This is a genomic window from Micromonospora sp. NPDC007230 (genome assembly GCF_042869115.1).
Classification (GTDB): domain Bacteria; phylum Actinomycetota; class Actinomycetes; order Mycobacteriales; family Micromonosporaceae; genus Micromonospora.
The window spans coordinates 403701-461371 of sequence record NZ_JBIAFE010000002.1; the positions used below are offsets into that span (position 1 = coordinate 403701).

At 71.9% G+C, this 57671-nt stretch carries 44 protein-coding genes (1 of these 44 only partly in view); 34 read left to right on the forward strand and 10 right to left on the reverse strand.

Features of this window, described 5'->3' with window-relative positions; all coding sequences use genetic code 11:
* Positions 1-58: 58 nt before the first annotated feature.
* Both htpG and ACFYML_RS04735 read right to left on the reverse strand, forming a co-directional pair.
* A complete protein-coding gene (htpG, locus tag ACFYML_RS04730) occupies positions 59-1951 on the reverse strand; it encodes a molecular chaperone HtpG (protein ID WP_387419315.1) in 1893 nt (630 codons plus the stop codon).
* Between the two features lie 92 nt (positions 1952-2043).
* Entirely contained in the window at positions 2044-2913 is an 870-nt protein-coding gene (locus tag ACFYML_RS04735; protein ID WP_387419316.1) for a DUF6236 family protein, read from the reverse strand.
* 91 nt (positions 2914-3004) lie between these two features.
* Here ACFYML_RS04735 and ACFYML_RS04740 point away from each other — a divergent pair, with 91 nt between their 5' ends.
* The 4 genes from ACFYML_RS04740 (at position 3005) to ACFYML_RS04755 (ending at position 5987) form a co-directional block, all read left to right on the forward strand.
* Positions 3005-3730 (forward strand): FadR/GntR family transcriptional regulator, encoded by a 726-nt coding sequence (locus ACFYML_RS04740; RefSeq protein ID WP_387419317.1) that lies wholly within the window; start codon positions 3005-3007, stop codon positions 3728-3730.
* Positions 3727-4554, forward strand: coding sequence for a sterol desaturase family protein (locus ACFYML_RS04745; protein WP_387419318.1), 828 nt, complete (start codon positions 3727-3729; stop codon positions 4552-4554). The genes ACFYML_RS04740 and ACFYML_RS04745 overlap by 4 nt, the downstream gene beginning before the upstream one ends.
* A gap of 11 nt (positions 4555-4565) precedes the next feature.
* Positions 4566-5195, forward strand: a complete 630-nt coding sequence (locus tag ACFYML_RS04750; RefSeq protein WP_387419319.1) for a lysoplasmalogenase family protein — start codon at positions 4566-4568, stop codon at positions 5193-5195.
* Positions 5196-5453: 258 nt separating this feature from the next.
* Entirely contained in the window at positions 5454-5987 is a 534-nt protein-coding gene (locus tag ACFYML_RS04755; protein ID WP_387419320.1) for a DUF1062 domain-containing protein, read from the forward strand.
* Between the two features lie 78 nt (positions 5988-6065).
* Here the strand turns inward: ACFYML_RS04755 and ACFYML_RS04760 are convergent, their stop codons facing one another.
* Together ACFYML_RS04760 and ACFYML_RS04765 are read right to left on the reverse strand one after the other, a co-directional pair.
* Positions 6066-6869 carry a DUF4253 domain-containing protein gene (locus ACFYML_RS04760; RefSeq protein WP_387419321.1) on the reverse strand — a complete coding sequence of 268 codons (804 nt, stop codon included), beginning with the start codon at positions 6867-6869 and terminating at the stop codon, positions 6066-6068.
* 85 nt (positions 6870-6954) lie between these two features.
* Positions 6955-7557 carry a TetR/AcrR family transcriptional regulator gene (locus ACFYML_RS04765; protein WP_387419322.1) on the reverse strand — a complete coding sequence of 201 codons (603 nt, stop codon included), beginning with the start codon at positions 7555-7557 and terminating at the stop codon, positions 6955-6957.
* Between the two features lie 65 nt (positions 7558-7622).
* Between ACFYML_RS04765 and ACFYML_RS04770 the strand changes: the two genes are divergently transcribed.
* Complete coding sequence (locus tag ACFYML_RS04770) at positions 7623-8156, forward strand: hypothetical protein (RefSeq protein WP_387419324.1); 534 nt, start codon at positions 7623-7625, stop codon at positions 8154-8156.
* A gap of 158 nt (positions 8157-8314) precedes the next feature.
* On the opposite strand, the gene ACFYML_RS04775 is transcribed toward ACFYML_RS04770, so the two are convergent.
* Entirely contained in the window at positions 8315-8962 is a 648-nt protein-coding gene (locus ACFYML_RS04775; protein ID WP_357435597.1) for a response regulator transcription factor, read from the reverse strand.
* A complete protein-coding gene (locus ACFYML_RS04780; RefSeq protein ID WP_387419325.1) occupies positions 8950-10929 on the reverse strand; it encodes a sensor histidine kinase in 1980 nt (659 codons plus the stop codon). The genes ACFYML_RS04775 and ACFYML_RS04780 overlap by 13 nt, the downstream gene beginning before the upstream one ends.
* Before the next feature lie 160 nt (positions 10930-11089).
* Here ACFYML_RS04780 and ACFYML_RS04785 point away from each other — a divergent pair, with 160 nt between their 5' ends.
* On the forward strand, positions 11090-11458 hold the full coding sequence (locus ACFYML_RS04785; protein ID WP_387419326.1) for a hypothetical protein: 369 nt from the start codon (positions 11090-11092) through the stop codon (positions 11456-11458).
* Positions 11455-12132 (forward strand): hypothetical protein, encoded by a 678-nt coding sequence (locus ACFYML_RS04790; protein WP_387419327.1) that lies wholly within the window; start codon positions 11455-11457, stop codon positions 12130-12132. The genes ACFYML_RS04785 and ACFYML_RS04790 overlap by 4 nt, the downstream gene beginning before the upstream one ends.
* Positions 12133-12248: 116 nt before the next feature.
* On the opposite strand, the gene ACFYML_RS04795 is transcribed toward ACFYML_RS04790, so the two are convergent.
* Positions 12249-13868, reverse strand: a complete 1620-nt coding sequence (locus ACFYML_RS04795; protein ID WP_387419328.1) for a multicopper oxidase family protein — start codon at positions 13866-13868, stop codon at positions 12249-12251.
* 178 nt (positions 13869-14046) lie between these two features.
* Between ACFYML_RS04795 and ACFYML_RS04800 the strand changes: the two genes are divergently transcribed.
* The 3 genes from ACFYML_RS04800 to smpB all read left to right on the forward strand — a co-directional run bounded on the left by ACFYML_RS04800 (position 14047) and on the right by smpB (position 16469).
* The gene (locus ACFYML_RS04800; RefSeq protein WP_387419329.1) at positions 14047-15210 is read left to right on the forward strand and encodes a sensor histidine kinase; all 1164 of its coding nucleotides are present in this window, start codon (positions 14047-14049) and stop codon (positions 15208-15210) included.
* Positions 15207-15884 (forward strand): response regulator, encoded by a 678-nt coding sequence (locus ACFYML_RS04805; protein WP_387419330.1) that lies wholly within the window; start codon positions 15207-15209, stop codon positions 15882-15884. Before ACFYML_RS04800 ends, ACFYML_RS04805 begins: the two co-directional genes overlap by 4 nt.
* Before the next feature lie 99 nt (positions 15885-15983).
* Positions 15984-16469: an SsrA-binding protein SmpB gene (smpB, locus tag ACFYML_RS04810; RefSeq protein ID WP_357435605.1), complete on the forward strand. Its 486-nt coding sequence runs from the start codon at positions 15984-15986 to the stop codon at positions 16467-16469.
* Between the two features lie 225 nt (positions 16470-16694).
* Here smpB and ACFYML_RS04815 read toward each other — a convergent pair whose 3' ends face one another.
* On the reverse strand, positions 16695-26360 hold the full coding sequence (locus tag ACFYML_RS04815) for a hypothetical protein (protein WP_387419331.1): 9666 nt from the start codon (positions 26358-26360) through the stop codon (positions 16695-16697).
* A gap of 223 nt (positions 26361-26583) precedes the next feature.
* Here ACFYML_RS04815 and ACFYML_RS04820 point away from each other — a divergent pair, with 223 nt between their 5' ends.
* The 15 genes from ACFYML_RS04820 to ACFYML_RS04890 all read left to right on the forward strand — a co-directional run bounded on the left by ACFYML_RS04820 (position 26584) and on the right by ACFYML_RS04890 (position 46498).
* Complete coding sequence (locus tag ACFYML_RS04820) at positions 26584-28545, forward strand: M14 family zinc carboxypeptidase (protein ID WP_387419332.1); 1962 nt, start codon at positions 26584-26586, stop codon at positions 28543-28545.
* Positions 28546-28852: 307 nt separating this feature from the next.
* Positions 28853-30085, forward strand: coding sequence for a ricin-type beta-trefoil lectin domain protein (locus tag ACFYML_RS04825; RefSeq protein WP_387419333.1), 1233 nt, complete (start codon positions 28853-28855; stop codon positions 30083-30085).
* A 49-nt stretch (positions 30086-30134) separates the two neighbouring features.
* Positions 30135-31367, forward strand: a complete 1233-nt coding sequence (locus tag ACFYML_RS04830) for an SLC13 family permease (RefSeq protein ID WP_387419334.1) — start codon at positions 30135-30137, stop codon at positions 31365-31367.
* Between the two features lie 260 nt (positions 31368-31627).
* On the forward strand, positions 31628-32932 hold the full coding sequence (locus ACFYML_RS04835) for a M14 family zinc carboxypeptidase (protein WP_387419335.1): 1305 nt from the start codon (positions 31628-31630) through the stop codon (positions 32930-32932).
* 807 nt (positions 32933-33739) lie between these two features.
* Positions 33740-34672 (forward strand): glycosyltransferase family 2 protein, encoded by a 933-nt coding sequence (locus ACFYML_RS04840; protein ID WP_387419336.1) that lies wholly within the window; start codon positions 33740-33742, stop codon positions 34670-34672.
* Positions 34669-35988, forward strand: coding sequence for a hypothetical protein (locus ACFYML_RS04845; RefSeq protein WP_387419337.1), 1320 nt, complete (start codon positions 34669-34671; stop codon positions 35986-35988). The genes ACFYML_RS04840 and ACFYML_RS04845 overlap by 4 nt, the downstream gene beginning before the upstream one ends.
* Positions 35985-37100 (forward strand): lipid II:glycine glycyltransferase FemX, encoded by a 1116-nt coding sequence (locus ACFYML_RS04850; RefSeq protein WP_387419338.1) that lies wholly within the window; start codon positions 35985-35987, stop codon positions 37098-37100. Before ACFYML_RS04845 ends, ACFYML_RS04850 begins: the two co-directional genes overlap by 4 nt.
* Complete coding sequence (locus ACFYML_RS04855) at positions 37097-38419, forward strand: hypothetical protein (RefSeq protein WP_387419339.1); 1323 nt, start codon at positions 37097-37099, stop codon at positions 38417-38419. Before ACFYML_RS04850 ends, ACFYML_RS04855 begins: the two co-directional genes overlap by 4 nt.
* Positions 38416-39459 carry a phosphotransferase family protein gene (locus ACFYML_RS04860; RefSeq protein ID WP_387419340.1) on the forward strand — a complete coding sequence of 348 codons (1044 nt, stop codon included), beginning with the start codon at positions 38416-38418 and terminating at the stop codon, positions 39457-39459. The genes ACFYML_RS04855 and ACFYML_RS04860 overlap by 4 nt, the downstream gene beginning before the upstream one ends.
* A 25-nt stretch (positions 39460-39484) precedes the next feature.
* Complete coding sequence (locus ACFYML_RS04865) at positions 39485-41761, forward strand: glycosyltransferase (protein ID WP_387419341.1); 2277 nt, start codon at positions 39485-39487, stop codon at positions 41759-41761.
* A complete protein-coding gene (locus ACFYML_RS04870; protein WP_387419343.1) occupies positions 41758-42573 on the forward strand; it encodes a polysaccharide deacetylase family protein in 816 nt (271 codons plus the stop codon). The genes ACFYML_RS04865 and ACFYML_RS04870 overlap by 4 nt, the downstream gene beginning before the upstream one ends.
* A gap of 41 nt (positions 42574-42614) precedes the next feature.
* On the forward strand, positions 42615-44009 hold the full coding sequence (locus ACFYML_RS04875) for a lipopolysaccharide biosynthesis protein (protein WP_387419344.1): 1395 nt from the start codon (positions 42615-42617) through the stop codon (positions 44007-44009).
* Entirely contained in the window at positions 44006-45847 is a 1842-nt protein-coding gene (locus tag ACFYML_RS04880; RefSeq protein ID WP_387419345.1) for a hypothetical protein, read from the forward strand. Before ACFYML_RS04875 ends, ACFYML_RS04880 begins: the two co-directional genes overlap by 4 nt.
* Positions 45848-45951: 104 nt before the next feature.
* Positions 45952-46293: a hypothetical protein gene (locus ACFYML_RS04885; RefSeq protein WP_387419346.1), complete on the forward strand. Its 342-nt coding sequence runs from the start codon at positions 45952-45954 to the stop codon at positions 46291-46293.
* Positions 46286-46498, forward strand: coding sequence for a hypothetical protein (locus ACFYML_RS04890; RefSeq protein WP_387419347.1), 213 nt, complete (start codon positions 46286-46288; stop codon positions 46496-46498). Before ACFYML_RS04885 ends, ACFYML_RS04890 begins: the two co-directional genes overlap by 8 nt.
* A gap of 42 nt (positions 46499-46540) precedes the next feature.
* On the opposite strand, the gene ACFYML_RS04895 is transcribed toward ACFYML_RS04890, so the two are convergent.
* Positions 46541-47560: an NAD(P)/FAD-dependent oxidoreductase gene (locus tag ACFYML_RS04895; protein ID WP_387419348.1), complete on the reverse strand. Its 1020-nt coding sequence runs from the start codon at positions 47558-47560 to the stop codon at positions 46541-46543.
* Positions 47561-47639: 79 nt separating this feature from the next.
* On the opposite strand from ACFYML_RS04895, the gene ACFYML_RS04900 reads away from it, so the two are divergent.
* Positions 47640-48251 carry a helix-turn-helix domain-containing protein gene (locus tag ACFYML_RS04900; protein WP_387419349.1) on the forward strand — a complete coding sequence of 204 codons (612 nt, stop codon included), beginning with the start codon at positions 47640-47642 and terminating at the stop codon, positions 48249-48251.
* A complete protein-coding gene (locus ACFYML_RS04905) occupies positions 48248-48937 on the forward strand; it encodes a methyltransferase (protein ID WP_387419350.1) in 690 nt (229 codons plus the stop codon). Before ACFYML_RS04900 ends, ACFYML_RS04905 begins: the two co-directional genes overlap by 4 nt.
* On the opposite strand, the gene ACFYML_RS04910 is transcribed toward ACFYML_RS04905, so the two are convergent.
* Positions 48927-49745, reverse strand: coding sequence for a polysaccharide deacetylase family protein (locus ACFYML_RS04910; RefSeq protein WP_387419351.1), 819 nt, complete (start codon positions 49743-49745; stop codon positions 48927-48929). The two genes, ACFYML_RS04905 and ACFYML_RS04910, sit on opposite strands and share 11 nt — an antisense overlap.
* Before the next feature lie 1149 nt (positions 49746-50894).
* Here ACFYML_RS04910 and ACFYML_RS04915 point away from each other — a divergent pair.
* The 7 genes from ACFYML_RS04915 to ACFYML_RS04945 form a co-directional block, all read left to right on the forward strand.
* Positions 50895-51893 (forward strand): glycosyltransferase family 2 protein, encoded by a 999-nt coding sequence (locus ACFYML_RS04915; RefSeq protein WP_387419352.1) that lies wholly within the window; start codon positions 50895-50897, stop codon positions 51891-51893.
* Positions 51890-53125 carry a glycosyltransferase 87 family protein gene (locus ACFYML_RS04920; protein ID WP_387419353.1) on the forward strand — a complete coding sequence of 412 codons (1236 nt, stop codon included), beginning with the start codon at positions 51890-51892 and terminating at the stop codon, positions 53123-53125. Before ACFYML_RS04915 ends, ACFYML_RS04920 begins: the two co-directional genes overlap by 4 nt.
* Entirely contained in the window at positions 53125-54129 is a 1005-nt protein-coding gene (locus ACFYML_RS04925) for a glycosyltransferase family 2 protein (RefSeq protein ID WP_387419354.1), read from the forward strand. Before ACFYML_RS04920 ends, ACFYML_RS04925 begins: the two co-directional genes overlap by 1 nt.
* Positions 54126-55202 (forward strand): glycosyltransferase, encoded by a 1077-nt coding sequence (locus tag ACFYML_RS04930; RefSeq protein ID WP_387419355.1) that lies wholly within the window; start codon positions 54126-54128, stop codon positions 55200-55202. The genes ACFYML_RS04925 and ACFYML_RS04930 overlap by 4 nt, the downstream gene beginning before the upstream one ends.
* Positions 55199-56236 (forward strand): lysylphosphatidylglycerol synthase domain-containing protein, encoded by a 1038-nt coding sequence (locus tag ACFYML_RS04935; RefSeq protein WP_387419356.1) that lies wholly within the window; start codon positions 55199-55201, stop codon positions 56234-56236. Before ACFYML_RS04930 ends, ACFYML_RS04935 begins: the two co-directional genes overlap by 4 nt.
* Positions 56237-56312: 76 nt before the next feature.
* Entirely contained in the window at positions 56313-57635 is a 1323-nt protein-coding gene (locus ACFYML_RS04940; protein WP_387419357.1) for an aspartate aminotransferase family protein, read from the forward strand.
* On the forward strand, positions 57629-57671 hold the 5' end (the start) of the coding sequence (locus tag ACFYML_RS04945; RefSeq protein WP_387419358.1) for an NAD-dependent epimerase/dehydratase family protein. 1001 nt of this gene lie beyond the right edge of the window; 43 of the gene's 1044 nt are visible here — the first part of the coding sequence; the start codon lies at positions 57629-57631; its stop codon lies off the right edge, out of view. The genes ACFYML_RS04940 and ACFYML_RS04945 overlap by 7 nt, the downstream gene beginning before the upstream one ends.

The following is a 57671-nucleotide window of genomic DNA, read 5'->3' on the forward strand; positions in this document are numbered from 1 at the left end:
GCTGCCGCGGCCGACGGAGGCGGCGGCGTGGCTGCCGCGGCCGACGGAGGCGGCGGTCCTAAAGGGTACGGGCCAGCCGGTCGGCGAGGATCCGGGTGAACCGGGCCGGGTCGGCCAGCTCTCCGCCCTCGGCGAGCAGCGCCATCCCGTAGAGCAGCTCGGCGGTCTCCGTCAGGGCGCTCTGGTCGCCGCCCTGCTCGTGGGCCTTGCGCAGCCCGGTGACCAGCGGATGGCTCGGGTTGAGCTCCAGGATCCGCTTGACCCGGGGCACCTCCTGCCCCATCGCCCGATACATCTTCTCCAGCGTCGGCGTCATGTCGTGGGCGTCGCCGACGACGCAGGCGGGCGAGGTGGTCAGCCGCGAGGAGAGCCGGACCTCCTTGACGCTGTCGGCCAGCGCGCCGCTCATCCAGGTGAGCAGGTCGGCGTACTCCTGCCGCTCGGCCTCGGCCTTCTCCCTCTCCTCGCCGGTCTCCAGGTCGACCTGGCCCTTGGCGACCGAGCGCAGGGTCTTCCCGTCGTACTGGCCGACCCGCTCGACCCACACCTCGTCGACCGGGTCGGTGAGGATCAGCACCTCGAAGCCCTTGGCACGGAACGCCTCCAGGTGCGGCGAGTTCTCGATGGTGACCCGGGACTCGCCGGTGGCGTAGTAGATCTCGGTCTGGCCGTCCTTCATCCGTTCGACGTAGTCGCGCAGCGTGGTCAGCTCGGCCGGATCGTTGGTGCTGGCGGCCCGGACCAGGTCGAGCAGCGCCTCGGTGTTGTCCGGGTCCTCGAGCAGCCCCTCCTTGACCACCGCGCCGAACTCGGTCCAGAAGGTGCGGTAGGACTCGGCGGAGAGTTCCCTGAGGGTGGCGAGGACCTTCTTGACCAGGCGGCGGCGGACGGCCCGGATCTGCCGGTCCTGCTGGAGAATCTCCCGGGAGATGTTGAGCGACAGGTCGTGCGCGTCCACCACGCCCTTGACGAAGCGCAGGTAGTTGGGCATCAGCGCGTCGCAGTCGTCCATGATGAAGACACGCTTGACGTAGAGCTGCACACCGCGGCGGCCCTGCGGGGAGAACAGGTCGAGCGGGGCGTGTGAGGGCAGGAAGAGCAGCGCCTCGTACTCGAAGGTGCCCTCGCCGCGCATGTGGATGGTTTCGAGGGGGTCGGCCCAGTCGTGGGCGACGTGCCGGTAGAACTCCTTGTACTCGGCCTCGTCCACCTCGTCCCGGGAGCGGGCCCAGAGCGCCTTCATCGAGTTGAGGGTCTGCTCCTCGCGGGTGGTGGCGCCGTCCTCACCCGACCGCTCGACGGTCATCCGGATCGGCCAGGCGATGAAGTCCGAGTATCGCTTGACGATCTCCCGGATGGTCCACTCGGCGGTGTAGTCGTGCAGGTTGTCCTCGGCGTCGGCGGGCTTGAGGTGCAGCGTGACCGAGGTGCCCTGCGGCGCGTCGTCGACCGACTCGACCGAGAAGGTGCCCTCGCCGGTCGACTCCCAGCGGGTGCCCCCGCTCTGCCCGGCCCGCCGGGTCACCAGGGTGACCTTGTCGGCCACCATGAAGGTGGCGTAGAAGCCGACCCCGAACTGGCCGATCAGCTCCTGCGAGGCGGCGGCGTCCTGGGACTCGCGCAGCTTGCGCAGCAGTTCGGCGGTGCCGGACTTGGCGATGGTGCCGATCAGCCCGATCACCTCGTCGCGGGACATGCCGACGCCGTTGTCCCGCACGGTCAGCGTGCGAGCTTCCCGGTCGACCTCGAGCTCGATGTGCAGGTCGGCGGTGTCGACCGCCAGGTCCTTGTCGACCAGCGACTCCAGCCGCAGCTTGTCCAGCGCGTCAGAGGCGTTCGAGATAAGTTCGCGCAGGAAGACGTCCTTGTTCGAATAGATCGAGTGCACCATCAGCTGGAGCAGCTGACGGGCCTCGGCCTGGAACTCCAACGTCTCGACCCGGTCGCTCACACCGACTCCCTTCCATGTCGCGGGCCTTCCGGCGGACAGGATACGAGGTGTGACGGCCGGGGCACCGTCGGGTCGCGTCGACGCACCGACCGTCACCCGCGGCGGCCCGTCCCCGCGGCCGGGTCCGGCACCGAGCTCAGCTCGGCGAGGGCGGGTGCCAGCGAGTCGAGGTAGGCGCGGTAGGCGAGCAACTGCGGCTGAAGTTTTCGGCGGGCCTTGATGATTCGACGGACCGGCACGTCTCGCAGGTCTTTCGGCACGGCGACCGCCAGCGCGAGGACGGCGAAGGCCTGGGCGGGTTCGGGGCGGGCGAACGTGGCCGGTGCCGCATCGTCCAGCAGGACGGCGGCCATCGAGTCGGTGGTCCACCCGCCGCTCGTCGCCAGGGTCACCGGCAGGTCGGTGACCATCGCCATCCGGTTCTCCGAGGCCACGGCGTCGGCGAGCACCGCGAGATAGAGCGTCGCGAGGTCACGGTGCAGGCACAGGTAGGGCAGCGGCTGGCGTCGGCCGTCCGCGCGCATGTCCTCGAGCCGGACCAGTAGGCCGCTGTCGGCCAACCGGTCCGCCAGGGACCACAGCAGCTTGCCGGGCATGACCGGCGCCAGGCGGGGATCGCGCGGCGCCAAGCGCCCGGTGTCGGCTCGGTCCTGGACGATCGGATCGATCCCGAGGCGTTGGACGCCATATCGGGGAAGCAGTTCCTCCTCGTGCCGATCGAGGAACCGGAAGAAGAGTTGTTCGGCCCGCTCGAGCGGTCCGCCGTAGTCGCGCTGCCGAAGACGTACGTCGACGATGCAGTCAAGCTCGTCCCGGAGCTGTCGCACCCGGTCAGAGTCGGACCAGCTCCAGATGGTGTCGGGGAGCATCCGGGCGATCCTCGGCCAGTACAGGACGGCGCCCTTCAGCCACGCCTCGTCCCGGAAGTCGACGTACGGGTGGTAGAGGGCGATGTCGCTCACCACTCCATTGTCGAACAACGATGCCGGCATAGCGAAGACCATCTGGTCCAACCAGTTGACGGGTTGAGGTGTCGGGGACCACACTGCCGCCATGGCCTTCGCCCCCGTACCCCGCGCCTCGGTCTCCGACCACGTCTTCGGCCAGCTCCGCGACGCCATCGTCAGCGGCCGTTACCAGCCCGGGGAGACCCTGCCCGGCGAGCGCGAGCTGGCCGCCGCGTTCGAGGTCAACCGACACGCCGTCCGGGAGGCGCTGCGCCGGCTCCAGCAGCTCGGCCTGCTCCGGGTCAGCCAGGGCGGCGCGACCCGGGTGCTCGACTGGCGGGTGCACGCCGGGCTGGACCTGGCGCTCTCGCTGGCCCGGTCGGGCGACGTACTCCCGGTCGAGACGCTGGTCCGCGACATGCTGGAGATGCGGGCCTGCGTCGGGATCGACGCGGCCCGGCTCTGCGCCGAGCGCGGCGATCCCGCCGTCACCGCCGCGGTGGTCCAGGCCGCCGAGGAGTACGCGGCACTCGCCCCCGACCTGCCCCGGATGCACGACGCCGACATCGCCATGTGGCGGCTGATCGTCACCGGCTCCGGCAACACCGCCTACCTGCTGGCCTTCAACAGCCTGGTGGCGGGCGCACTGGCCGTGGACGACGTACCGCTGGACGGCCGGGCCGCCGAGCTGCTCGACGTCGCCGGCCACCGGCGGCTCGCCGCCGCCATCGCGGCCGGCCACGGCGCGGCCGCCGCACGGCACGCCCGGGCCCTGCTGACCGCCCCGGTCACCACTCCCACCACCCCGTCCGGAAGGGAAGCCCGAGCATGATCCCCGCCGTGCTCTACGCCGTCCCGGCGTTCCTGCTGCTGATCATCATCGAAGCGGTCTCCTACCGGTTCCTGCCCGACGACGACGAACGCGGCTACGAGCTGCGCGACACCACCACCAGCCTGTCGATGGGTCTGGGCAGCGTGCTGATCGGCGTGCCGTGGAAGCTGGTCACCGCCGGCGTCTACGCGGCGCTGTGGCTGGTCGCGCCGATCCACCTCTCCCCCGCCAACTGGTGGACCTGGGTGCTGCTGTTCTTCGCCGACGACCTGGCCTACTACTGGTTCCACCGGCTGCACCACGAGGTACGCGTGTTCTGGGCCAGCCACGTGGTCCACCACTCCAGCGTCCACTTCAACTTCTCCACCGCGCTGCGGCAGAGCTGGACGCCGATGACCTCGCTGCCGTTCTGGCTGCCCCTGGCGCTGCTCGGCATCCCGCCGTGGATGATCTTCCTGCAGCAGTCGATCAGCTTGCTCTACCAGTTTTTCCTGCACACCGAGCGGATCAACGTGCTGCCCCGGCCGATCGAGCTGGTCTTCAACACCCCGTCACACCACCGGGTCCACCACGGTGCCAACGCCGAGTACCTGGACCGCAACTACGCCGGCATCCTGATCGTCTGGGACCGGCTCTTCGGCACCTTCGAGCCGGAACGGGCCGCCGTCCGGTACGGGCTCACCAAGAACATCAACACGTACAACCCGCTGCGGGTGGCCACCCACGAGTTCGCCGCGATCTGGGCCGACGCCCGGGCCGCCCGTACCTGCCGGGACCGTCTCGGCTACGTGTTCGGCCGGCCCGGCTGGCAGCCGGCCCGGTGAGGCGCCCCTGGTTGCCCCTGTTCGGGGCCGTCGCCGCGGTCGAGCTGGTCGGCGTCGCGCTCGACTCCACCGCGACCCAGTGGCTGGCCAAGCCGCTGCTGGCCCCGCTGCTGCTGGCGTACCTCTGGTCTGCTCGGCGGCGGATCGACGGCGTCGCAGTTGGCCTGGTCTTTGCCACCGCCGGGGACGTGGCCCTGCTCGTCGCGGGACCGGCCGCGTTCCTGGTGGGCATGGGCTGCTTCCTGGTCACCCAGCTCGCGTTCCTCACCGCCTTCGTCCGGCACCGCCGGCCGCCGGCCCCGGCGGTCCTGGGGTACGTGGCGCTCTGGGCGGTCGCCAACGCCCTGCTCTGGGGCGCGCTGGGGCCGTTGCGGCTGCCGGTGCTCGGCTACAGCCTCGCGCTGTCCCTGATGGCCGCCGCCGCGACTGGGGTGTCCCGGCGGGTGGCGGTCGGCGGGGCGCTGTTCCTCGGCTCGGACCTGCTGATCGGGCTGGACGCGGCCGGCGTCCACCTGGCCGGGCACGGCCTCCTGGTCATGACGACCTACATCGCCGCGCTGCTGCTCATCACCACGGGCTGGGCGGCGGCTCCGACCATCGCCGACCGCCACCCGTCGCCGGTCGGGCCCGCCCTGGCTTGATCCACTCCAGGTCCCGCAGCTGGCGGTGTCCACGCCGGATGGACCCTGGCGGTGAGGCGCTCGAAAACCAGTGGAGCAGCGCCGCTGTGCGCCATTACCGTGCTGCAGAACCAAGTCGTCTAGTCAAGGACGTGCCGTTGTACACCCTGTGAGACCTCCCGAGCGCTGATTTGTCGCGCGTCGCGCATGTGTGCGCCGCGCTCCTTCTTGCTGCGGACTTCTCACTGAAACCGGTGTACTTCTGTGCTCAATAACTGGGTGGTCGTGCCCACCTGCCTGCCGCTCGTTCGCCGCCGTTGCCACGCGTGCGCGTCCGACCGCTTCCAGGCAAGCGGTAAATTTCGCGTCAACGCAAACCACAAGCTCATCGACGCCTGGCTCCTCGCGCTCTGTACCGCTTGCGGGGAAACTGCAAAGCTCACGGTCCTGGAGCGGATGAATGTGCGCTCCGTACGACCTGAGCTGCTGGACCGGCTGCATCACAACGACCCTGGCCTGACAGCCGAACTGCTCCAGGATCCGGCCGTGCAGCACCGCAATCGCATCGCCCTCGACTGGGACAACGCCTGGCGCCTCGACACCGGCGGATCGGATCACCTGGACCGCGAGGTGATCGACGTCTCGGTCCGCTTTGCGGCGCGGATCCCGGTCCGGCCGGTGCGACTGATCGCTGAAGGTTGCCGTCTTTTGCGGGCCGAGGTCGAGAGACTGATCACGGAGGGGAAGCTCGTTTCGGCAGTCCGGCTGAGCGGCAAGCTCTCCGGCGACTTCACCTTCACGCTCAAACGCTGAGCCTCCTCTGGACCCGGGGGCCTGTCCGGCATGATCCGCCGGACAGGCCCCTAGGCGGTGAACGACCTCGCCGGCCGCTCAGTCCCACCAGAACGACCAGTGGTCGGCGGGTGCCTGCCGCCGGGCCACGGTGTGTACATCGCCGAGAATCTGTTCCAGGTCGTCGCAGTAGGACCACTGCTCGATCGCGCAGGTCGCGGCGGTGAGCGGGTCACGCGGCGGACGGGTGACGGCCAGTTCCAGGTTGTCGACGCCGGGCTGGTACAGCTCGGCGCCCCAGGCCTTCTCCCAGTGCCGGAGCACGAAGACGTGGTCCGCGTACTGCAGGTCAGGGTGCGACGGGCCGCCCATCCAGTTGTTCATGATCGACATGAGTCCCGGCACCAGGGCGAGCACCTCGTGGCCGGCCGCCGCCGGCACCAGCAGCACATCGGTGGGCGGATACGAATCGGTCTGGCGCCGGATCCCAGGCGGAAAATCCGTCAGCGGTCCGATCGCCTCGGCAACCCGCGCCGGGTCGAACTCGGCCCGGCGCTCCTCCTGCCAAGCCGCCGCCTGCGGGTCGGCGGAGTCGTCGTCCTCGACGATCCACTCCCGCTTGGACCGGATGATCAGCGCCATCCGCTCCGCCGGGTCGACCTCACGAAGAGCTGCGAGCCAGGTGGGCCCCTGGTGCCGCCGGCACCAGTCGTACGTCCCCTCGGCCGCGCTGCCGGCCGTCCAGCCCAACACCGGCCACAGACCCGTACGGGGATGCTCGGCCCGCAACGCCCGCCAGACCCGGTCGTGTTCGCCCTCCGGAAAGGTTCCGCCGACCAGCGGCACACCGGCCGCCGTCTCGGCGAACTCGATCCCGTCCAGGGAGCGGAGCAGCGTCTTCACACGCAGCAGAGTACGAAGACCGAGCGAGTATCACTTGTCCAACCGGAGTTCACGGTCGCGCCGGTGCATCATCAGGTCGCCGGGGCTATTCGGTGACGTCGACTCCCGTGAGGTCGGCGAGGTACGCGTCGAGCTGCGTGACCATCTCCCCGGCGGTGAGGTGACCGGCGAGGGCGTGCACGGTCAGCCCGTCGACGACCGCGTGCATGCGGCGGGCCAGCGCCTCGGCGTCCTGCCCGGTCTGCGCCAGCGCGTCCCGCTCGGCGAGGTCCTGGACGAGCCGCAGGCACAGCTCGTACATGCCGGTGAAATGGCGGCGCTGGACCCGGGCGAGCTCGGGGTCGCCGAGGCCGAGGGCGAGAAAGGCGAAGGCGATCGAGCCCTCGGTGCGGCGCGTCTCGTCGACCGGCATGGTCTCCAGCAGGATGGCGCGGACCGCCTGGACCGGGCCGCCGGTGTGCCGCAGTCCCTGGATCCGCTCGGTCACCTGATCGATGACCTGCTCGCAGGCGAAGGCGAGCAGCTCGGCGCGGGTGGAGAAGTAGTGACGCAGCGCGCCGGAGGACCACCCCGAGGCGGCAGCTACCGATCGGATGGAGATCCCCTCCACACCGTCGCGGGCGATGACCTGCCAGACGGCGGCGGCCAGCTCGCGGCGGCGCTGGTCGTGGTTGACGATCTTCGGCACTTGCTGATTCTCGCACGACCGTGTAAAAAACGAAATCACACGACCGTGCGATAAACGGGGGTTCCATGCTGGCGTTGATCATCGCCTGCGAGATCGCGTTCTGGGTTCTGCTCCTGCTCGGCCTCGCCGCTCGCTATCTGCTGCGCGCCCGGAAGCTCAGCACCGTTCTGCTGATCTGCGTACCCCTCGTCGACGTGCTGCTGCTGGCCGCCTCCGTCCTCGACCTGCGCGGCGGCGCGGAAGCCGACACCGCACACGGCCTCGCCGCGATCTATCTCGGAGTCTCGGTCGCCTTCGGTGGCCAGATGCTCCGCTGGGCCGACGAGCGGTTCGCGCACCGGTTCGCGGGCGGACCCAGCCCGAAGCGGCCGCGGAAGGCCGGACTCGAGCACGCCGCCCATGAGCGGCGGCAGTGGCTGCGCCATCTCCTGGCGTACGCGATCGCCGCAGCCGTCATGGGGCTCTTCACCCTGCTCGTCGGGGGCGACACGCGGGTAGCGGCGATGTGGGGGCCGATGGGCGGGTGGGCCATCGTGCTGATCATCGATTTCCTGATCTCCTTCAGCTACACGATTGCGCCCCGCAAGGCGAAATCCTGACCTTGATCGGGCTGGCTGGCCGCGACCGGAAGCGACGCGGCAAGGCGGCCGCGACCGGCGGACAATGCGGTCGCGGAAATGACTCCACCGCGCATGCCCTCCTGGATGCCGCGCTGCGCGTCGGCGAGGCCCGACCAGGCGACGCGGTTGACGAACCGTCAGGCCGTGGCCCGGCGGAGGTGGACGAGGACGGCGAGGACGCGACGGTGGTCCTCGTCGGACGCGGCCAGGTCGAGCTTGGCCATGATGGAGCTGACGTGCGCCTCCACCGTCCGCTCGGTGAGCCACAGCCGGCGGGCGATCCCGACGTTCGTGCGCCCCTCAGCCATCAACGCGAGAACCTCCCGCTCCCTGGCGGTCAGGGTGCTGAGCGGGTCGTCGGGCGGGCGGCGGCCGATGAGCCGGGTGACCACCTCCGGATCGAGCGCCGACCCGCCCGCGGCCACCCGTCGCAGGGCGTCGAGGAAGTCGTCGACGTCGAGCACCCGGTCCTTGAGCAGATAGCCGAAGCGCCCGCCGGTGACCAGGTCCACCGAGTGCCGGGTCTCCACGTGCTGGGAGAGCAGCACGATACCGAGCTGCGGGTGGCGGGTGCGGATCTGGCGTGCCGCGCGGGCGCCGTCGTCGGTGTGGTCGGGCGGCATTCGTACGTCGATGACGGCCAGGTCCGGCTCGGCTTCCTCGACGGCGACGAGCAGGCTCGGCGCGTCGACCGCCTTGCCGACCACCTCGTGACCGGCGTCGGCGAGCAACCGGGCCAGCCCCTCCCGGAACAGCGCGGAGTCCTCACCGATCACGATCCGCACGGCAGCACCGCCTCGACGAGCGTCCCGTCGCCGGGTCGGCCGGCCACGGTGAGTGCGCCCCCGGCGGCGGCCACCCGGTCGGTGATGCCCGCCAGCCCACCGCCCGGTCGCACGCACGCCCCGCCCACGCCGTCGTCCCGGATGGTCACCCTCAGCTGGTCGTCGGTTCGGGACACCCGAAGGTGCACGCTGGTGGCGGCGGAGTGCTTGACCACGTTCGCCAGCGCCTCGCTGGCCACGTAGTAGGCGGTGGTGGCCAGTTCCTCGGGCACCGGCTCGGCGCCGATGTCGAGCGTGACCGGCAGCGGCACGCCGCGGGCCAGCATCGCCAGCGCGTTGGCCAACCCCTCGTCCAGGCTGGACGGGCGCAGCCCGTGCGCGATCTGCCGCAGCTCCGCGACCGCGGTGCCCAGCTCGGCGACCGCCTGGTCCAGCAGGCCGGCGACGTCGGTCTCGGGCAGGTGCCGCTGGGCGAGCCGCAGCGCCATGCCGAGCGACACGAGGCGCTGCTGGGCACCGTCGTGCAGGTCGCGTTCCAGCCGCACCCGCTCGGCGTACCCGGCGCGCAGCAGCCGTGCCCGGCTGGCCTCCACGTCGCCCAGCGCCCGGCGTAGCTGCAACCGCAGCCGGACCACCTCGACGAGCAGCGCGCAGGCGTCGGCCAGCTCGCGCATCAGCTCGCGGGTGGTCTCGCCGCGCACGAGCACGCCGATCTGTTGTCCGCCCAGCCGGATCGGCGTCGGCTCGCCGGCCGCCTCGAACCGTGCCCCGGTCGCGCTGACCACCTCGTCCGTGCCGGGCATCCGGTAGCCGATACGCAGCTTCGGATCACGCAGCGCCTGCCGCAGGGTTTCCTCGAGTCGCTCCGGTGCCGCCTCGCCGGCGTGCATCCGGTCCCGGAGGTCCTCGATCGCCGCGAGGGCCGCCTGGCGGGCGGGGTAGAGCCGGCGGTCCACGCGATGCTGCAACCGAACGCGTAACGGGGACAGCACGAGCGCGCAGACCGCGGTGGCGCCGGCCGCCGCCGCCGGCGACGAGCGCCCCGCCACGACGCCGACGACGAAGGCGGCGACCGTGTAGAACGCCAGCAGCGCGGCGGTGACCAGGCCGTAGGTGACGGTGGCGCTCAGCGCCTTGTCCACGTCGTACAGGTCGTGGCGGAGGATGCCTACCGCGGTGGCCGCCGGGATCGCGATCAACGTGGCGGCGAGCCCGGCCACGACGAGGTCCGGCCCGTCGAGCAGCAGGTAGCTCAGCCAGCACAGCAGCAGCGTCGCGGGCAGGAACAACGCGCCGAGCGCGAACCACTTCAGCTGCGCGCGGCGGATCGGGTCGGCGGCCCGCCGGTAGCGCACCACCATCGCCGTGGCGGACGCGACGAGCAGGGCGAGCAGCCCGGGCAGCAGCACGAACGCGATCGGTGTCAGCACCCGCGCCAGCGCCGGCGGCGGGGTGCCGAACGCATGGTCCACACCCGCGAACGGCTCCGGAAACGGGGCGGGGTCGAGACCGGTGAGCACGATGAACGCTGCCGGCACCACCAGGACGCCGACCGCCGTCACCTGCCAGCGCCGCCCGGGCAGCAGCCGCCCGTCCGGGAACAGCAGCATGAGCAGCGCCGCCGGCACGTAGTTGAGCATCCAGGCGCCCTGGCTCACGGTGGCCAGGAGCGACGACACCGGCAGCGCTCCCGGCCGGTGCGCGACGACGTACGCGTAGACGTCGGTCCCGGCGACCCAGATCGCGAGCAGTCCGAAGAACGTGAGCAGCGCACCGATCACGTTGGTCGGGCGCTTCGTCGCGATCAGCACGCCCAGGCCCACCGAGGCGGTGGCGAGGAGGCAGGCGGTCGCGAAGTAGGCGACCTGACCGGGATCGGCGGCAATGGAAAGCAGCCAGCCACCCGTGCCGACGAGCGCGGCGGCGAACGCCGCCAGGCCGTACGAAACCAGCCGCGGCAGGGTCATGGCCCCACGGTAAGCCCTCCGGCAACCAGTGCGGATGCGTGCCAGCACGGAGATCGCTTCCGTACCTCCCCGCACCCCGATTCCCGAGTCCGCCCCGATGCCCGGCGGTGCGGTCCGGGCCAAGACTGCTGGCCAGGACATCCGCTCAAGGAGGGCAATCGTGAGACACACCCGTACCTTCACCGTCGGTCTCGTACTCGCCGGCCTGCTCGGCCTCGGCGACCTGGCCACCGGTTTCTTCGGCGTAGGCGGGGAGGGCCAGCCGCCGCTCGCCGCGGCGGTGGTCATCACCCTGCTCGGCGCGATCACCCTCGCCGGCGCCTGGTTCGCCTGGCGCGGAAGGCGCGGCGGCCTCGTCACGGTGATCGTCACCCGGATCCTGTCCGGGCTCGCCGTGCTGCCGGCGTTCGGCGACGACAGCATCTCCGCCGCCAACGAGGTTCTCCTCGGCGTCGGTCTCGCCGTCACGGTGGCCGCGCTGGCGCTGATCTGGCCGGGCCTGCGCCGGCCGGCGGTGGCCGCGTCATGACCGCCACCCTCGACCGCGAAGCCGCGGTCGCCCCGACCGACGCGCTGCGCCGCGTCGGCACCGCCGCCGCCATGCTGCTCGCCCCGTGGGGGTTCGTGGTCGCCAACGCCGCCTACGCGTGGGCCACCCGCGACGGCGGCAGCGACGAGACCGGCGCGGACGCCCTCGCGCTCGCCGCCGTGCACCCGGCGCCACTGCGGGTGAGCACCATCGCGGCCCTGCTCGGCTGCCTGCTCATCATCCCGGCCGCGCTCGGCGCCATCGGGTTCACCCGGCACCGGGCGAACCGGCTCGGCCTCATCGGCGGGTCACTCATGATCGCCGGGTACGTGGCGTACTTCGGCGCCGTGATGAGAGGTTTCATCGACCTGGCCATGGCCGAGCGCGGCGGCCCCACCGGCGATTACTCCGCCGTGCTGGACGCCGCCGGCGAAGCCGCGATCCCGTGGCTCCTGCTCTTCGTGGCCGGGAACATCCTCGGCACGCTGCTGCTCGGTATCGCCCTGCTGCGCGCCCGGACCGCACCGGCCTGGGCCGCGGCCGCGATCTGCTGCTGGCCGGTGCTGCACGTGACCGGCCTGATCGCCGGCACCGAGTGGTTCGAGGTCGCCGGCGCCACGCTCCAGGCCGTCGGCTTCGCCGCCCTCGCCGTACGGCTGGCCCGCACCGGCTGACCTGCCCGGGCAGGACCTTGATTCACCCCAGGTCGCGCAGGTTGCGGTATCCGCCCCGTGTCGGATACCGCAACCTGCGCGACCTGGAGCCGATCGGCCGCCGAGGACGGCAGCGGCTAGCGTCGAAAACTGATGCCGGCACCCGCCGGCGGCCGGTCGAGCAGCAGCCCACCGCCGGATCCTTGGTGATCATGCTCTGCCGCCGGTGGCCGGCCGGGGCCCTGGCCTTTCCGCACGACAACGAACTGGCCCATCATGCCGCGGTCCTCGTGCCGCAGGACGTGGCAGTGGAACATGTACGGGACGTCGGGGTCGGTGTAGTCGGAGAAACGGAGGATCAGCCGGACCGTGGTGCCGGGCGCCACGTAGACGGTGTCCTTCCGGCCCGACAGTTCGGGTCCCGGGCGGCGGCCGCCGACCTCGAGGACGGCGAACTGGACGTCGTGCACGTGGAAGTTGTGCGGGGTGTTGCCCGGGTTGGTGACGTCCCATATCTCAGTGGTGTCCACCTCGACCGTCTCGTCGATCCGGCTCATGTCCATCTTCCTGCCGTTGATGTTGGAGCCGCCCAGCCGGAACGTGCGGGTCTTCCTGGCGTCGGCGGCGTCGAGGTCGGGCGCGTCCGCGAGGCGCTCCGGCAACGCCGGTGAGGAGGCGAGGCTGTCGGCGGCCCGCAGTTGCAGGATGTCGAAGCTGTCGTCGCCGCCGGCGAACCGCTCGTTCCAGAAGTCGGTGCCCAGGTCCGGTGGGTAGCTGCGCAGCACGGCGTCCTCGCCCGCCCGCAGGCGCACCACGATCTCGGCCCGCTCGCCTGGCGAGAGGCGCACCCGGTCGGTGCGGTACGGGGCTGGCAACAGGCCACCGTCGGTGGCGATGAGGGAGAAGTCGCGGTCGTCGTGCAATCCGAAGTCGTAGACGCGGGCGTTGGAGCCGTTGAGGATGCGCAGGCGCACCAGTTCCGTGCCGACGCGGTGGTAAGCGTTAATCGTGCCGTTGGTGACGATGGTGTCGCCGAGGAAGCCGACGGGGCTGAATGTCGGATCGCCGTCGTGGAGCTGGCCGTCGCCGTCGAAGGACTTGTCCTGCACGATCAACGGAACGTCGTCCACACCGTACGTCGACGGCAGGCCGACGACGGCGCTGTCGGCGTCGTCGAGGATGAACATGCCGGCCAGGCCGCGGTACACGTGGCTGGCGGTCGAGCCGTGCAGGTGTGGGTGGTACCAGGTGGTGGCGGCAGGTTGGTCGATCTGCCAGTGGGGGCGCCAGGTCTCGCCGGGCTCGACCATCTGGTGCGGGCCGCCGTCCATCGCCGCGGGCAGGTGCTGGCCGTGCCAGTGCACCGTGGTGGTCTCGCCGAGTTCGTTGCTGACGTTGATCTGGATCTGCTCGCCTCGCTTGGCTCGTAGCGTCGGCCCGAGGTAGGAGCCGTTGAACCCCCACGTGGCGGTCTTCCGGTCGCCGACGCCGAAGTCGCTGGTGCCCTCGATGACCTGCAGGTCGAACACGCGGCGCCCGTTCTCGACGCGGCCGGTGGCCAGCGGGGGGATGGCGAGCGGGCGGACGAAAACCGTCCGGCCGGCGGTGTCGGTGACGGCGTTGGCCCACAGCAGGGCCAGGACACTGGCAGCGGCGGCGGGGACGACGAACACGATGGCCAGGAATCCACCGAGCCAGCGCGACAAACGGCGCCGCCGCGGCGGTCGGGGCGATGAGGACACCGGTTGGATGGACATGCTGGACATCACCTCCCGCATCAGGATCGCCGGCAGATCCGCGATGCGGCTGCTCGTCCGGCGAGCGTAGGAAGCCTGTGACGCTGCCGGCGTCGGCTGCGGGGATCGTTCGAGATACCGCGGATGCGGTACGCGCAGAGCCGTGACCGGATCGACGTTCGCCCCTAGACTTGGCCCGATGCGTTCGGGCTGGTGCAGGCGCCTACCGGCGGACGTGGCCGGCGCCGGGGTGGTGACGGCCGTCATGGTCGCCGCGACGATGGAGTCGGATGACTTTCCGGCGCGGCCGGTCGACCTGCCGGTGGTCGCGGCGGTGGCGCTGGTCGGGAGCTGGACAGCCGCCGCGCGGCACGCTCCACGGACTGCGCTCACCGGCAGCTGTGCGAGCCTGTACGCCGCGCTGTTCTTCGGCGTGCCCGGGTTCTCCCCGGCGCTGGCGCTGGGGATCCCGTTGTTCGCGGTAGCCTGGGCGGGGCATCTGTGGTGGGGTGTGGCGGTGGTCGGCGCCGTGATGGCCGTCGGCGTGCCGTTCCGGCTCCTCGACGCGGGAGCAGAGCCGGTCGGCCAGGTGGCGCTGGCGACCATGTTCGACGTCGCCCTGCTGGCGGTGCTGCTGCTCCTCGGTGACAGCCTGCGCAGCCGCCGGGCCCTGCGCGCCGAGGCGGCCGTGCGGCTGCGGATGGCGGAGCAGGAGCATCAGCGGCGCCTCACGGCCGAGCGGCTGGGCATCGCCCGCGACCTGCACGACGTGCTGTCGCACACGGTCGCCGTCGTCAGCATCCAGGCCGGGGTCGCCGCGGAGAGCATCGACCGCGACTCCGCACGCGCCAAGCAGGCGGTCGAAATGGTGCGCTCGGCCACCCGGGACGCCATGCTGGATCTGCGCAGCACCATCGCCATCCTTCGGAAGGACGCGGCGAACGAGACGCAGCGGGGCCCGGCGCCGGGGCTCGCCCAGCTACCGGATCTCGTGGACGCGGTCCGCTCGGACCGGCTCACCGCCTCGCTCGACGTCCGGGGCGATGCGGCGCCCCTGCGGCCCGCCGTCGAGCTGGCGATCTACCGGATCGTCCAGGAATCCCTGACGAACGTCCTACGCCACTCACGCGCCACCTCGGTCGCCGTCGTCGTCGAACGCGGCACCGATGAGGTACGGGTCGAGGTGCGGGACGACGGGCATGCCGCCGGCCAACCATCGCCCACCGGCGAGCAGGTTCCGGGATCGGGCCTGCAGGGGATGGTGGAACGGGTGGCCGCGCTGGGCGGCGCCCTGTCGTTCGGCCCGGTCTCGGGCGGCGGATTCGTGGTCGAGGCCCGCCTGCCGACGGGCGGTGCCGGATGACCCTCCGGGTCGTGCTCGCCGACGATCAGGAGATGGTCCGGACGGGGCTGCGGACGCTGTGCGAGAACGACGGCGACATCAGGGTGGTCGGGGAAGCGGAGAACGGGCAGGTGGCAGTTGCCCTCGCCCGGGAACATCGCCCCGACGTCGTCCTCATGGACATCCGGATGCCGGTGCTGGACGGGCTGGCCGCTACGCGCCGCATCCTCACCGACCGGAACGTCGGTCCAGGCGTCCGAGTGCTGGTGTTGACCACGTACGAGCAGGACGAGAACGTCTTCGAGGCACTCCGGTCAGGGGCGAGCGGCTTCCTCACCAAGGACGTCAGCCCGACCGAACTGCGGGCCGCCATCCGAACGGTTGCCGCCGGACAGGCCCTGCTCTCGCCCAGAGCCACCCGGTCGCTGGTGGAGACCTTCGTGGCCTACCCACCTCATCGGCCCGATCCGCGCAGGCTGGACGTGCTGACCGACCGGGAGCGGGAGATCCTCGCCTTGGTTGGCCGGGGCCTGTCCAACCTCCAGATCGCCCGCATCCTGTTCCTCAGCCCCGCCACCGTCAAGACCCACGTCAACCGGTCGATGGCCAAACTCGGGGCGCGGGATCGGGCCCAGCTCGTCGTGGCCGCGTACGAGACAGGCCTCGTCCGTCCCGGTTCCGACGGCCCGGTCTAGCCTGCTCCAGCGCCGGCCAGCAGGAGCGGGCGTCCGCGACGGTGCCGAGCTGACCGGTCGCCTATCCTGCTGTGGGGCCGACAGCACGGGGGGTGGGGCGTGGCCAGGGAGAACGGGCGGAAGCTCATCGCCTCCAACAAGAAGGCGCGGCACGACTACACGATCCTCAAGACGTACGAGGCCGGGATCGTGCTGGCCGGCACCGAGGTGAAGTCGCTGCGCGAGGGGCGGGCGTCGCTGGTCGACGCGTTCGCCCAGGAGCGCGACGGCGAGATCATGCTGTACGGCCTGCACATCGCCGAGTACGGCTACGGCACCTGGACCAACCACCAGCCGCGGCGCACCCGCAAACTGCTGCTGCACCGGATCGAGATCGGCCGGATCCTGGAGAAGCTGCGCGAGGGCGGGGTGACCCTGGTGCCCCTGTCGATGTACTTCTCCAACGGCTGGGCCAAGGTCGAGCTGGGTCTGGCCCGCGGAAAGAAGTCGTACGACAAGCGGCAGGCCATCGCCGAACGGGACGCCAACCGGGAGATCGCCCGCGAGCTGGGCCGCCGCCTCAAGGGTGCCCGCCCCACCCGCTGACCCGGAATCCACCGGTCGAGGTCTGCCCAATCCACCTCGACCGGCGCTCCCCCGTGAGCCCGACTAAGATCCGCACAATTACCCCGAAAGTGGGCCCTCCCGCGGACTCCGAAGGGACACTTTCCGGGAACCCGCGCCGGATCTTGAGCGACGCTCCGGGGCCCGCAGGGGACGGACGCGCCGGGGCCCGGCGCCCCCGCAGGGGAGCCGGGCCCCGGTGATCGGTCAGTCGGTGCAGGACGGTTCGTCGAAGTGCCCCGGGGTGCCCGGGAATGCCGCCCCGGCTCCCTGTTCCTTGTTGTCCCGCGGGTAGACGTAGGACAACTCCAGGAAGGCCGAGGTGCCCGCCGTGGTCACGTCGGAGGCGCTGCGACCCGCGCCGGTGGCCCAGGCCAGCCGGGTGAGGAAGTCCTGCATCGCCGGGCTGTGCTGGCGGACGTCGTTGAACCCGCCGTACGCCGAGTTGCAGTGGGTGAACAGGTTGTAGGCGCCGTTCCAGTCGAACAGCCGGTCGCCGTTGTTCGGACCGTTGGCGGTGACGTCGCCCTGGAGCACGTCCCGGTCCCAGCCGCCGTAGATCCAGTCGGTGCCGTGGTGGTGCTGGTTGTCGGCCACGTCGTCGTTGTCCATGTTCGTCGCCTCGAACCAGCGGCACGGGTCGACTGTCCCCGAGGTGAGGTCGACCGGCCAGGCCCCGGCCGCGCAGTTGTCCGGGTAGGAGCCGCGCGGTCGGAAGTCCAGCAGGTCGGAGCTGAGTACGGCGGTCACCGCCGGACCGGTGGTCGCCCCGGCACCGCCGAACAGGTGGTCCACGTACTGGTCGTGGTCGCCCCGGGCGGCGGCGCTGAACACGCCGCCGACCAGGCACTGCGGGTTGGTCGCGTCGAGCACCGGGTCGCAGCCCTTGCCGCCCCAGAGCACGTCCGAGCCCTCCCCACCGAACACCTGGTCACCGCCGCTGTCGCCGTTGGCGATGTCGTCGCCGAAGCCGCCGTGGATGTTGTCCGCCCCGGCCCCACCGCGGATGACGTCACCGGCGCCGGCGGTCAGCCCGGCGTGCGGCATCGGCGCCGAGGTGGAACTGCCGATCCAGGCGTCGCCGTCGGTGTCGTGCAGCAGGTCCACCCGCCGGTCGTAGTCCCCGGCCCGGAACCCGGTGAACGTCTCCTGCGGCACCGACGACAGGGTGATGGTGAAGCCCAGCGCCGCCACGTCGTCGGCGTTGAGGTACTGGTTCACCACGCCGCCCCGGTCGCCGACGATGGCGTCTCGGCCGTCGTCGCCGTACAGGGTGTCGGCGCCGAGCTCACCGAAGAGGTCGTCGTCGCCGGCGCCACCCCGGATCAGGTCGTCGCCGTCCTGGCCCCAGATCCCGTCGTTGCCGGCGTCACCGTAGAGCTGGTCGTTGCCGAAGGCGCCGGCCGGCTCGCAGGTGGCCTGGGCGGTGGTGCAGAACCGGGTGGACGGGCCCGGCAACGCCGGGTCGTGGGTACGGGCCACCGTGGCGTCGGCCGGCACGGCGCCGGTCGGGTACCGCTCGGTGTAGACCCGCTCGGTCTGCTTCCCGTTGACCGTGGTCACGGTCCGCAGCAGCGAGCCGTTGTCGCCGAGGATGACGTCGTCGGCGCCGTTGCCCTCGACCACGTCCCCGGTGTCCCGGAAGCCCGCGGCCGAGCTGCCGCCGATCAGGTCGTCCTGCCCGGCCGGGGCGCCGGCGCCGACCAGCTCGGCCGGCGGCGACGGTTCGCCCGGCCAGCCCGGGTCGGCCAGCGGGGTGACCGCCTGGCGGCCCGCCCCGCCGAGGGCGCTGTCACCGCGGAGGTTGTCCGCGCCGCCGTTGCCCTCCAGGTAGTCGCCGTCGCCGTCACCGGTGAGCGCGTCGTCGCCGTCCTGGCCCCAGAGGGCGTCCACGCCGTCGCCGCCGCTGAGCCGGTCGTCACCGTACCGGTTGGCGGTGGCCGCCGCCCGGTCCAGCAGCACCACGATCCGCGGCCCGAACGGGTTGCCGTCGGCGCCGAGCCGCACGGTCACCGCGGTCGGCTGCTCACCCGGCAGCGGGCGCAGCACCGCGCCGTTGTCGCCGATGACCGCGTCGGAACCGGGTCCGCCGAAGACGGCGTCCGCGGTGTCCGGCTGGCCCGTGGTGGCCGCCCCGGATCCGTCGTACGCGGTGCTGGAGCCACCGACCAGGTCGTCGTCGCCGGCGTTGCCCTCGACCCAGTCGGAGCCCGGGCCGCCCTCGGCGTAGTCGTTCCCGGCGTCGGCGTGCACCCGGTCCGGACCGCCCTGGCCGAAGATCACGTCGTCGGCGTCCCCACCGGAGATCAGGTCGCCGCCGCTGGTGCCGGCCGCCGGGCTGAACCCGAGGTCGAGCAGGGTGACCTTGCGAGCCGGGCCGGACCGGCCCTGGGTGACCCGGGTCGCGTCGGCGCCGGCCGGCGTGAACCGGGCGTTGTCCCCGGCGATCAGGTCGGCGTCCGCGTCGCCGTACAGCTCGTCGCCGCTGTCCGGCCGGCCGGTGCCGGCGGCCGGCTCCTGCGAGGAGCCACCGACGATCTCGTCCCGGCCGAGGTCACCGTGGATCAGGTCGGCGCCGTTGTTGCCCTCGAGCTGGTCGTCCCCGGCGTCGCCGTTGATCCGGTCGCCGCCGAGCCCGCCGTACGCCACGTCGGCGTCCCCGCCGCCGGAGATCACGTCCCCGGCGCCGGCCCCGGCCACGTCACCGGCCAGGTCCAGCGGGTACGGTCCGACGTCCCCGATCCGCGGGGTGCCGTTGTCGCCGACGATCCGGTCGGCGCCCTCCTCGCCGTAGAGGAGGTCCCGGCCGTCGCTCGCGCCGGCGACGCGCGAACCGCCGTAGAGGACGTCGGCGTCCGGGCCACCGAAGACCTGGTCGCCGCCCTCGTTGCCCTCGGCGGTGTCCTGCCCGGCGTCGCCGTAGAGGCCGTCGTCGCCGGCGTTGCCGAAGAGCAGATCGTCACCGTCGTCGCCGTGCAGCTGGTCGACGCCGGCGCCGCCCCAGGCCCGGTCGTTGCCGCCGCCCAGGTGCAGGGTGTCGTCGCCGAGCTGGCCGCAGGCGCGGTCGTCGCCGCCGCCGAGGTCGGCCCGGTCGTCGCCGCTGCCGGCGGAGACCACCTCCACCCCGGCGCCGCCGAGAATCAGGTCGGCCGCGCCCTGGTCGGCGGGGGCCGGCTGCGCGTCGGCGAGGGAGGCGTCGACGCACGCCTCGGCGGGCAGGTGCCGGTCACCGAAGATCGTCGCCCCGCCGTCGCCGCCGATCAGGTGGTCGCTGCCGAGACCGCCGACGAGCAGCTTGTTCTGCGACTGGGTGCCGGCCGGTAGCGGCTGGTGGGTGACCTGGCGGAACGGGCCGTACCCGTCGGTGGCACCCGGCTCACCCACCTGCGACGGCTCGGCGATCAGGTAGTCCTGGCCGGGGCCGCCGAACAGCTCGTCGGTGCCGTAGCCGCCGACCAGCACGTCGTCGCCGCCGTAGCCGTAGACGCGGCCGGTCTGGCCGTTGGCGGAGTGGGAGACGACCAGGTCGACGCCGGCGCTGCCGTACACGGTGTCCTGGCCGGCGCCGGTGTCCACCTGGTTGGTCAGGCCGATGTCGCCGCTGCCGGCCTGGTCGACGTCGGCGGGAATCGTGGTGTCGTACGTGTGGATGGTGTCGTCGCCCCGGCCACCGTTGATCGTGTCGCCGCCCGGGCCGCCGACCAAGGTGTTCTTCCCGTTGGGCCGGTTGTCGACCACCACGCCGAGCACGTCGTCGCCGCCGTTGCCGTAGACCCGGCTGGCGCCGTGCCCGACGGTGACGTGGTCGTCCTCGCCGCCGCTCCCGGCGGTGGGGTCGGTCAGGGTCGTCCAGTCGACCAGCCCGGTGAGGGTCTTGTCGCCGACGGAGGTGTGCACCGTGGTGGCAGCCCGGTCGGTGCCGCCGAGGCCGCTGTCGCCGGCCACCACGTCGTTGCCGTCGCCGGTGGTGATGGAGTCCTTTCCGGGCCCGCCGGCGACCCGGCTGACCGCGCCGGACGCCTCGGCGGTGACGATCACGTCGTCGCCGCCGCGCCCGTCCACGTACGCCGGTCCGGTGCCGGTGCGGATCTGATCCTTTCCGTCGGAGCCGAGCACCACGGCGGTCTTGTCGAAGGACGAGGTCTTCGTGCCGTCGCCGCTGGTGTCGCCGTCGCCGAGCAGCAGCACCGACAGCGAGACCTTGCTGGCGTCGGCGACCTCGTAGCCGCGCCCGTCGACCACCACGCGGGTCAGGGACGGGTTGAGGAACTCCTGCTTGCGGCCAAGGGCCTCGACCGCGAAGCCGTCGAAGTCGTCGCTGGCGCCCTCGGTGCCGGCGTCGGCGTAGTGCAGCGCGTACACCTTGACCACGTCTCCGGCGTAGGTGCCGGCGGTGTTGTCCCAGGCCTTGTCGCCGCGCTGGTCCTTCTTGCCGAACTTGCCGGCGAAGACCACCAGGGTGTCCCCGACGGTGCCGCCGAGTTCCGGCGGTGGCGGGGTGCAGTCGGGTTGCGCTCGGAAGTCGAGCAGGGTCGCGTCGACCAGGGTGAAGTCGAAGGTCTTGGAGAACAGGAACAGGTCGATGGTGACGTAGACCTTGAGGAAGACGGAGAGCTGCCCGCTGGTGGTGAACAGGCAGATCGGATTCACCAGCAGCGCCTGCAGGAACTCGCTGGTGCGGAACTTGCCGTCGTTGTTCGGGTCGTTCCAGCTGAAGCCGACCGTGAGTCGGATGCCGCCCTGGATGCCGACCTTGACGATCAGCACGCTGACCTCGGCTCCGGCGCCGATCTCGCCGCGCAGGGTGACCACCGGGACCGGCTTGCCGGTGCTGTCGGCGGTCTTGAAGTACAGCCCGTCGAGCAGGCTGACCGCGTCGAGCTTCGTACCGTCGGTCGCCGCCTCGACGGCGTGCCGGATGCCCGCGGTGTCCAGTCCGGCGATGAACCGGGCGGTGACCGAGGCGCTGCCGGAGAGGGTGACCAGCACCGGCGGCGGGGCGTAGACCGGGCCGAAGGACTGCCGCCAGCTGAAGCCGAGCGCCAGCGGACCGGAGTCGAAGCTGACCAGTTCGACGTCCTGGCCGAGCAGCAGCCCGAACAGCGAACCGGGGTTGTCGAAGATCGGGAAGCTGAAGCCGGTCTTCTCCGCGTTGGACTTCTCCCCCGCGTTCTTCGGGGTGAACAGCTTCTCCCCGTCGTCGCCGGCGGCGTCGTCGACCTTCGCCTTCACCTCGCTGGCGGACTTCGCCTGCGTGAACGGGTCGTCCCGCTTGATCAGGCTCTCCGCAGAAGCGGGCGACACCTCGGTGGTGAGCGCCTTCGCCGGGTCGACCAGGAACTGGCCGAGCGGGATGGAACAGCCGGAATCGCAGTCCGGTATCCGGTTCACGAAGGTGATCACCGCCCGCACCGTGTCCACGAAGTCCAGCTTCGGGCCGCCGTTGAGGGTGCTGAACGTCTTGGCGAGCCAGACCAGGGTGATGTCCGGTCCGCCGGTGGCCTTGGACAGGTCCGACAGCACCGGGATGGGCGCGTAGAGGGTGTCGATGACCGGCTGGAGCGGGCCGGTGACCGCCTTGAGCTTCGCCACCACCGGCTTGAGGATCTTGTCGAAGAAGGCGCCCGCGTCCAGCGCGATGTCGGTGAAGGTCACCTTCAGCGGCGTGGTGACCCCGTCGCCGGTGGCGGTGAGGCCGCCCTGCTTGTGCTCCAGGCCCCATTTCAGGCCGAAGCGGGCGCTGATGCCGGGCAGGGCGGAGCCGACCTCGTCGCCGGTGTTCACCACCGCCGCCAGCTTCCAGTCGATGTCGACCTTGGCGGTGAGGTCGGTGGCGAGCAGCGAGCCCAGGTCGCCGAACTCGGCGAGGGTCAGCTTGGCGTCCGGGTCCGCCGTGCAGTCCGCGGTGACCGTCGGGTCGAAGCAGCTCTTCTCCCCCGGCGAGCCCTTGAGGTCGATGCCGAAGTATGCCCGCACCAGCGGGTCGGTGCCCTGCTTGGTGGCGTTGACCTGGATGAACGCGAGTTGCGCGGCCAGGTCGCCGGTGGTGTCGAAGCTGCCGCCGATCTGCACCTCGGGCGTCGCGTCCCCGTCGTGGGTGGGGATGTAGAAGCCCTCGTCCCGGTCGAGGACCAGGTCCAGGTGCAGCTTCCAGCCCAGCTTGGCCTTGATGCCGTCGGCGGCGCCCTTCTTCGCCTTCAGCGACAGGCCGGGGATGCCCAGGTCGAGCGGCACGTTGGCCTCGGCGCAGCCGGTCTGGCAGCCGCCGCCGGCGGACGGGTCGCCCTTGGCCGAGGTGAGCTTGATCCGGACGGCCTGGAAGTCTTCCGGCTGGCAGGGGGTGGCCACCCCGGTGCGGCAGCTGACCTCGGCGGTGACGTTCTCGTCGACCGGCTTGAGCGCCTCCTTGAGCGCGGCGTTCAGGCCGGCGCTGTCCAGCGTGGCGTCGGCCAGCACCGGGCCGATCGCCGCCTTGACCTGCTCGCGGAGTTGCGCCACGAACCGCTGGCCCTGCTGCAGGTCGTCGCCGACCAGGGGCAGCTTGCCGTCGAAGCTGGCCAGCCGGAGCGCCTCCTCCACCTTCGCCAGGTAGCCGTCGATGCCGACGTTGAAGTCGGTGAGCTTCATGGTCAGGTTGGCGAAGCAGGAGTCCAGGTTCGGGGTGTTCGCCGTGGGCGTGAGGTCCAGGCCCATGGTGAAGGTGAGCAGGTTGGTGGCGTCGGCCGGCTCGCAGTTGTTGACGAAGAGCGGGGCGCGGGCGCAGATCGGCACGTTGGCGCCGCCGACCCCATCGCCGCAGTCGACGCCCGCGGTGCTGAACTGCGGGGTCAGCCCGAGCAGGCCGCTGATCGGTCCGTCCTCGGTCAACCCGCCGAGCCCGACGCTGAGGTTGGCCTTGACGGTGGCGAAGTCGGGATCCTTGCCGAGGTCGAGGGCGAGCGGGCCGACCCGGGCGGCGATGGCGCCCTTGGTGATCCCGCCGGAGACGGTGACGCTGGCCGAGGAGGTGTGGTCGAGGATCGGCGCGGCGTCCAGCCGCAGCGGCAGCAGCAGCCCGAGCTTGGCGTTCGCCGAGACGTCGAGGGCGAAGGTGCCGGAGCTGTCCAGGCTGATCAGGTCCTTGCCGCCGCCCCAGCCGAAGGCGAGCGGCCCGCCGGTGTGGAAGTTCCGCTTCCAGTCCAGCCCGATCCGCAGGAACGGGCCGCCCTCGCGCTGATCCACGGTGAAGCTGACCCCGCTGCCCGCGCCGATGGCGTTGTTGAGCACGTCGAGGGCGTCCTGGAGGTTGTCCGGGGGCGCGGCAAGGAGCCGGTCCAGCGCGTCGGCGAGTTCCGGCCGCAGCGCGTACGCGGTGCCGTCCGCCGGCTTCGGGGTGCCCGCCGCGTCGATCCGCAGCGTCTGCGCGTCCACCTGCTTCAGCACCCGGTACGCCTGGCTGCCGATCACCACGGTCCGCCCCTCGAGCCGGGCGTCGAAACCGGCGTCATCCTTGCGGCTGCCGTCCTTGAGCAGGAAGTTCGCCCCCTCGGCGGCGAAGGTGACGCCCTTGCCGACGCCGCTCTCGTCGGCGCCGAGCAGTTGCCGGGCGGAGCGGCCGAGCAGCGGGATCTTCTTGTCCAGCGGTCCGCTGCCGGCGTCCGCCTGGGAGAGCGCGGCGTTGACCAGCCGGAGCGCCTCGACGACGACCGCGAACAGCGCCTTGGGATCGTTCGGGTCGAAGTCCACGGCGAAGAGCCCGGTCAGCCCGGAGGTGTTCACCACCGGCTCCTCCCCGGCCTTCCAGCTCACGTCCACGCCGATGCCCTGCCCGAGGGCACCGGTGTCGCCCGGAACGCTGACCTTGACCCGGCCGGTGGTCTTCACCGACGCGGACGCGGCGAGCAGCGTGGCCGGCTCGGACTGCAGCCGGTGGAAGAACGTGCCCAGGCTGATGTCCTGGGCCTGCTTGAACTTCACCTCCAGCATCCGCTGGCCAGTGGCGGCCGGTCCGACGGAGAGGTCGCCGCCGAGCTTGACCTTGAGGAAGCCCGCGGTGGCGTAGAAGTCGACGCCGGTGGTGATCGGGAAGTCCGCGCTGAACAGCGGCACCGCCGGGTCGGTACGCAGCAGCACCCGGTCCGAGTTGGCCGTCGGGCTGCCCAGGTCGTCGCGCAGGTCGAGGACGAGGGTGAGGGCAGCGCTGTAGCGCGGCTTCACCTTCGCGAAGCTGGCCTGGGCGTTCGCCGCCCGCAGGCCGACCTTCTTGTCGTCGTCGACCGGGTCGGTGAGCGTGCCGGCCAGCTCGACGGCGCCGATGTTCGGGCTGGATCCGCTGATCACCCAGACGCTGTCGTTGTTCGGTTGGCCGCCGATCCAGTTCTGCGCCAGGGTGACGGAGTTGGCGGTGTTGGCCGAGATGGTGCCGGCGGAGGTGCCGGCCACCACCCGCTGCCCGACCAGCTCACCGGGGGTGAAGCGGTTGCCGCTGACGCTGAAGCCGTTCGCGGTGTAGGTGGCGCCGCGGCCGGAGAGCGAGGCCGCACCCGGGTCGAGCGGCACCTCCACCGTGGACTCCCGCTCCAGCTTGACCCGGAACACCAGCTTGTCGCCGGCGAAGGAGAGGTTGTCCACGGGCAGTCCCTCGGCGGCGAGCAGCGCGAGCAGTTCCTGGAGGGAGCTGAACTTCGGCTGCCCGGCCAGGGCCGGGTCGTCCGTGGCGGGATCGAACTGCGGGTCGTCCGGCCGCGGGTGGACGTACTTCTTGAGGAAGTCGGTGAGCTTCTCGTTGACCTTGACCGCGTCGGCGAAGGTGCCGCGCAGGAACGGCAGGTTGAGGTTGCCCGCCGGCCCGCTCTGCTGCACCCCGGTGAGCAGGGTGGCGAGCTGGGCGAGGCCGGAGGCGAGGTCGAGCGGGCTCATGTTGCGGAACTTGGCGATGGTCTCGTCGAGCCCGGTGGTGGTCACCGTCGGGCTGCCGACCGAGATGTCGTTCCAGTCCACGTTCACGGTTGCCGCCACCGCGGGCAGGGCGAAGGGCGCCCCGGCGGTGGCCGCGCCGAGCTTGATCACGCCGTGCAGGGAGCCCGGGCCGGGCTCGGTCTCGGTGTCGGAGATCCGGCCGCCCCCGGAGCCGTCCAGCGCCACCTGCGCGAGGCCGGCCAGGGAGCCGGCCGCGCCGAGTTCACCGGTGCCGGGCCCGGCGGGCGTGTCGAAGGCCAGCCGGCCGTCGCCGTTGGGATCGGTGACGGTGACCTTGAGGTGGGTGCGGGCGGTGAGGGTGCTGCCGGCGGTGAGCGTGACGCCGAGGATGCCGACCGAGGCGGTGGCCTTGTCGAGGTCGGCGCGCAGCCGCGCCGCCGCGTCGATGTCGATCCGCGGGGTGTCGCCGTCGCGCACCAGGTAGGTCTCCCCGGCGGCGGTGTGCCGGGCCCGCAGATGCAGGGTGGCCCAGCCGGTGACGCTGACCGCATTGGCGAGGGTGACCCCGTTGACGGTCAGTGCCTTGTCAGCCACCTCGCGCTTCGTGGTCAGCAGCACGTCGAGCAGGTGGTCGCCGCCGCTGGTGGTCACCGAGCTGGTGAGCCGGGTCCCGCCGCCCAGGTCCACGTCGTCCTCGGTCAGGCCGCTGGCCAGCGCGTCGGACGCCGTCTTGGCGAGCTTGTCCGCGTCGACCAGCGCGCCGGGGCTGACCCCGAGCAGGGGCAGCGGCTGGCCGAGCAGCCCGACCTGGGAGAGTCCACCGTCGGCCCAGGTGGCGGTGCGGGACATCAGGGACTTGAGCGCACTCTCCCACGCCTCGTCGGCGTGGGCCGGCGCAGCCGTCCACACCAGTGCCAGCGCTGCCGTCAGCACCGCCGCGATCGCAGCGGCCAGCAGCCGCCGTAGAGCCACCATGAGCCACCTCGTCCTGGTCGATGGCCGTCACCGACGGCGCTGGTCGGCGACAGCACATCGATCGCGGAAGTTGCTCACAACGGCTGTGTCGGGATGGTGACACAGCGTCAAGCCATTCGGTCGAGACCATCGATACGGCCGGCCCGAAGAGACTGTGCTCGCGGTTCGGATCGTGCCCGCCGCACCGCGCCAACCCCCGCCCACCAGCCCGTCGGGAGGCCCCGTGCCGCTACGGACCAGTGCCCTGCGCACCACCCTGCTCGCCGGCGTCGCGCTGCTGGCCACGGCGGCGCCCGCCGCCGGAGCACCCGTGGGGCCGGGCGTGGCTGCCGGTACGCACGCCGAGCGGGACCACGCCGCGCCGTACCGGGTCACCCATCTCAAGTCGAAGGCCGACGTGGACGCCGTCGCCCGCACCGGCGCCGCGATCGAGCACATCGAGCACGGCGAACTGAGCGTCACGGCCACCCCCGCCGAGGTACGCGCCATCCAGCGCCTCGGCCTGCGTACGGTGGCGGTGTCCGCGTCGGGCGCCTCGGCGATGGCCTTCCCCGCCCCGGACGCCGCGTACCACGACCATGCGGAGACGCTGGCCGCGGTGGACGCGATCGTCGCCGCCCACCCGACGATCGCCAGCCGGCGGGTGATCGGAAAGTCCTATGAGGGCCGGGACATCGTGGCGCTGAAGATCTCCGACAACGTCGGCGCCGACGAGGCCGAGCCGGAGGTGCTCTTCACCGCCAACCAGCACGCCCGCGAGCACCTCACCGTCGAGCAGGCGCTCTACCTCGCCGACCTGCTCACCGGCCAGTACGGCACCGACCCGCGGATCACCCGACTGGTCGACGGGCGGGTGTTCTGGATCGTGCCGATGGTCAATCCGGACGGCGCCGAGTACGACATCGCCACCGGCGTGTACCGGGACTGGCGCAAGAACCGGCAGCCCAACACCGGCAGCAGTGCCGTCGGCACCGACCTGAACCGCAACTGGGGCTACAAGTGGGGCTGCTGCGGCGGCTCCTCGACGTCACCCTCCTCGCCCACCTACCGCGGCAAGTCGGCCTTTTCGGCCCCCGAGACCGCTGCCGTCCGCGACTTCGTGGTGAGTCGGCGCGACTCGGGCACCGGCAAGCAGCGGATCAAAGCCGCGATCGACTTCCACTCGTACGGTGAGCTGGTGCTGTGGCCCTTCGGCTACACCAAGTCCACCGTGGTCGGCGGGATGAGCGCCGACGAGTACGCGACGTACCAGGCCATCGGCCAACAGATGGCGGCCACGAACGGATACACGCCGGAGCAGGCGAGCGACCTGTACATCACCGACGGGTCGGTCGACGACTGGCTGTGGGGCCAGGAGCGGATCTTCACGTACACCTTCGAGCTGTCCCCGGTCGACCCGGACCCCGGCTTCTACCCGCCCGCCTCGGACATCGCGGCCGCGACCGCGCGCAACCGCGAGGCGGTCCTGATGTTCGGCGAGTACGCCGACTGCCCGTACCGGGCGATCGGCAAGGCGGCGACCTACTGCGCGGCGGCCGACGACTTCACCATGAGCGCCAGTCCGGCCAGCGGCACGGTGAGCGCGGGCGGCTCGGTGACCACCACGGTGACCACCACGACCACGGCCGGCAACCCGCAGCAGGTCACGCTGAGCGCCAGCGGCCTGCCGGCGGGGGCGAGCGCGGTCTTCCTCCCGCCCACGGTGACCTCCGGCGGCTCGGCGACCATGACCGTGGCCGTGCCGGCCGGCGCCCTGCCGGCGAGCTACGCGGTGACCGTCACCGGCACCGGCACCGGCGTCACCCGGTCGACCTCCTACGGTCTCGGGGTCGACGGGCGGGCCGGCTGCACGGGCAGTAACGACACGGACGTGGCGATCCCCGACCTGACCCCGGTGCAGAGCCCGATCACGATCGGCACCTGCCCCGGCAACGCCGGCGCGGCCAGCAGCGTCGAGGTGCACGTGACCCACCCGTACGTCGGTGACCTGACGCTGACCCTGATCGCGCCGGACGGCAGCGAGTACGTGCTCCGGGACCGGGTGGGCGGGAGCGCGGACAACATCGACCAGACCTTCCCGGTCGATCTGTCCGGCGAGGTCGCCAACGGCACCTGGCAGCTGAAGGTGTACGACGCCGCGGTCAGCGACACCGGCATCCTCACCGGTTGGCGGCTCGCGCTCTGACCCGGGAGAGCCAGCGTAATGGGTGGCGGCGGCGGGCGGTCCGACCGGGACGCGGGCGGGCGCGGCCGTCGGGTGGGCGCACCCGTGCCAGTCGGCCGCCGCCTGCGCCACCCGTACCGGCGACCGGTTTGCGGCGACCGGCGCCGGCCGGTCCCGCGCCCGGTCGGTGCGCGGCCCCCGGGCCGAACGGGGCCGGTGGTCGGCGTCACCGGCGCTGACGCCGTGCGTGTCCCGGAGCGGGTCCTTCCAAATCGCTTCGTCTGGCGTCAATATGTCGGACAGGTTCCGGAACCGAGGGGAGGCATCCGTGCGCAGCATCCGCACGCTCGCCGCCGTCGCCCTCGCCGTCGTGGGCCTCACGGTCGCCCTCACGGCGACCACGAGCGCACCCGCCGCGGCGGCACCCGGCGCGATCACCTGGTCCGACGAGTTCAACGGGGCGGCCGGCGCGCCGCCGGACGCCAGCAAGTGGCGCTACGACATCGGCGGCGGCGGCTGGGGCAACAGCGAGCTGCAGTACTACACCTCGAGCACCCGCAACGCCGCCCTCGACGGCAACGGGAACCTGGTGATCACCGCCCGCCGGGAGAATCCGGCCGGCTACTCGTGCTGGTACGGCAGCTGCCAGTACACCTCGGCCCGGCTGCTCACCGCCGCCACGTTCACCCAGACCTACGGCCGGTTCGAGGCGCGGATCAAGATCCCCCGGGGGCAGGGGATCTGGCCCGCGTTCTGGATGCTGGGCAACGACATCGCCACCAACCCATGGCCGAACAACGGCGAGATCGACATCATGGAGAACATCGGGCGCGAGCCGTCCACCGTGCACGGCAGCCTGCACGGGCCGGGCTACTCCGGCGGCAACGCGCTGACCGGCCAGACCTCGCTGCCCGGCGGGCAGGCCCTCGCCGACGCCTTCCACACCTACACCGTCGACTGGGCACCCGACTCCATCACCTGGTACCTCGACGGCGTGGCGTACTCGCGGAAGACCCCGGCGGACGCGGGCGGCAACCGCTGGGTCTTCGACCACCCGTTCTTCATGATCATGAACGTGGCGGTCGGCGGCAACTGGCCCGGCTACCCGGACGGCAGCACCGTCTTCCCGCAGGCGATGGTCGTCGACTACGTGCGGGTCCAGGCCTGGGACAGCGGCGGCGGCGCCGGCGGCCCGATCATCGGCTACGGCAACAAGTGCGTGGACGTCGCCGGCGCGAACCCCGCCAACGGCACCGCCGTCCAGCTCTGGACCTGCAACGACACCGCCGCCCAGCGCTGGACCTGGAACGCCGACGGCTCGGTACGCGCCCTGGGCAAGTGCCTCGACGTCGCCGGCGGGTCGACCGCCGACGGCGCCCGGGTGCAGCTCTACGACTGCAACGGCACCGGCGCGCAGCGGTGGGTGTTCAGCTCCGCCGGGGACATCGTCAACCCCCAGTCGAACAAGTGCCTGGACGCCACCGGGGTCAGCTCCGCCGACGGCACCCGGCTGCAGATCTGGGCCTGCACGGGCGGAGCCAACCAGAAGTGGCGACGCTGAGCGGAGCCGGATCGGGCCTGGCCCGACGACTCTGCGAGGATCACGGGTCGTGGAGACCGTCGGCGACCCGCCGTCCGCCGCACCGGACCGATCCCGCTGGGGCCGGCTGCACGTGCTCGACTGGATCGCGATCGGGCTCGCCGCCGGCGGCGTCCTCTGCGTTCTCACCGGACTGCTCCCCCGCGCGGACGCCGAGGCCACCGTCCGCCGGATCCTCCCCATCCTGATCTTCCTCGGCACGGTGGTGGTGCTGGCCGAGCTGACCGCGGTGGCCGGGGTCTTCGACGCGCTCGCCGCCCGGGTGGCGATCACCGCACGGGGCAGCTACCGGGCCCTGTTCTGGCTCTGCGTCGGCTTCGCCTCGGTCACCACCATCGCGCTCAACCTGGACACCACCGCCGTCCTGCTCACCCCGGTGATGATCGCCCTGGCTCGCAAGCTCGGCGTGCCGCCGACGCCGCTGGCGATGACCACGGTCTGGCTGGCCAACACGGCGAGCCTGCTGCTGCCGGTGTCCAATCTGACCAACATCCTGGCCAGCGACCGGATCGGGCTGGCGCCGGTGCCGTGGGCGGCCCGGATGTGGTGGCCGCAGCTAGTCGCCATCGCGATCACGATGTTGCTGCTCTGGTGGTGGTACTGGCGGCCGGCGCGGGCCGGCGCCGATCCGTTCACCCCATCGCCGCCGCACCTGCCGCCCGACCCGGTGCTCTACCGCACCGCGCTGGGCGCGTGTCTGCTGTTCGTCGCCGGGATCCTCGCCGGGGTCGAGATCGGACTCGCATCCGGGGTGGCCGCGGCGATCCTGGTCGCCGGCTTCGCCGTACGCGCCCGGCGCAGCCTGACGTTCCACCTCGTCCCCTGGCGGCTGCTGGTCTTCGTCACCGGGCTGTTCCTGGTGGTGCAGACCATCGGCCGGCACGGCCTGGACACCGTCATGGGGGCGCTGATCGGCGGCGACCCGGGCGCCGAGGGCGCGTTGCGGGCCGGCGGCGTCGGCGCGCTCTTCGCCAACGTGGTCAACAACCTGCCCGCCTACGTGGCCGGCGAGGCGGTGATCGCCGCCGACCACCACACCCAGTTGCTGGCCCTGCTGGTGGGCGCCAATGTCGGCCCGCTGGCCACCCCGTGGGCCTCGCTGGCCACCCTGATCTGGTACGAGCGCTGCCGAGCCGCCGGGGTCGCCGTCCCGCTGGGCCGGTTCGTGGCCACCAGCGCCGCGCTCGCCGCGCTGGCCACCACCGCCACCGTCGCCGCCCTGCTGATCGCCCCGCCCGGCTGACCGGCGCTCACCGGAGCCGCCAGCCGGGCGGCAGGTCGCCAACCGCACACCCTTGACCAGCCGTTACGGGTATCGATACGGTCGCTTGATCTTGCCCTCGTGACGGGAATCCGGGCCGCGGCACCGAGCACGGCCACCGAAAGGACGGAGGTGAGTCGCCGCTCTCGCTCGCCCGTTCCTGTCCATGCAACGACAGCAAAGGGATGAATCGAATGTGGATCAGCAGACATAGCCGCCTCCCCTGGCGCGCAGGACTGTCGGTGGCAGCCGCTGCCTGCCTCGCCATCAGCGGCCTCGCGGCACCCGCGGCCGCCGCCACGGTCGAGTCGGCGCTGCCCAGCGGCAACACCGCCTACCGGACGTTGGCCGACTACGAGCGCGACATGGAGACGTTGGCGCGTGAGCACGCCGATCTGGTCAAGCCGCTGACGCTTCCCTACCCGACCTCGTCGGGCCGGCTGGTCCGCGGCCTCGAGATCACCCGGAACGTGCAGGCCAACGACGGCAAGCCCGTCTTCGTCACGGTCGGGATGCACCACGGCAACGAGTGGCCCAGCGGGGAACTCGTCATGGAGTACGCGGTCGACCTGGTGAACGCCGCGTCCGCCGGCGATCCCTACGTGTCCGCCCTGCTGGACCGTGCCCGGCTCGTAGTCGTGCCGGTCGTCAACGTGGACGGGTTCGTGCGCAACCGCCGGCAGACGGACACCAACGTCGACATGAACCGCAACTACGGGTTCGGCTGGCTGCCGATCTCGACGGGCGGCGCGGCGCCGTGGTCCGAGCCGGAGGCGAGGAACATCGAGTGGCTGCTGTCCACCCGACAGGCCACCACCTTCGTCACCCAGCACACGTGCATCCAGGTCGTCCTCTACCCGCCCCTGCAGCTGGCGGTCGGGCCGACCCAGGACGTGGCGCGGTACGAGGACCTGGCGACCAGGATGGCCAAGCGCTACGGCGCGAACTACATCCCGCGCGACTCCGCCCACGACTACGAGACCACCGGTGAGGCGATCGACTGGGCCTACTTCGCGACCCGGGGGCTGGCGTTCACGGCCGAGACCTGCCCCGATCGTGGCCTCCCGCGGACCTTCCAGACCCAGGTGACGGACACCTACCCGGCCCACCGGCTGGCGATGTTCGAGGCGTTGGAGAACACCGCCGACCCGGCACAGCACGCGGTCATCGAAGGCAAGGCACCCAAGGACGCGGTGCTGCGGATCACCAAGTCCTTCGACATGTACACCCAGCCCTACCCGCAGCCGGACGGTACGACGCGACCGAGCGGGTTCCCCACGACGCTGACCTCCGACCTGGACATCACCCAGCCGAACGGCAAGTTCCACTGGTCGGTCAACCCGTCGTACCGGCCGGTGCCGCCGTATCAGGCCGACGGCGTGCACCCGAACCAGACCGGATTCCACACCGAGCCGTGGATCCTGACGTGCGAGCGACCGGACGGCACGGTCCTGCAGCGGACGCCTGTGAACGTCGACCTGGGCCAGACGGTCACGGTCGACCTGCAGCAGTGCACCCGCAACTTCCACAAGAAGGACCTGAAGTAACACCCGCTGGACGTGGTGCCGGCCGGCTCCGACCTCGGTCGCAGCCGGCCGGCACGCGCTGAGCAAGAACGGCAGCGGGTCGCCGGCCCTCGGCGAGATCCCGCAGCCCCACCCGGTCCCGCCGCGCGGCGCGCTGCCAGCAAGGGCTGCCACCGCCGCAAGCCCATTACCGCGCCGCCCTGCGAATAGGGTCTCACCAGGCAATATCGAATCCCATTGAATGCTGGCCGCGCGTGCTCGAATCGAAGAACACCTTCAGCGTGGCTGGGCAGAGAAATGTAAAACCGCAGGTCAGAGCGGCAGCATTCAGGACAGTTCAAGCTGGCGGTGAGCGCCGACTGCCCACTCAGCGCGTCGTCGACCAGCAGCCGCCCGCCCGGTCGCGGGCCCAGCGCCGCCGGCACCTTCACTGGCGTCGCATCTCACGGCGTTCCCGTTGGTGGCCTCGCGTGCACGACCGCGGCTCGTGCCGGCAACAAACATGAGCAGACATCAGCCGACCGTCCGAACGGGTCGGCCGGGCGGACAGCCCTCCTGACGTCTTGTGCACAATCGACCTGATCCATCACATAGTTCCGGCGTGTTCCCTTTTGCATCGTGTTAGCTTTTCCTCCAATTCACCTCGGCCCAAACCGGGCCAAATCAGGACAATTCGGACATCGGGCACAAAGGGGTGAATTGTGCCCGCGAATTACGGGGGAAAGAGCTGATGAAAGGTACGTGGACTGCTGCCGCCTGCGGCAGCGCCGGGGAGACCGGCTTTGCACGGCGGACCGGCCGCACGGCGTCCGTCCGGGAGGGGATCCGGTGACCTTGAACCGGGACATCGACACGCACGTCCCCAGTCAGCTGACCGAGGAACCACCGCTCACCGCACCGTCCGGGCAGGGTGACCGGGCACTGAGCATCCTGCGGATGCGGGAACGGCCCGCGGACGAGGCCGGAGCGGTCGACGCTGGTCCCGAGCGGCAGACCGTGAGTGTGGTCATCCCGACGCTCAACGAGGAGAAGAACATCGCGTGGGTGCTCGAGCGCATGCCGCCGATCGTCGACGAGGTGGTCCTCGTCGACGGGCACTCGTCGGACCGTACGGTCGAGGTCGCCCGCGCCATTCGGCCGGACATCGTGGTGCTGACGCAGAACTGCCGCGGGAAGGGTGACGCGGCCCGGGTGGCGTTCGCCGCGGCCACCGGCGACCTGATCGTGATGATCGACGCCGACGGCAGCATGGATCCCCACGAGATCCACCACTATGTCACCCCGCTCATGAACGGCTACGACTTCGTCAAGGGCTCGCGGTTCCTGACCGGCGGCGGGTCGACCGACCTGACTGCGCTGCGCCGCAGCGGCAACCAGGTGCTGGTGCGGTTGACGAACAGCTTCTTCCTCGTCCACTTCACCGACCTGTGCTACGGCTTCTTGTCCTTCCGCCGCGACTGCCTGCCGGCGCTCGCCCTGACCGCGCACGGTTTCGAGATCGAGACCGAGCTCGTGGTCCACGCGCTGAAGGCGAACCTGCGCATCGCCGAGGTGCCGAGCAACGAACTCCCCCGCCGCTGCGGCATCTCCAACCTGCGCACCTTCCGGGACGGTCAGCGGGTGCTCCGGACCCTGCTCCGGGAGCGGTTCGTACGGCGCCCCCGACCGGTGGTGGACCCGATCGACCACCGCGTGCTGCAACGGTGGCAGCCCCCGCCCGTCGAGTCGACCGGCCCGACCCTGAGCGAGGTGCCCCGATGAGGACTCGCTCCCCGCGGCGTACCCGGGTGGCGCGCGGTGTCCACGCGCTCGCCCTGCTGCTGGGCGTACTGCTCGGCGCCGCACCCCTGCCCGGCGGGCTCGCCACACCGGCCAGCGCGGCCGCCGGTGACATCGGCTACGTCGGTCCGTCCACCTCCGGCGACGGCTCGGCGGCGACCGGTGAGAAGCCGGAGAGCAAGCTGTGGTGGAACGACGGCGCCTGGTGGGCGGTGCTCTTCCACACCGGCAGCCAGACCCACCACATCTTCCGGCTGAACCGCTCCACCCAGCAGTGGGTCGACACCGGCACCATGGTCGACAACCGGCCGAAAACCCGTTCCGACGCGCTGTGGGACGGCACCCGGCTCTACATCTCCTCGCACGTTCGGGCCGGTTCGTCCGCGGATGCGACCGCCGGCAACCCGGCCCGGCTCTACCGGTTCAGCTACCACGCCGCGACGAAGACCTACACCCGCGACACCGGCTTCCCGGCACAGATCAGCAACTACTCCAGCGAGACCCTGACCATCGACAAGGACTCGACGGGAGTGCTCTGGGCGACCTGGACACAGGGCTCGAAGGTCTACGTGAACAACACGACGGGCGGGGACGCGGTCTGGGGCACCCCGTTCGTGCTCCCGGTCACCGCCGCCAGCAACCTGGACAGCGACGACATCTCGTCGTTGGTGAGCTTCGGGGGCTCCCGGATCGGCGTGATGTGGAGCAACCAGGTGCAGTCCGCGGTCTACTTCGCCGAGCGCGTCGACGGCACAACGCGCTCCACCTGGGACGTCTCGCGTACGGCGGTCCAGGGTCCGAACAGCGCCGACGACCACATCAACCTCAAGGCGCTCGAGGCCGACGCCGCCGGACGGGTCTTCGCGGTCATCAAGACCGGCCTCGACGACGCCGGCGCCACGAGCTCAGCACCGTTGATCATGCTCCTCGCCCTGGACCCGTCGACCCACGACTGGTCCAGCTACAAGGTCGGGCGGATCAAGGACTGCCACACCCGGCCGGTCCTGCTGCTCGACTCCGAACATCAGATGCTGTACGTCTTCATGACCGCGCCGGACAGCGGCTGCCCCTACACGGGCTACCCGGGAACGATCTTCATGAAGAGCTCCCCGATGGGCAGCATCACCTTTCCCGACGGCCGCGGCACCCCGGTCATCAGGGACGCCCTCTCGCCCAACATGAACAATGTGACGAGCACCAAGCAGAGCGTCACCAGCGCCACCGGCATGGTCATCCTGGCCAGCAACGACGTCACCCAGCGCTACTGGCACGCCGACCTCCCGCTGGGCTCGTCGTGAGCGCCGGGACCACCCTCGATCCCCGCCTCGGGCCGGCACCCGGCGACCCGCGACCGCTGCGCGTGACCAGTCCCGCCCCGGCCGACGTGTGGGAGCAGGTGCTCGCCTCCGCGCCGAACGCCCTGCCCAGCCAGACGCCGACCTGGCTCCGCTGCGTGTGCAGAGTCAAAGGCTACGAGGACGTGTCGCGGCTCTACGAGACCGCCGACGGCAGGCGCCTCATCCTGCCGCTCGTCCGGCGCCCGGGGCTCGGTCCGATCCTCGCGACCGACTTCGGACTCCCCGTTGGCTGGGGACCGGGCGGGCTGGTCTGCGAGGACGGCGATCTCCGCCCGGAGGACGTCCGGATGGTGGTCGCCGACCTGACACGGCGGCACGTGCTGAGCACCCTGGTCCGCCCCGACCCGGCGGCGGCCGGGACGTGGGAGGCCGTGGTGCCGGCGAGCGTGCTGCGCGAGAAGCGGATGACGCAGACGGTCTTCCTCGACGGCGGCTTCGACGAGGTCTGGCGCAAGCGGTTCCGCAGCGACACCCGCAACCGGATCCGGCGAGCCGAGCGGGCCGGCGTCGTCGTCGAGTGCGATGACACGGGCCGCCTGGTCCCGATCTTCCATCAGCTCTACGGCGAGTCCGTCGACCGCTGGGCGCGGCGGGACCGGCTCCCGCTCCCGCTCGCCCGCCGGCTGGCCGCCCGACGGGAGCCGCACCGGAAACTGCGCACCGTCGCGGAGATGCTCGGGCCCCGGTGCCGGATATACGCCGCCCACCATGAGGGACGACCGGTCGCCGCAATCGTCGTGCTGTTCGCCGCGACGACGGCGATGTACTGGCGCGGCGCGATGCTGGAGCAGTTCGCCGGCCCCGTCTACGCCAACTACCTGCTGCACAAGACGGCGATCGCGGACGCGATCGAGGCCGGATGCACGGTCTACAACATGGGCGACTCGGCGCGGGTGTCCTCGTTGGAGCTGTTCAAGAGCCGCTTCGGCGCCGTCAGCCAGGACTACGCCTGCTACCGCATCGAGCGGGTGCCGATCACTCCGCTGGTCGAGCGCGCTCGGGGCGGCGTACGGCGGATCCTGGCGCTCCGGCCGGTACGGAGTAGTGCATGATCCGTACACCGCCTGGCTTGCCGGGCCCGCCGACGACGGCGGTGGCGGGGCATCCGGAACCGCGACGGCAGGCGGAAGCGGCGACAGCCGCGCCCGGGCTCGCCCGGTCGGTGCTGGCCGGCCTCGACGAGGCCGGCGTGCGCTGGTGCCTGCTCCGCGGCGGTCCGGCGGCGCTTGTCGCCCCCGGGGACCTGGATCTCCTGGTCGCGCCGGCCGATCTCGCGCGGGCCGTGGCCGTCATCACGGCCCACGGGCTGATCCGCCTGGCCAGTCACGGCCGGGGCAGTCACCGGTTCTTCCTCGGGCTCGACGCGGCCACCGGCTCGTGGGTCGAACTCGACCTGGTGACGGAGCTCGCCTACGGCCGGCACTTCGAGGTGCGCACCCGGGCCACCGACCAGTGTCTGGGCCGTCGGGCACGCCAGGACGACGGGTGGGTACTCGCGCCCGGAGACGAGTTCTGGGCGCTGCTGCTGCACTGCGTGCTCGACAAGGGCAGGTTCGCCGACCACCACCTGCGTCGTCTTCGACAACTGGCGAACCACGCCACGCTCGACAGTCCGCTCGCCCGGGCGCTGCCGGACCGGGCGACCCGGATGCTGCTGGCGTACTGGCGGGTCGATTGCCCGGCGGCGCTGCCGGCCGTCCGTCGGCGACTGCTCAGCACCTGGTGGTGGGCCCATCCGGCCAGCGCGACCCGCCGCCTCGTCGGCTCCACCGCCCTGCGCTCGATCGAGCGGCCGTTGCAGGCGTGGAGCCGTCGGGGTGCCGGCGTCGCTCTGATCGGCCCCGACGGATCGGGGAAGTCCACCCTGGCTCAGGCGATCGAGTCGACGTTCTACTTTCCGGTACGCCGCGTCTACATGGGGCTCTGGCCGTCGCACGAGGCGCCGCGCAGTACCGCTGAGCAGGGCATACGCATCCTGCTGCGCCCGTTCACCGTGTGGCGCCGCTACCTGGCGGCGGTGCGCCACCGGGCGCTGGGCCGGCTGGTGGTCTTCGACCGCTACGTCTACGACGCCCTGCTGCCGCCGCGCGGGCCGCTGGTCTGGCTCAAGCGACCGTACTTCCAGTTGCTGAGCCGACTCTGCCCGGCACCCGACGTGGTGCTGCTGCTGGACGTCCCGGGGCCGGTCATGCACCGCCGCTCCGGGGAGTACGACCCCGAGCACCTCGAGCGGGAACGCGAGCAGTACCGGCGGCTGCGCCAGCGAATTCCGCACCTGGAGCGGGTCGACGCCGACCGGGCGCCGGAGCTGGTGCTCGCCGACGCGCTCGGCCGGATCTGGCGGCACTACGTCGAGCGGACGGCCCGGTGAGGGGCGCCGTGCAGTGGGCGCAGCCGGTCCTGCGGGACCGGCTCGCCTGCTGGCTGCACCGGCCCGAGCGGAGCTGGACCGCCACCGTCGCGCCCCGCCTGGTCGCCCGGGCGACCACCACCGACGACACGCGGTGGCGGACCGAGTCCGTCGCCTTCACCAGCACGTCCGTCGCCGTGGCCACGGTTGGCAGCCGCGGGGCCGGCGAACGCTACATGGTCAAGGTGCCCTGGACGCACCAGGCCACCGAGGGGCTGCGGCGCCAGGCCGAGGTGCTCGACCTGCTGTGGACGAGCCCGCGCCTGCCCGGCCTGCGCTCGCTCCTGCCGTACTGCGTGGCGCGGGGCGAGGTCGACGGGCGCTACTACTGCGTGGAAGGGGCGCTGCGCGGCGCTCCGGCGAGCGGGATGATGCTGCGGCGTAGCCGGCGGGCCGCGCTGCTCGCCTCCGCCGGCCGGGTCATCCACGACCTCCACCAGCGCACCCGCGAACGGACCCTGCTCGACCAGGCCGCCCTGGAGGAGTGGGTGGACGTCCCGCTCCGGCGGCTGTGGGAGTTCGCCGCCACCCACCCGCGCCGTGGCCGGTTCCTGGACACGGTCTGGCGACTACGCGAGGAACTCGTCGTCGCCCTCGTCGGCCGCACCGTGCACACCTCCTGGATCCACGGCGACTTCTGGCCCGGCAACCTGCTGGCCACCTCACCGGACGGCCAGGTGACCGGGATCGTCGACTGGGACCGGGCCGCGGCCCGCCAACTCCCCCTGCACGACCTGCTGCACCTGCACGTCCTCGCCCGCCGGCTGGCCCGCGGCGACGAACTCGGCGAGATCGTCGTCCAGGCGCTGCGGCACGGGATCGACCGGACGCTCGACGTCCCCGCCGACGAGGCAGCCGCCTGGCTGGACGGCATCCCGCCCCGCCCGGCCCTGCTTCTCTACTGGCTACGCCACATCCTGCTGTTCATCGACTCGGAAGGTGACCATGACGATCCACGCTGGATCCGCGGAAACGTCGAACGCGTCCTCGCCAACGTCTGAGCCGGTCGCCGTCCTCGATTCGGCGGTGCCAGCCCGGCCCGGCTCGGCCCCGACCGTGACCGTGGTCGTCTGCGTCTACACCGAGCGGCGGTGGCCACAGATCGTCCGGGCGGTCCACTCGGTGCTGGCGCAGGACCTACCGGCGGCCCAGGTCGTCGTGGTCGTCGACCACAACCCGGCGCTGCTGGCGCGGGTGTACGCCACGTTCCCCGAGCTGACCGTCGTGCCGAACGTCGGCCCGCGCGGCCTGTCGGCGGCCCGCAACACCGGGGTGGCCCGAGCGACCGGCGAGATCGTCGCCTTCCTCGACGACGACGCGGAGGCGGAGCCCGACTGGCTGGCCCGGCTGCTGCCGCACTACCGGGACCAGCAGGTGCTCGCGGTCGGCGGCCACGCCGTACCGGCGTGGGAGGAGGAACGGCCGCGCTGGCTGCCCCCCGAGTTCGACTGGGTGGTCGGGTGCAGCTTCACCGGCCAGCCCACCGAGGTCACCCCCGTGCGGAACGTCATCGGCTGCAACATGTCCTTCCGCCGGTCGGTGCTGAACCGCACCGCCGGCTTCGACCCGGCGCTCGGCCGGGTCGGCCGGACACCGGTCGGCTGCGAGGAAACGGAGCTCTGCATCCGGATCCAGCAGCTCGAGCCGGACGGCGTGGTGCTCTACGAGCCGGCGGCCCGGGTCCGGCACCGGGTGACCGTCGATCGGACGACCTGGCGCTACTTCCGCCAGCGCTGCTTCTCCGAGGGACGGTCCAAAGCGGTCGTCGCCCGGCTGGTCGGTAGCGACGCCGGGCTCGCCACCGAGCGCACGTACACCCGCCGCACCCTGCCCGCCGGGGTGCGCCGCGGCCTGCGCCAGGTCCGTGCCGGCGACCGCGCCGGCCTGCTGCGGTCCGGCGCGATCGTCGCCGGGCTGCTGGTGACCGCCGCCGGCTACGTCTCGGCCCAGGCCATGCGCGCCTCGCAGGCGGTCGGCAGACCGGGCCCCCGGCGGGCGGGCCCGGCACCGGTACGGGTGCTCGCCGTCGAGCTCGCCGAGGGGGTGCCCGACGTCCCCGACACGGGCGGCCCGGACGGTACCCGGTACGGCGCGGCGCAGGTCCTGGTCCGGCTGCACGGGGAGCCGCTCGGGCTGGTGGACGTCGGGCTGCCGGCCGGCGGGCTGACCGCGCCGGCGCTCACCGCCACGATCCGGGACCGCCTCGCCACGGCGATCGACGCGCACCTGCGCCACGACGGCCTGCCCACTCTCGACCGGCTCGACGCCCGCCCGGTCAGGGAAACCGTCGGGTCGTGTCCGTCCCGCCGAACGGCGGCGGCGCACGTCCCGTTCGTCAGCGTGGTCCTGCCGACGTGTGGACGCGCGCCGCTCTTCGAGTCCACCCTGGACTCGCTCGCCGCGCTCGACTACCCCCACTTCGAGATCGTCGTGGTGGACAACGCGCCGCAGGTCAGCGACACGGCACGGACCGTCGCCAGCCGCGCCGCCGCCGATCCCCGATTCCGCTACACGAGTGAACCGCGACCCGGCGTCGCGCACGCCCGTAACCGGGGGCTGGCCGAGGCGCGGGGCGGGATCGTGGCCTTCGCCGACGATGACCTCGTCATCGACCGGGGGTGGCTGCGCAGCCTCGTCGACGGCTTCACCGACGACGACGTGGTCGGGGTGACCGGCCACATCCTCGCCCGGGAGCTCGACACACCGGCACAGATCTGGCTGGAGCAGTACGGCGGTTACGGCAAGGGTTGCCAGCGGCGGAGGTTCGACCGGTCCGGGGTCGCCACGCTCGATGCGGAGGGCGCACGCCGCGTCGACCTGCCACCGCGCTCGCTCCACCCGTACCTGCCCGGATCGTACGGCTCCGGCGCCAACATGGCGTTCCGCACCGATGCGCTGCGCCGGTTGGGCGCCTTCGATCCGCGGCTGCGCAGCGGGGAGGACATCGACCTGCTGCTGCGTACGGTGCTCGCCGGGCACGCGCTGACCTACGAGCCGGGGGCCATCGCCTGGCACACGCACCGACGTGAGCTGCGGGCGCTGCGCCGGACCATGTACCAGTACGGGGTCGGCCTCGGCACCGTACTGACGAAATGCCTGACGAGCGACCCCACCGCCCGACGCGAGCTGGTGCGGCGGCTGCCCCGCGGCATCGCCTACGCGCTGCGGCCCGGATCGGCGAAGAACAACCGGAAGCAGGCGGGCTATCCCGCCTCGCTGACCGTCCTCGAGCTCTGCGGACTGGCGCTCGGGCCGGTCCACTACGCCGCCGCCGCGGCCCGATCTGGAAGGAGCCGCAGGTGAACCGTCAACCGAAGACGGTCGTCCCCGTCCTCTGCTACCACAGCATCGGCGACGTACCCCGAGACAGCACGCTGCGCTGGTCGGTGTCACCGGGCGACTTCGACGAGCAGATGGCGCTGATCCGGGACCGAGGGCGTACGCCGATGACGGTGAGCGGCTTCGCGGCCGTGCTGCGCGGACTGGCCCCGCTGCCGCCACGACCAGTGCTGATCACCTTCGACGACGGCTTCCCCGACCTCGCCGACACCGCACTGCCGGTGCTACGCCGACACCGGCTCACCGCCACCGCGTACGTCATCGCCGCGCGGGTGGCCACGGCGCCGTCGCAGGACGGCGATCCGTCACTCGACTGGGACCAGCTCCGGGAGCTGCACGCGCATGGCGTGGAGATCGGGTCGCACAGCCGGAGCCACCCCGCGCTCGACTGTCTACCCCCGCACGAGCTGCACCATGAAATCGCGGGGAGCCGACAGTGGCTGGAGAACGGTACGGGGACGTCGGTCCGGTCGTTCGCCTATCCGTACGGCTACCACAGCAATGCCGTCCGGACCGCGGTGCGCGCCGCCGGCTACTCCTCCGCCTGCGGAGTCAAGAACGCCCTGAGCCACCCGGACGACGACGTCTTCGCCATCGCCCGGGTGCTGATCGAGCGGGACACCGGCGTCGCCGGAATCGGAGCCCTGCTGCACGGCACCGGCTGGCCGCTGGCCTGGCGCGGCGAGCGGCTGCGCACCCGGGGTTGGCGCGCCTACCGACGGGCCCGACACCTGGTGCACACCGCGCGTCCGCGACTGCACCAGCCGACCTCGTGACGGCGCCGGAGAGCACCAGGGACGGGAGGAGGGACGCCGTCGTGAACGCCCAACGTGCCGGAACCGCGGACGCGCCGGTCGGCCGCGCGGCTCCCGGCGCCAGCATCGGTGAGGCCGGCTCGCGGACCGTCCCGGCGTGGCTGGAGGCCATCCCGAGCGTCGCCGCGCCGATCGCGTTACGCCTGCGGCAGCACCTGCGCGACCCGCTGAACGGCAACGTCTACGCGCTGATGCTCAACACGGCGGTGAGCTCGCTGCTCGGCATCGCGTACTGGGCTCTCGCCGCCCGCCTCTACTCGCCGACCGAGCTCGGCATCGGGGCGGCGACGGTGTCCACGATGACGTTTCTCAGCAACCTCGCCCAGCTCAATCTGAACGGGGCCCTCGCCCGCTTCCTGCCGGCTGCGGCGGGGCGGAGCGGCCGGCTCGTCGGGTACGCGTACGCGGTCACCTGTCTTGCGGCGCTCGCCCTGAGCGGCGGTTTCCTGCTGCTCGCTCCCCTGGTCACCGACCGGCTCGATTTCCTGCACCGCACCCCCCTGTTCGCCGTGGCGTTCGCCGTCGCCGTCGCCTGCTGGGGCGTCTTCACCCTGCAGGACAGCGTGCTGACCGCCCTGCGCGGGGTCGTCTGGGTCCCGGTCGAGAACACCGCCTTCGGGCTCGCCAAGATCGGGCTGCTGGTGCTGTTCGCCGGCATCGTGCCGAGCCTGGGCATCTTCATCTCGTGGAACCTGGCGGTCGTCGCGGCGCTCATCCCCGTCAACATGCTGGTCTTCCGCCGGTTGCTGCCCCGACAGCGGGCACTGGGCACCGAAGCGGCGCTGCCGGGCCGTCGGGGGCTCGCCCGGTTCGTGGCGCTGGACTACCTCGGATACCTGTTCATGCAGGCCGGTACGAATGCTCTGCCGTTGCTCGTGACCGCCCGGTTGGGCGCCGAGGCCAACGGCGTCTTCTACGTGGCCTGGCTGCTCGGCGGCTCGCTGGAGCTGGTGGCGTACCACTTCGGCACCTCGCTGACCGTGGAGGCCGCCGCCGACGAATCGCGGCTCGCGGCATACGCGCGGCAAGTGCTGCGCCGGGGCCTGCTCCTCTTCGTACCGGCGGTCGTCCTGCTCTGCGCGTCGGCGCCGCTGCTGCTGGCCCTGTTCGGCAGCGACTACGCCTCGCCCGGCTCGGACACCCTGCGGCTCTTCGCCGTCGCGGTGCTGCCCAAGTTGCTGCTGACCGTCTTCGTCGCGGCGTCGCGGGTGCAGCGTCGGGTGGGGCGCATCATCGCCGTGCACGCGGCCACGAGTGTCCTGGTGGTCTCGCTGGCGGTGGTCGCGATGGCGCAGATCGGGGTCGCCGGGGTCGGCGTCGCATATCTCGCCGGACAGCTCGTGGTGGCGGCGGCCGTGCTGCCGTCGCTGGTGCGGCTGCTGCGGGGCGCGTCGTGAGCGGCGCCGTGGCCCTGCTGGCCGCCCCGGCCTCAGCCGGCCGGCGGATCCGACACGGCCTGCTCGCCGGTGCCGAGTGGGCTGCGCCGGCGGCGGCGCTCGCGCTCGGGGTCTGGGCCCTGCGGCGGGGGGACGCCGCCGACATCGGGTCGCTCGGCCTGGTCACCGCGCTCCGCCCCGAACTGTACGTCGCACTGGCGCTGCTGACCGCGAGCTTTCTCCGCGGCGTCTTCCGCCCCCGCCCGGCTTCCGATGCCCTGCTCGCCGCGCACGTGGTGGTGCTCGTCATCCTGCTCTTCGGCGCGGCGCCGATCATCGAGCCCCTGCCGCGGGTGATCTCGGGTTGGCTGCACGTCGGCTTCGCCGACTACATCGCTCGTACCGGGGAGACCCTGCCGGACTTGGACGCCCGCTTCAGCTGGCCCGGATTCTTCGCGCTGACCGCCATGGCGACGCGGCTGGGCGGGCTGCCCGACGCCATGCCGCTGCTCGCCTGGGCGCCCGTGGTGTTCAACCTGCTCTACGGCGTCGCGGTGTTCCGGCTCGCCCGGTTGACGTCGACGGACGCCCGGACGGCGTGGCTCGCCCTCTGGCTGTTCTTCCCCGCCAACTGGGTGGGGCAGGACTACTTCGGCCCCCAGGCGATGAACTACCTGTTCTACCTGGTCCTGCTGATGGTGCTGCTCCGCTGGTTCCGCCCGGTCGCGCACGACAGCCGGCAGGGCGTGCGGACCTGGCGGCGCCCGAGGGCCTTGCTGCTGCGCCTGCTCCGGATCCCGCCGCGGCCGCTGCTGCTCGAACCGGGGGCCGATCGGGCCAGCCCGGCGTCGCTGGTCGGGCTGGCCGCGGTGGTCCTCGTGATCTTCGCGGCCAGCACCGTGAGCCACCAGCTCACCCCGATCGCGATCGTGATCTGCGTCGGTGCGCTGGTGCTGGCCCGCCGTTGCACGCTCCGTACGCTGCCGATCCTGCTGGCCGTCATGCTGATGGCCTACATCAGCTACGGCGCCGTCGCGTACTGGGCGGGGCACCTGGACGACATGTTCGGCTCCTTCGGGAAGGTCGGCGGCACCATCAACGACGGGGCGGTCCAACGGGTACGAGGCGACGCGGGGCACCAGATGGTGGTGCTGCTGCGGGTCGTCCTCGCCATGGCGGTCTGGGGGCTGGCGGCCATCGGCGCGTGGCGGCGAATGCGCCGGGGACAGGCCGTCCTGGGGCTGCTGGCCCTCGCCGGTGCACCCTTCCTCCTGCTGGGGATGCAGAGCTACGGCGGCGAGATCTTCCTCCGGGTGTACGCCTTCGCCCTGCCGTTCATGGCGATCCTGCTGGCCGCGCTGCTGGTTCCGGTGTGGCCGGCGCGGCGTCGCGTCCCCGCGGCCCTCGCGGCGGGCGCGCTGAGCGCCGTCCTCATCGGCGCGTTCTTCGTCGCCCGATACGGCAACGATGCCTTCGAGCAGGTCCGCCCGGGCGACCACCGGGCCGTGGAGTGGCTCTACGCGCACGCCCCGGCGGACGCCACGTTCGTCTCGGTGACCTCGAACGTCCCCTGGCGGGCGAAGGGCGTCGAACGGTACCAGTACCGACCCCTCGGCCAGGATCTCGGGCCGACCACGGTGCCCGCCATCGAGGAGGAGATGCGGGCCAACCCGAAGGGCGCCTACCTGGTCATGACGAAGGGGCAGTTCGTCTTCGCGCAGTCGTTCCTGGGCAAGCCGCGAGGCTGGGGCGAGGACCTGGAACGCCAGGTCGTCGACTCAGGACGGTTCCGGCTCGTCTACCAGAATCCCGAGGCGAGGGTCTACGTCCTCGGCAGCAGCGAAGGGGGCGGCCGGTGACCCAGATCGCCGATCCCGGCATCGATGCCAGTCCAGGTTCTCCAAGCCAGCCGGCCCCGCCCTCGCTGACGGACCTCCCGTCGGGTGTCCCGTGGTCAGCGTTGGTGACGCTGGTCGCCGGTGACGCTGTGCTCGCCCTCGTCCTCTGGGACGTGCCGGGCATCCTGCGGACCGTCATCGTCCTCGCCTACCTCGCCGTGGCGCCGGGACTGGCCTGCGCGAGGCTGATCCGGATCCCGGACGGCCTCACCCGGTTCGTCGTCGGCGTCGCGCTCAGCCTCGCCCTCGGCGTCCTGGTCGCGCAGGGGATGCTCCAGCTGCACCTGTGGTCGCCGCTGCTCGGGATCGTCACCCTCACCGTGATCGCGTCGCTGGCCGCCCTGATCGAGCTGGGCCGGGACGTGCTGCACCCCACCGGAGGCGACGGATGGAGCCGGCATGACTGACATCGTCCTCAGCGTGGCACGGTCCGGGCCCGTCCAGGCGACCGTGCTCACCCTGCTCGTGGTGGCGCTCATCGCCCGGATCGTGGCGCAGCTCGCCGCGCGACCGGCGCGGCTGGAGATCCTCCGGACCCTCGACATGGTGGCCGCACCGCTGCTCGTCGCGTTCGTCGTCATCATCCTGCAGCGGTTCGCTGAGCTGAGCTGACCGTGGCCGGCGCAGCCCAGCTCACCCCCGCCCGTCGCCCCTTCACAGGCCGTGGCGGCGGTCGCCCGCCACCAGCTCGCTGATCCGTGCCTCGGACCGGGCCGAGAACGGGTCCCGGTGGGCGGCGACCGCCTGCCGGGTCTCCTCGGCCACCAGATCGGCGTTGATCTGGGCGCCCGCGCCCGCGCCGGCCGCGGCGGCGGGGCCGACCTGGGCGGCCGGGTCGGTGACGTTGCCCGCGACCCACACTCCGGGCACCTCGGTACGGCCGGTCGCGTCGGCGGGGATGTGCTCCCCGACTCCGGCGGGGTGCGCCGCCGGCCGTAGCCCGAGCGCCGCCAGGAACCCGGCGCGGGCCACCATCCGCGGCGCGACCACCAGGGCGTCGCGGTGGACCAGCCGGCCGTCGCCGAGGCGTACGCCCACGAGACGGTCCTGGACGGCCTCCAGGGACGCCACCTCGCCGGCCACCACACGGACGCCGCGGGCGGCCAACTGCTCCGCCTGCTCATCCGTGGGCGGCGGCATGGTGTGGGGGAAGAACGTGACATCGGCGCTCCACTGGCGGAACAGCAACGCCTGGTGCACCGACAGCGGCCCGGTGGCCAGCACCCCGATCGCCCGGTCCCGCACCTCCCAGCCGTGGCAGTACGGGCAGTGGATCACGTCCCGGCCCCACCGGGCCCGCAGGCCCGGCAGGTCCGGCAGCTCGTCCACCAGCCCGGTGGCCACCAGCAACCGGCGCGCCCGGACGGTCCGCCCGTCGGTCAGCGCCACCCCGAACCCGTCGTCCGCGCGCGTCGCGGCGCCGACCTCGCCGGGCACCACCTGGCCGCCGTAGTCGCGGACCTCCGCCCGGCCGCGCTCCAGCAGCTCGGCCGGGGGCATCCCGTCGCGGGCCAGCAGCCCGTGCACCCCGTCGGCCGGGGCGTTGCGCGGGGCACCCGAGTCGATCACCAGTACCGATCGGCGCGCCCGGGCCAGCATCAGCGCCCCGCTCAACCCCGCGGCACCCCCGCCGATCACCACCACGTCGTAGCTCTCCCTGAGCTGCTCGGTCATCCTGACCACCTCCCAGGGCAACCATCCGGGCCACCCGCGAAAGTGGCAAGCCTTGTTGCTGTTATGGCAAGCTGATGGCATGGACGACGACCTCGACCAGGCGCTCGACGCGGTCGGCCCCCGGCTCCGCGCGCTGCGCCGGCAGCGCGACACCACGCTCGCCGAACTGTCGGCCACCACCGGCATCTCGGTGAGCACCCTGTCCCGGCTGGAGTCCGGCACCCGCCGGCCCACCCTGGAACTCCTGCTCCCCCTGGCCCGGGCCCACGACGTCACGCTCGACGAACTCGTCGGCGCCCCGCCCACCGGAGACCCGCGCATCCACCTGCGCCCGGTCACCCGCCACGGCATGACCATGCTGCCGCTGACCCGCCGAGCCGGCGGCATCCAGGCGTACAAGCTGGTGATCCCCGCCAGCGGCCGGCGGAACGAACCCGACCCGCAGACCCACGAGGGCTACGAATGGCTGTACGTCCTCAACGGGCGGCTGCGGCTCGTCCTCGGCGACCACGACCTGGTGCTCTCCCCCGGCGAGGCGGCCGAGTTCGACACCCGCGTACCGCACTGGTTCGGGGCCGCCGACGCCGAACCGGTCGAGTTCCTCAGCCTCTTCGGCCGGCAGGGCGAACGCCTGCACCTGCGTGCCCGCCCCACCACCGGCTCCCCGCGCTCTGGCAGAGTTGCCGGATGAGCGCAACCCGATCCGCCGCCCAGGCCTGGGACGAGGAGTACCGGCGCGGCCGGTATCAGGACGAACCGCCGGTCGCGTTCGTCGCCGACATCCTGGCCGCCGCCCGCCGGGTGGGCGCGACCGACGGGCTCTACGTCGGCTGCGGCAACGGCCGCAATCTGCTGCCGCTGGTGGACGGCGGGCTCGACCTGCTCGGCCTGGACATCTCCGCCGAGGCGGTCCGCCAGCTCGCCGACCGGCGACCGGACCGGGCCGGGCGGCTGCGCCACGGCGACCTGGACTCGTTGCCGCCCGGGGCGACCTGGCCGTTGGTGATCGGCATCCAGGTCTTCCAGCACGGCGACCGCGGGCAGGCACACCGGCAGGTCCGCGCGGCACAGCGACGGGTCGCCGCGGGCGGTTTGATCTGCGTACGCGTCAACGCGGTCGGCACGGATGTGTGGCCGGCGCACGACGTGGTCGAGCGGGCACCTGACGGCGGATTCACCGTGCGCTACACGGCGGGGCCGAAGCGCGGGCTGGACATCCACTTCTTCGGTGCGGCGGAGCTGGACCAGCTCTTCACGGGGTGGGCACCGGTGCTTCCGGCCCGCCCGCAGCGCACCGAGCGGGACACCCCCGGCACCGGGCAGTGGACGCAGTGGGAGGCCATCTGGCGCCGCCCGGCGGAGCTGGTCACCCCGTAGCGGCGGCACCCTGCGGTTGCCCGCCTGGTTGCCGAGCTGGTGACGGCAAGCTGGACTGGCCGGTCCCAGGTGCGTCGACGGGCAACGCCTCGAGCTGGAAGCGGCTCAGCAGGTCGGGCAGAAACGTCGCGAGGGCGGTGGCGGTGTTCTGCCGGTCGCCGCCGCCGTCGTGCAGGAGCACGATGGAGCCGGCCCTGGTGTCCGCGGTGACGGTGGCGATGATGGCGGCTGCTGCCGGTTCCTCCCAGTCGCGGGGGTCCACCGCCCAGTGCAGGCCGGTCATGCCCAGGTCCTCGGCGACGTCGACCAACTGTGGGGTCCAGTTTCCGCCCGGCTGCCGGAAGTACCTGATCGGGGCCTGCGGTGCGGCGGCGTGGATGGCCTGGCTGGTCCGCAGCAGATTGCCCTCAATGTCCAGTCGTGGCCGGTTGCCGAGGTCGAGGTCCTCGTTCCAGGTGTGGTTGCACAAGGTGTGACCGTCGGCCACGATGGCCCGCACGAGTGCCGGATACGCCGCCGCATTCTTGCCCAGCAGGCAGAACGTCGCCTTGACGTGCTGCTGGCGCAGCGTCTTCAGGACGAGCGGAGTCCAGGTGGGGTCGGGTCCGTCGTTGAAGGTCAGCGCCACCTGCGCCGTGCCGGTGGTCAGCTGGACACCGGCGGGGACGGGGGATTCGGTGGCGGACGGCGGTTCGGCCGACGATGGCGCGTGCGGCAGCAGGGACCGACTGATCAGATAGACGCCGCCGACCAGCACCGCCAGCACCAGGGTCAGGACGGCGGCGCGCAGCGCCGGAGACCGGCGCATCAGGTTGTCCTTCGGCTGTCTGCCGCCGCAGGCATGTCATGGCTGGTCACTGTCGCCCTCTCTCCCGATCCGACAGTCGCCACGTTAGCTGCCAAACAATCCCAATTCGCGCGTATACAAACATAATCATCCCCTATTGGCGCGTTAAGGCTCAAACCGGCAAGTGGGCAGCGGGCTACATAAACGTCGTAGGAGAGGCGAAATGCGAATGTGATTCTGGGTGGAATCCAGGAACGACACCGACCTCGCCCCCCTCGGACCGAACCGGATCAATCGCGCCGGACGATATCCGCCCCAGCGGAAGGCTCCCGCACCTCGTGGAGGTGCACACGCGGCAGCCGGGGGCCGGTCGGCGTCTCGCACGCATGGCCGCGCGACTTCGCCGCCCGGCCGCAGTTCGCAGGTTCTGCCGCCGCCAGCGGTCGCGATTGAGTGCGGTCGCGACGAAACACCAGCCAGCCGCTGTCGCCAACCAGAATTCTCGCGCTCCTGAAACCGTTTTCCGGGCCACCGGACCGACCCGGGATCGAGGCACCACCGCCCGCCACGAAAGAAAAGGAACCGACAGCCGCCAGGATCCCTCCACGTGCAGCGTTCGACGCCTCCCCGATCCCTCACGTTCCACGCTGATTAATCCGGAACTGCGGCCACCGGCCACCCGGAAACCGCACGACCAAGCCCCGCCTCGGGGCAGCGCCCTGGATGGCCACGCCCCCGCCGCGCCCGCCGACACCGGACCCGAAACAGCAGGTCAGACGGGCTTACCTGACGATCGGGGCAGTGCACCCGACCCCAATGCGCCGATATTGACCGTTATCGAATAAATCGATGAGCATCTTTGCCGCACAAGAAGTCTTTCGGGCATTCCGCCCGAGGGTCAGACCGTTCATCCGGCAAGTTCAATCGATGGTCGTCGAGTCCTTGACGGACTCTCCACCCACCCGCAAGATATAGGCGGTCATCATTTGATGGGTGACCCCCACGGCTATCCATTCGCCCAGCCTGCGAGCACGGGAAAGAGGCAAGGAAGCTTCTTACGCTCGCCATCGAAAGCTGCCAGCAACACCTGATGCAATTGTTCACGGGGGGCAAGGAAATGTGCCGGGACGGCCGGCACATGGGCCGCCTGACGCGTGAAGGAGAGACGCAGTGAACCCGCTGGTCTCAGTCGTCATACCCTGCTACAACCGGGCGCGCACGGTCGAGCTGTGCGTACGGTCGGTGCGGCAGCAGACGTATCCGGCCATCGAGATCATCGTGGTCGACGACGCCAGCAGCGACGGCTCCGCCGCCGTTGCCGAGTCGGCCGGCGCCACCGTTCTGCGCCTGGCGACCAACAGCGGCCCCGGGGCGGCCCGAAATCTGGGCGCCGAGCGGGCTCGCGGAGAGATCCTGTTCTTCCTCGACGCGGACGTCGCACTCGAGCCGGGCAGCCTCGCCGCGGCGGTCGCGAAGCTGCGGTCCACGCCACGGCTGGGCGCGATCTGCGGGGTGCTGCGACCGGAGTCGCTGCTGTCCCGCAACCTCATCGCCGAGTACCGGGCCCTGCAGATGTACCACTGGTGGCTGGCCCGGGAAGGCCCCATGGACGGGCTGCACACGGCCTTGTGCGCGCTGCGCACCGAAGTGTTCCGCGAGATCGGACCGTTCAATCCCGACCTGCGGCACACCGAGGCGCCGGAGTACGGGCACCGGATCCGTCAGCGGTACGACGTGCACAGCACCGCCGATATCGCGGGCGTGCACGACCACGACACCACGCTGCGCGTGCTGCTGCCCAAAGTGTTCCTGCGGGCCCGCGCCAGCGCCGTCGAGGTGCGACGCGGCGAGGTGCTCGGCGGCGCCGCCTCGCGCGTGCTGGCCAGCGGCCTGGTCCTGGCCGCCGCGCTCACGCTGCCGGTACCGCTGGTCGCGTGGCCCGGCGGCGTCGCGGTGCCGCTGGTACTCGTGGCCGTGGCCGCCGCGCTGGACGCCCGCACCTACCGCCGGGTGGTGGTCAGCCGGGGAGTCCGCTTCGGACTGCGGTTCGCCGGGGTCCACCTGCTATACCAGCTCACCTCGGCGGCCGGCGCGGCGATCGGGACGGCGCAGCGGCTCCTGCGCCGTGCCGCCTGGCGGGCCGTCCCCTCGGTCGGGACCCCCCGGTGATCGTGCTTACCTGCGGCCGGACGCGCTCCGCGCGGGCGGCGGTCGCGGGCGCCGTACTCCTGGCCGCCGTCGCCGCGACGGTCGCGGCGATCGTGGCCGTGCACTGGGTCGCGGCTCGGACCGGGAGCGCCTGGTCTCCCGGCGGCGACCTGGCGGTCTACCGGGACGCCACCGAGGCGGTCCTCGCGCACCGTTCGCCGTACGAGGTCAGCCGCGCCGGGTACGGGTTCGTCTACCCGCCGTTCGCCCTGCTGGCCATGGCACCGCTGGCGTGGCTCGGCCCGACCGCAGGGTTCTGGGGATGGACCGTGCTGTCGGCGCTCGCCGTCCCGGTCGTGGTGTGGCTCCTGGTCGACCACCTCACCCCCGCGACTGACCGACGGCGGCCGGCCCTGCTGGCAGCCGGCACCCTGGCCGTGCTGCCGCTCTCACCGATCGCGGGAACGCTGCTGCTGGGCAACGTGAACATCCTCCTGCTGGCGCTCATCCTGGTCGACCTGCTGCTGGCCACGGGGCGCCACCAGGGCGTCCTGGTCGGCGTTGCCGCCGGGATCAAGCTCACGCCGCTCGTCTTCGTCGGCTACCTCCTGCTCACCGGCCGCACCCGGGCCGGCCTGACCGCCCTGGTCACCTTCCTCGGGACCGTGGGAATCGGCTTCCTGCTCCTGCCCGCCGCCTCCGCCACCTTCTGGGGCGGCGCCTTCCTGGACAGCTCGCGGACCAGGCCGCCCGGCGAGGAGGCGTTCGGCAGTTCCATCCGGGGTGCGGCGCTGAACCTCCTGCCCGGGCCCGGGCAGGAGGCGTGGCTGCCGACCAGCGTGGCGGCGGGCGCGGCGGGACTGTGCGTCGCGGTGTGGGCGAGCCGCCGGGGCGAGGAACTGACGGGCATCCTGGCGTGCGCGGTGACCGGGCTGCTCGTCTCGCCGGTCACCTGGTATGCCCACTGGGTCTGGTGCGTGCCCCTGTTGGCGCTCCTCGCCATTCGGAGCCGGCACCGGCCGGGCCGCGCCCGGGTGCTCGTCGGCAGCCTGTGGCTCGTCTTCGCCCTGCCGCTACCGTGGTGGGTCGCGTACGTCGTCGGTTGGGCGCCGGCCCCGGAACGGGCCTGGCTGATGCCGGTCGAGCTGCTCTACACCCTCACCGGCGCGGCGCTGCTGGTCCTGGCGGCGGTCTGGCTGCGCCGCACCGGCCCGGTGGGGCCGGGCCACGCCCCCGTCGGCGGGGGGCACTGATGGCGACGCTCGACGCGGTCGCGGTGATCGTGCCGAACTTCAACAAGGCCAAAACCCTGCGCGCCTGCCTCGAATCCATCTACGCCCAAACCCACCAACCCACCGAGGTCATCGTCGTCGACGACCACAGCACCGACAACTCCCCCGCCATCGCCCACGACTTCCCCTGCACCCTCATCACCACACCCACCAACCAAGGACCCGCCGCCGCCCGCAACACCGGCGCAGCCGCCAGCACCGCACCCCTGCTCTTCTTCGTCGACTCCGACACCGCCCTCGCCCCCGACGCCATCGCCAACGCCATCCACCTCCTCCACCACACCCCCGACGCCGGCATGGTCCAAGGCATCTACGCCCCCCACCCCCTCTACGACGACGGCCCCGTCGAGGCATACCGCGTCGCCTTCGAACACCACTGGCGCAAACGCAGCGTCGGACGGGACCGAGCAGCGACACTCTTCGCGGCCAGCCTGATTCCCCGTGCGGTGTTCAGCGAGGTCGGCGGGTTCGACGAGCGGCTGCGTACCGGGGAGGACGCCGAGTTCGGCACGCGGATGCCCGACCGGTACCGGCTGGTCGTCACCGACGCCGTAGTGACCCGGCACGACGACGTCGACCGCTTCCTGCCGTTCGTACGGGAGCAGTTCAGCTTCGCGACCGCCACCCCGCTGGTCATGCTCCGCGCCGGACGACGGCGCAACGCCGGCACCGGGTTGCGGGTGAACGCGGTGTCGCCGACGGGGCTGGTGCTGTCCGGGCTGAGCCTGCTGGCGCTGCCGCTCCTGCCCGTCCTGCCGGGGCTGCTGCCCCTGTGGCTCGCCCTGCTCGTGGCGTCCACCGCGATGAGCCACGACTTCCTCCGCTTCACTTACCGGCTGCGGGGCGCCGGCTTCGCCGCATACGCGACGGCCATGCACACGCTGTTCTACGCCCTGGCAGTGGTCGGCACCGGGGTGGGCGCTCTGCGGGTCGCGTACGTGCTGGCCCGGGGGTGGGCGCGGTGAACGGGCCCGACGCGGTCGCGGTGATCGTGCCGAACTTCAACAAGGCCAAAACCCTGCGCGCCTGCCTCGAATCCATCTACGCCCAAACCCACCAACCCACCGAGGTCATCGTCGTCGACGACCACAGCACCGACAACTCCCCCACCATCGCCCACGACTTCCCCTGCACCCTCATCACCACACCCACCAACCAAGGACCCGCCGCCGCCCGCAACACCGGCGCAGCCGCCAGCACCGCACCCCTGCTCTTCTTCGTCGACTCCGACACCGCCCTCGCCCCCGACGCCATCGCCAACGCCATCCACCTCCTCCACCACACCCCCGACGCCGGCATGGTCCAAGGCATCTACGCCCCCCACCCCCTCTACGACGACGGCCCCGTCGAGGCATACCGCGTCGCCTTCGAACACCACTGGCGCAAACGCAGCGTCGGACGGGACACCGGTGCACTGCTGGCCGCGAGTCTCATCCCTCGTGCGGTGTTGACCGAGGCCGGCGGGTTCGACGAACGGCTGCGCGACGGCGAGGACGACGAGTTCGGCACCCGGCTGCCGGCCCGGTACCGGCTGGTGGCGACCGACACCGTGGTCACCCGGCACGACGACGTCGACCGGCTGCTGCCGCTGCTGCGGGAGCAGTTCGTGCGCGCCGGCACGAAGCCCCTGCTCATGGTGCGGACGTGGCGGCGGCAGCGGGCCGGGGCGGCGGGCGCCCGGGTGGGGATGATGTCGCCAGACCGGTTCCGGCACCTCGAGTGGTCCGCGCGGCTGTCCCTGGTCGCGTCCGGGCTGGCGCTGCTGACGGTGCCGTTGGCCGTGGCCGTGCCGTGGCTGCCACTGACCTGGCCGGCGTTCGGCGTGGTCGTCATCGCGGCCAACCATGGCTTCCTGCGGTTCGTCTACCGGTTGCGGGGTCCCCGGTTCGCCATGTTCGCGGCCGGGATGCACCTGCTGGCCCACGCCACCCTCGTCGCCGGGCTCGCCGCCGGATTGCCGCGGGCCGCGTACGCGCTGCTGCGGGAGGGGACCCGCGGGGCGCGGTCGCGTCCGGCGGAGGCGGGGGCGCGGCGATGATCCTGGACACCCCGCTCGGCCCGGACCCCGCCGCCGAGCGATCCGGGAGGCGGTGGCGGCGCCGGCTGTGGCGGCTGGCCACGGTGGTGTTCGGCCTGGTGGTCACGGTCGCCGTCGGGCGGGCACTGGCCGACCAGGACTGGTCGGTCGTGGCCGTCCTGCTGAGCCGGCGCGACGGCGCTCAGATCGGCCTGCTGCTCGCCGCCGCCCTGCTGGCGGCGACGGTGGGGCCGTTGCTGGGAATGCTCTCCTGGCGGACCGTCCTGCTGGAACTCGGTCCGCCGGTCAGCCCGACGCGCGTCGTACGCATCTTCTTCGTGGGGTTCCTCGCCAAGTACGTCCCCGGCAAGGTGCCGGGCGTGGTCGCCGCCGTCAAGGTGGCCACGGCCAACGGGGTGACGCTGTCCCGGACGCTGGTGGCAGGGACGCTCAGCATGCTCCTGGTGCACTCGACCGGGCTGACGGTCGGGCTGCTCACCGGCGCACAGGTGCTCGGCGGTCGGGCGGTGTGGCTGGTGCTGCCTGCCCTGCCGGTGCTGGGGGTGGTGTGCTGGCCGGGCGTGCTCAGCCACGTCACCCGTCTGGTGCTGCGGCTGCTGCGCCGGCCCGGGCCGGCGGCGGCGGTGTCCGGCCGGGCGGTACGGGTAGCGGTGGCGTGGCAGACCCTCTCGTGGCTGGTCAGCGGCCTGCACCTGTGGCTGCTGGCGGTGGCGATGGGAGCCGCCCCCGGGCGCGCGCTGCCGCTGTGCGTCGGGGCGTTCGGACTGGCGACCGTCGTCGGCGTCCTGGCCGTCGTCGTACCGGACGGGCTCGGGGTGCGCGAGGCCGTGCTGTCCGGAGCCCTGGCGCTGGTGCTGCCGCTGCCCTCGGCGGTGGCGGTGGCCGTGGCGAGCCGGTTGGTGACCACTGTGGGCGAGGTGGTGCTCGGCGGGGCCGCACTGGGGGCGGTGGAGGTGGTCCATCGAAGGTCGTCCGCATCGGATGCGGCGTTCGTGAGGGAGATGAGCGGTGATGCGCAGGTTGATCGGGCTTGAGGAGTGCGAACAGCTGACGACGCGGGAGGTCCACGACCTCTACCGTCGGTACGTCAGCCGGTCGCAGGTGTCCTTGATGACGACCTTCGGCTTCGGCCGGGAGCTGGTGGACCGGGCGGAGGGCGCCTGGGTCCACATGCGCGACGGCAGCCGGGTGCTGGACCTCTCCGGCGGGGTCGGCGTGCTCAACCACGGCCACAACCACCCGCGCATCCTCGCGGCGCGGGCCCGGTTCGCCGAGCAGCGGCGGATGGAGGTGCACAAGGCATTCTTCTCGCCGTACCTGGCGGCGCTGAGCCACAACGTGGCCGAACTGCTGCCCGGGGACCTGTCGATCTCCTACTTCCCCAACTCGGGTGCGGAGGCGAACGAGGGCGCCATCAAGATGGCGTACAAGTACCACGGCGGCCGGCGCGGGACCATTCTGCGGGCCGACATCAGCTTCCACGGCAAGACGCTCGGTGCGGGCAGCCTGACCGGGTCGGCGGAGAACCACTTCCGGTTCCCGGGGCTGCCCAACGCGGTGGTGTATCCGTACGGCGACGTGGCGGCGGTGCGGGCGGCGGTGGAGGCCACCCGCCGGTCGGACGGCAGCTGCGACGTGTACGCGCTCATGGTGGAGCCGTTCAGCGCGTCGAGCATGCGCTGCTGGTCCGAGTCGGCGCTGCGCGAGCTGCGGCAACTGTGCACCGACGAGGACGTCGTGTTGATCTTCGACGAGGTCTACACCGGCTGGGGCAAGACCGGCAGCCTGTTCTACTTCATGCGCCACGACGGCCTGCTGCCAGACATCCTCACCTACTCGAAGTCGCTCGGCGGGGGCAAGGCGTCGATCTCCGGTTACACCGCACGGGAGCGCCTGTTCCGCAAGGCGTACGACCGACTCTCCGACGTGATCCTGCACAGCACCACCTACTACGGCTTCGGGGAGGAGACCGCCACCGCCATCGAGGCGGTGAACGTGGTGGTGGACGAGGACTTCCCGGGCCGGGCCCGGCAGGTGGAGGCGATCCTCGGCCCGGGCCTGGAACGCATCCGCGCGAGCCACCCGGACGCGGTGGACCGGGTCGCGGGGGTGGGATCGCTGTACGGCGTGTTCCTCAACAGCGGCCCGAAGCTGCTGGAGTTGGCCGGCAAGCTGGTGCCCGGGTTCACCCACGACCCCCGGTTCGGCACCAAGCTCATCACCCTCTCGGTGATCGCGCACCTCTACCGCGAACACAAGATCATGACGTACTACAGCCCGAACGTCGAGAACCCACTCATGGTCGCCCCCACCCTCATGATCGAACCGGCCGACCTGGAGCACTTCCTGCGGGCGCTGGACGCCACCCTGGCGCTGGGACTACGCCGGCTGCTCACCGGATTCGTCCGGGAGAAGGTCGGTGCCGCGTGGTAGGCGACGGACGCCGGGTCGTGGTGACCGGGGCGAGCG

What these genes read in the sequence shown, in the direction of transcription:
- ACFYML_RS04740 (WP_387419317.1), top strand. Translation starts at nt 3,005, where the DNA reads ATGGCCTTCGCCCCCGTACCCCGCGCCTCGGTCTCCGACCACGTCTTC.
- ACFYML_RS04745 (WP_387419318.1), top strand. Translation starts at nt 3,727, where the DNA reads ATGATCCCCGCCGTGCTCTACGCCGTCCCGGCGTTCCTGCTGCTGATC.
- ACFYML_RS04770 (WP_387419324.1), top strand. Translation starts at nt 7,623, where the DNA reads ATGCTGGCGTTGATCATCGCCTGCGAGATCGCGTTCTGGGTTCTGCTC.
- ACFYML_RS04780 (WP_387419325.1), bottom strand. Translation starts at nt 10,929, where the DNA reads ATGACCCTGCCGCGGCTGGTTTCGTACGGCCTGGCGGCGTTCGCCGCC.
- ACFYML_RS04790 (WP_387419327.1), top strand. Translation starts at nt 11,455, where the DNA reads ATGACCGCCACCCTCGACCGCGAAGCCGCGGTCGCCCCGACCGACGCG.
- ACFYML_RS04795 (WP_387419328.1), bottom strand. Translation starts at nt 13,868, where the DNA reads ATGTCCATCCAACCGGTGTCCTCATCGCCCCGACCGCCGCGGCGGCGC.
- ACFYML_RS04800 (WP_387419329.1), top strand. Translation starts at nt 14,047, where the DNA reads ATGCGTTCGGGCTGGTGCAGGCGCCTACCGGCGGACGTGGCCGGCGCC.
- ACFYML_RS04805 (WP_387419330.1), top strand. Translation starts at nt 15,207, where the DNA reads ATGACCCTCCGGGTCGTGCTCGCCGACGATCAGGAGATGGTCCGGACG.
- ACFYML_RS04815 (WP_387419331.1), bottom strand. Translation starts at nt 26,360, where the DNA reads ATGGTGGCTCTACGGCGGCTGCTGGCCGCTGCGATCGCGGCGGTGCTG.
- ACFYML_RS04845 (WP_387419337.1), top strand. Translation starts at nt 34,669, where the DNA reads ATGAGGACTCGCTCCCCGCGGCGTACCCGGGTGGCGCGCGGTGTCCAC.
- ACFYML_RS04855 (WP_387419339.1), top strand. Translation starts at nt 37,097, where the DNA reads ATGATCCGTACACCGCCTGGCTTGCCGGGCCCGCCGACGACGGCGGTG.
- ACFYML_RS04890 (WP_387419347.1), top strand. Translation starts at nt 46,286, where the DNA reads ATGACTGACATCGTCCTCAGCGTGGCACGGTCCGGGCCCGTCCAGGCG.
- ACFYML_RS04895 (WP_387419348.1), bottom strand. Translation starts at nt 47,560, where the DNA reads ATGACCGAGCAGCTCAGGGAGAGCTACGACGTGGTGGTGATCGGCGGG.
- ACFYML_RS04900 (WP_387419349.1), top strand. Translation starts at nt 47,640, where the DNA reads ATGGACGACGACCTCGACCAGGCGCTCGACGCGGTCGGCCCCCGGCTC.
- ACFYML_RS04905 (WP_387419350.1), top strand. Translation starts at nt 48,248, where the DNA reads ATGAGCGCAACCCGATCCGCCGCCCAGGCCTGGGACGAGGAGTACCGG.
- ACFYML_RS04910 (WP_387419351.1), bottom strand. Translation starts at nt 49,745, where the DNA reads ATGCGCCGGTCTCCGGCGCTGCGCGCCGCCGTCCTGACCCTGGTGCTG.
- ACFYML_RS04925 (WP_387419354.1), top strand. Translation starts at nt 53,125, where the DNA reads ATGGCGACGCTCGACGCGGTCGCGGTGATCGTGCCGAACTTCAACAAG.
- ACFYML_RS04935 (WP_387419356.1), top strand. Translation starts at nt 55,199, where the DNA reads ATGATCCTGGACACCCCGCTCGGCCCGGACCCCGCCGCCGAGCGATCC.
- ACFYML_RS04940 (WP_387419357.1), top strand. Translation starts at nt 56,313, where the DNA reads ATGACGACCTTCGGCTTCGGCCGGGAGCTGGTGGACCGGGCGGAGGGC.